Here is a 56,580-nt window from a genome sequence, read left to right as displayed (position 1 = left end):
ACGGTCTGATTGCTCTTCGCGTCGATGAACTCGGCTTCGATGAACAGGGTGGTGTCCTGGTCACGGTGACCGGTGGCTGCCTGGGTGGCCCCGACGACGGCCGCAATGGGGACCACTTCATACCACTTCATGCCTTCGTTCTCGGCGTTCACCCCGGTAATCGCCGCGCGCATGATCAGGGGCCGGGAACCCGCCGGAGCGGCCGAAGGGGACGACACCACACGGTATTTCTGACCCAGCGTGGCCTTGGCCTTGTTGGTCATGTAGTTCTGAATGTCGGTGAGCGTCTGCTGGTTGACCCGCTCATCGGGTTTGGGCGCCGGGTACAGTTCCAGCTTGTTGAACACCACGGTGTCATACGCATTCGGGTTCCACGAAGGGCTGACCCAGCGCATCGCGGTGCCACCGCTCGGCGTTTCGACTTCCTGCAGGTTGTTGTAGTTGGACAGGAAGCCTGAGTACTGTTCCTTCTCAGTCACTTTCGAGGTGCAGCCGCCTAGCAACAGGCTTGCCAGCGCAGCGCCGACCAGCAGTTTTCGGGACAGATTCATAGTGGTGTCTACTCCTTGGATAAAATCGTCGTTCTTTCGTTTACAAGACATCAAAATCGCCAGGTCATGTTCCCGCTCAGGGCTTGAATCCAGGCATTGTCGAACTCACCGGAAATTTGATTGCCGGATACGGACTTGGTCTGGTCAACCGGCATGTCGCCGAGCCAGACCATGGCCCAGCTGACGTTGATATCGGTGTCCTTGTTCAGAGCATAGGTGGCTCCTGTCGCAATGCGCCAGGATTCGTTCATCGGCACGATCACGCTGCGGTTACCGTCCGACACGGCACTGCTGTCGTACGCCACACCGACGTTCCACAGCCATTGCTCGGTGGCCTGGTATTGCGCCCCCAGGGACAGGTGCCAGGTGTCCTTGAAGCCGGCGTCGATCGTTTTCGATTGCGCACCGACTGCGGTGGTGTCGACCTGTACGCCGATGTCACCGAATTCCGACCAGTCCTGCCAGTTGACCGAGGCCAGCAAGGCCCATTGCCGGTCCAGTTGCTGGAACAGGCTCAGGGTGACGGTTTGCGGCACCTTCACATCGAGTTCGGTCTTGGTGTTGTTGACGCGTTCGAGCAGTCGGCCATCGCCTTTCACATCCAGCCGGTCCTCGAAGTCCAGATCGACCTGGCTGGTGTAGGTCAGGCCAATGCGCGTGCCGGCTTGCGGGGCGTAGATCACGCCGACATTCGCCCCGAAGCCCCAATCCTGGTCCTTGTACTTGAATTGGCCATCGGTGCGGTCGGTAAAGCCGAATGGCGAGCGGTCAATCGCGGTCTGGGCTTGCAGCATGCCGTACATGGCCTTTACGCCCAGACCCACCGACCACTGCTCGTTGAAGCGATAAGCCACGCTCGGCACCATCGACAGGCCTAGAAGGCTGGCGTTTTGCGAGAAGTAGCGTCCGGACCAATCGTTGTCGTAGTTGACCGCCAACCCGAAGTCGCCGTACTGGCCGAAACCGACGCTCCAGTGTTCGTCCAGTTCATGGCTGATGAAGAAGCTGCCGCCGGGAATCGGGTCGAGGGCGTTGCCACTGCCGCTGCCCGGGGTGTTGGTGCCAGCGTCGCGGTCGAAGCTCAAATCGCCGTACAGCACCTGCAAGCCGGCGGTGATTTGCGTGCCTGGCAGGTAGCTCATGCCCGCCGGGTTGCTGGCGATGGTCGAGGGGCCTTGGGCGCGGGCAGCGGCACCGGCGTTGGCCAGGCCAGCGTTATCAGTGCCGATTTCGTAAAGCATGATGCCGCCGGCCCAGGCCTGTTGGCAGCAAAGGGCGAGTAGCGTACAGGCGGGTAGGGCCAGTGTGCTTGTGCGCATGTAACTACCTCAGCAAATGTCCATTTCGAATGTGGGTGGCCTGTGCCGGCCACCCATGGTTTCGGCTGTTTTACTTGGCCATGGCTGCCCGGGCCGCTTCGATCTTGGCCTTGACCGCTTCAAGATTGAAGCTCGCGCCTTTCTGCATTGGCGGAAACTCCACGGCTGTTTCGGCCAGTTTGACCACTTGTTGCTGCACAAACACATAGCGCCAGAACTGGAATTTGAACCACTCGAAATACTCCAGCGAACCATTGGCTGCCATATTCTCCGGCCATCCGGCACGTTCGAACGGATCGAGACGCAGGTTAGTCAGGATCGGCATGTCCAGCGTGACCTTGGCGCCCAGCCAGCCCCCGGGCTGATCGATGAAGCGGTACTTGAAGTCATCGATGCGGATCGCACCCAGGGTGCTCTCTCCAAAGTAGAAGATTTCATGCCGGTTCGACGGACCTTTTCCGGTGATCATTGGTGTTTGATCATAGCCGTCCAGGTGAACTTTGTAGGTGGTATCACCCAATTGTTTGCCCTTGAGCAGTTCCGTTGTGATGTTCGGGTTGCCCGCCGCTGCGACCAGGGTCGGGAACCAGTCCATGCCGGACATGATGCCGTTGGCGACCTGGTTGGCCGGCACCTTGCCCGGCCAGCGAATGATCGCCGGCACGCGGAAGCCACCTTCCATCACCGTGCCTTTGCCCATGGCGAACGGGGTGGTGCCGCCGTCCGGCCAGGTGAAGTTTTCCGCACCATTGTCGGTGGTGAAAATGACGATGGTGTTGTCGTCCATGCCGTCTTTTTTCAGCTTCGCCATGACTTCGCCGACGATGTCATCGAGCTGCGCCATGCCGGCTTCCTGTTCCGACCAGCCATTTTGCGCATTGCGCATGGCTTCGTACTTGTCGGACAGGTGCGTGACGATGTGCATGCGGGTCGGGTTGAGCCAGACGAAGAACGGTTTGTTGTCCTGCTTGGCCTTGTCGATGAACGAGAAGGCCTTGTCGCGAATTTCGTCGTCGATGGTTTTCATCCGCTCTGGATAGAGCGTGCCGGCGTCTTCGATTTTCTGCTTGCCGACCTTGCCCCAGCGCGGCATCACAGTGGTGTCATCAGTGGCGGTGGCCCAGCTGTGGACCATGTTGCGCGGGCCCACGGTGGCGAGCAGGTCTTGCGGATAGTTGGGGTGCGCCGGGTCTTCCATTGCGTCGAGGTGGTAGAGGTAGCCGAAGAATTCGTCGAAGCCGTGCACGGTGGGCAGGAACTCGTTCAAGTCGCCCAGGTGGTTCTTGCCGAACTGGCCGGTGGCATATCCCATGGCCTTGAGCGCGGTCGCGATGGTGACGGCTTCGGCGGGAATACCCACGGGCGAGCCGGCCTGGCCGACAGTGGTCATGCCGGTGCGAATCGGCAGTTCGCCGGTGATGAAATTGGCGCGACCGGCCGTGCAACTGGCCTCGGCGTAATAGTCGGTGAAGCGCATGCCTTCAGCGGCGAGTTGGTCGAGGTTGGGTGTTCTGCCAGCCATCATGCCCTGGTTGTAGACGCCGATATTCGACCAGCCGATATCGTCGCCCATGATCACCAGGATGTTGGGGGCTTTGTCGGCGGCCAGGGTCAGGCCGGGAATCGCCATTGCAGACAGCAACAGCGGTACCGCAAACATCGAGGATAAGGTTGTCCGGTTCATGTCGAGCTCCTGCGTACTTGCGTGAGTACAGAGAGACGCGCCCCCAGACGCCATTCAAATTCGTAATCCCCCGCCAAGAGCGTAGGTTTGAATGGCGAAATATCCAGTATTGGATAGTCAGAAAGTGAGTGTTTCAGGCGCTTTGCACTTCAATGGCGTACCGGTCAATGCGCGGGTCGAGTCGGGCGGCGAGCGATACTCGCCGCCTCCATCGTGATTACCGGGCGGCAGTGGCGGCCAGCAAGGGTGCCATTTGCTCATCGGTCAATGCGGCGTGCACGTCCATGCTCATCAGGTCGTTCCACTCCAGCACCCACTTTTGAATCGGCACCAGATCACTCGCCTCGGCAATGCCGAAGCCGGCCGAACTCCCTACGGCGTGCCAGCGTCCGTGCATGGTGACGCCTGCGGGCGGCGCGCCACCGGTCTTGAGGAAACGTGCGATTGCGGCATCACGGTTGTCCGGGCTGATTGTCCAACTGACGATGAATAACATCGGCCACCTCCTGTTGCGCATCGGCACCTGTTGTTGCGCGTACCTGGCTGGCGCCGGGGCCGTGGCCACGCTTGGGTTCCCAGTCCTGTCCTGGCTGGCTTGCAGCGAAATCTCCCAAGGAAGGCATAGCAGTGCGCCGCGACTCACGTACGACCGCTGATCCTGTTCCGGTGCACTTTCGAGGGGCTGACAGATGCCTGTTTCACCAGCGAAACATGGGCAGCGGCCGTAGCGGCGAGCGGAGCAATTGGCGGGCTGAAAGCTTCATCAGCATCGAGTGAAAACCGTGATCGGGGAAGGTCGACTGCACGGTCTTGATGAAGCTTCGGGGCAGGCCGAAGCGGACCAGGCCCAGGGACACATCCACCAGGTCGGCCCGGCGGAAGGGTTCGACGCTGTCGGCACAAGCGCCGCGATACCGGCGCAGCTTGTGGTGCTCGAGTATCAACGCACTGACTTCATCTTTGAGTTGCGAGCGTTGTCGGCTGTCGAGATATTCAGTGGCCAGCGCAATGGACGGCGGCAGGTAGTCAAGGGTGTCATCGGTCCAGATACCCAGGTCATGAAACGCCGCTGCGATCTGTACGGCATCCGGGGGCAAGCCTTCGGTGCCGCTGAGGGCCGCATGGAAATTCAGCACCCGGTAAATGTGGTTGCGGTAGCCCTGCAGGTCGGCACCGATGGCCAGGGCGAACGAGGTGAGGATCTCGTCGGTGAGGGGGAATTCGAGAATGGGCTTCATCAGGCATCACGCAACAGGTCGTTGGCATTGAGCAGCTCGTAGGCAATCTCCGGGCGCTTTTCCATGGCTCGGCGAATGGCGGCCGGGATGTTGGCGCGGGTCTTGCGGCACAGCCCCGGCAGTTCGCCGATCTGGATGCCGATGCCGCGCATGGTGCGCACCTCATTGAAGCCGGGGGCGATGTCCACGCGGATGCCCAACTGTTCGAGCATACGCCGTTGCAGGTGCTCCAGATCGCTCAGGCTCTGCAGATTTTCCAGGCGTTCGATCAGGCGTTTTTCTTCGTTGCGGGTCAGAAACAGTATGCGCAGGTCCGCCCCCGGTGTTTCCAGCAACGGGTCACGCCCGCAGTCGCAGGCGCCGGGCGGGCAGGGTGAGCGAATTGGAGCGGTGGTGGTCATGGGGATCAATCATAGAGCGCGGTGATTGAGTTTGCCCATAGGGATTTTGGTGTGAAGACGATCTAAAAAATGTGGGAGCGGGCTTGCTCGCGAAAGCGTCCTGTCATTCGACAATTGCGTCGACTGACACTACGCCTTCGCGAGCAAGCCCGCTCCCACAGGGGGGGGCGGTGAGCCTGCTGGACTTACTTCAGTACCAGCATCCGATAAACGCCATCCTCAACCTCGATCCCATGGGTGTCATGGGTGAAGCCGGGGAAGGATTTGTCGAAGGCTTCCAGTGCCTTGAGATACGCCAGCAGCGGACCGTCCGCGGGGCCTGCGTTCTCACCTGGCATGAGCAACGGGATGCCTGGCGGATACGGCACGATACCGGTGGCGGCAAGGCGTCCGGCGGCTTGCTCGAGGGTGACCAGTTCGATGTCGTTGCGCACCAGTTTCTCGTAGGCCTCCACCGGGCTGAATTCGGCTTTTGGCAAGGTGCCGAAAGCCTGGGACATGTTGGCGGTGGTTTTGTGTTTCTTCATGGCGGCGAAGATTTCGTCGGCCAGATCCTTGAGGCCCATGCCGGCGTAGCGTCGCTGGTTGGCGTTGTACAGGTCGGGCAGGCACAGCTCCAGCTCGGCGTTGTCGTCGTAGTCGCGCTTGAAGTCGAGCAGGGCGTTGAGCAGCGTGCCCCACTTGCCTTTGGTGATACCGATGGAGAACAGGAACAGGATGGTGAAGTCGGTGGTTTTCTCGACCACGATACCCTGGCGGCCCAGGTACGCCGTGATCACACAGGCCGGGATACCGGAGGCGAGCAGGTTGCCGTCGTCGCCCATGCCCGGGGCAAGTACCGACACCTTGATCGGGTCGAGCATGCAGTAGCCGTCTTCGATGTCGCCGAAACCGTGCCATACCGCGTTCGGGTGCAGGACCCAGCAGTTCGGGTCGGTTTTCAGCGTAACCGGATCGACCTCATGGAACGGCACGGTCGCGGCGCCCACCTGTACGGTCGGCGGCTGCCAGCAGGTGAAGAACCAATCGTCCTTGCTCAGCATCTCGTTGTGCATGCGCGAGAGAACCTGGCGGAAGCTGATGGCTTCTTCGATCGACTCGCTGGTGAGGATCTGTCCGCTCGGCGCTTCCATCATCGCCGAGCTGACGTCGCAGGACGCCATGATCGCGTAGTTCGGCGAGGTCGAGGCGTGCATCATGTACGACTCGTTGAAGCGCGCATGTTCAATCGGGTTACGGCCGTCGCGCACGTGGATCATCGAGGCCTGGGACAGGGCGGCCAGCAGCTTGTGGGTCGACTGGGTGGCGAACACGGTGGGCTTGGACTTGTCATGGTCGGCCGGGTTGCCGTGCATGGCATGGCGTCCGCTGTACAGCGGGTTGAAGCGCGCATAACCGTACCAGGCTTCGTCGAAGTGCAGGCGGTCGACGCTTTCGCCCAGCAACTCTTCGACGCGGGTGACGTTGTAGGTCAGGCCGTCGTAGGTCGAGTTGGTGACAATCGCGTGCACCGGCGTCGGGTCGATGCCTTTCTTGACCAGCGGGTTGTTGGCGATGGCGGCTTTCACGCCTTCGGCGCTCAGGGTCTGCGGCAGGATCGGGCCGATGATGCCGTAGCGGTTGCGGGTCGGCACCAGGTAGGTCGGAATCGCCCCGGACAGGGTCATCGCATGCTCGGCGGACTTGTGGCAATTGCGGTCGCACAGGGCGATCTGGTTGCGCGTGACGCTGGCCATGAGAATGACGCGGTTGGACATCGACGAACCGTTGGTCACGTAGTACGTGCGGTGCGCACCGAAGACCTTGGCGGCATAACGTTCGCCCTGGCCGATGGGGCCGCTGTGATCGAGCAGGGAGCCCAGTTCGCCGACCGAGATCGACAGGTCGGAACGCAGCAGGTTTTCACCGAAGAACTCGTAGAAGGCGCGCCCGGCAGTGCTCTTGAGAAACGCGGTGCCGCCGGCATGGCCCGGGGTGTGCCAGGAGTATTCATAGGTGCGGGCAAATTTCACCAGCGCGCCGAACATCGGTGGCAGGGCCGCCTGACGATAGCGTTCGATGGCGGCCAGGATGCGCCCGCTGAGGAAACCGGTGGTGTCTTCGGGCAGCCAGATGAAGTCGTCGGCGTGTTGCATGACCAGCAACGGAATGCTCGACGCGGTGGTACGGTCACTGATCAGGAACACCGGCACGCGGGTGTTGCGCTCACGCAGTTTGACCAGCAGTTTGATGCAGTCGGCGTGGCCTTCGCTGGTGTCCATTTCCCAGCGGATGAGCACGCACTGGACGGCAGGGTCCGAACGCAGGATTGAAGCAGCATCCGAAAGGCTTTCCGAGGCCAGAACACTGACGCCACGTCCCTCTACATCGTGGACCAGATGATCCAGGGCGCGGCCAAACACGGTTCGTTTGTCCGGTGGACTGCTGACCAGTAGCGCCAGCATGCCCAGCGAATGTTTATAGTCCGTCATGCTTGAGTCTCCAGAGTGGCTTTATTCAGATTGTTCACCGGCACTGGCGCGGCAGTGAGGTGCTGCGCGCTGACGGTTTGCGTCGGTACGCTGTTGTTGAGTGCTTCGAGGCGGATCAGGCGGTTGTTGACGAAGCCGAACAGGGTGTAGCCGAAGATGGTGGCGACACCACCGAGCATCAGGGCCTGCTCACCGGAGCTGTACAGCGCCAGGTAGCTGTAGGCCGCCGCGATCAGCGCAATGACGTTGGTGGCCAAGGCCTTGCCTTCCGGCACGTTGGAGACTTTCTGCATGGTCATCAGCGCGGCCATGGACAGGATGTACGGCACCAGGTTGGTCACTACCGCGAGGTTGACCAGGGTGTCGAACTGCTTGCTCAGGTCGGGACTGATGGTGAGCAGGGCCAGTGCGGTCTGTGCGGCGAGCAGCACCAGCATGCCGACAATCGGCGTACCTGCCTTGTTGGCCTTGGCGAAGATCGACAGGAAGTAACCGGTGTCGGCCGAGCTTTTGTACACCTGGGCAATGGTGAACTGCCAACCCAGCAACGAACCGATGCAGGCAAGCACCATGGCCGCCATCACGATGTCACCGATCATCGGGGTGAACATCTTGGCGAACACCAGGCCGAACGGCGCGGTGGACGCGACCAGTTCTTCGTTGCCGACGATGCCGAAGATGACGTTGGTGGAGACGATGTAGATCACCGCCGCACCCAGGGTGCCGCCCAGCACCGCAATCGGTACGTTGCGCTCAGGGTTTTCCACCGCGTCGGTGTTGGCGCAAGCCGATTCCAGGCCAAGGAAGGCCCACAGGGTGATCGCCACCGAGGCGCCTGCCGCTTCGAACCAGCTCTTGTCATGAGGGTTCCAGCCAGCGGCGTAGACGCTGCTGTCGAAATAGAACCAGCCCACCGTGGACACCAGCACCACCGGTGCAATCACACCCCAGACCGTGATCGCGCCGATCCGGCCGGTAATGCGCGCGCCGCCAAAGTTGGCGAAGGTCGTGATCCACAACAAGGCAATGGTCGCGAGACCTACCTGCAGTGAATCAAGTTTTATTCCGAACAACGTCTGTATATAGCCAACCGCGGTAATACTGATCGCCACGTTGGCAATCAACAGTGAGAGGCCGTAGGTGTAGTTGGTGATGTAGTTACCGGCTTTACCGAACGTGTATTCGGCATAGCCGCCCATGCCGCCGGTCTTGCGGCTGAGCATCCCGCATCGCGCAAAGGCGTAGGCCAGAGCCAGGGAGCCGGTGGCCGTCACCAGCCAGGAAAGAATCGAAATTGCACCGACTTCCGCTAGTTTCGTCGGTAGTAGCACAATGCCTGAGCCCAACATGTTGACTGCGGTCAACATTGTCAGTTGCCCTACACTCATTTTTTTTGCGACTGACATTCCGTTGCCTCACTTAGTTGGCGATTGAGAGTCTTAGCTATAGCAAAGGATTGAAAACTCGCAAGAAATGGCTTTAGCCATCTCTTTTTTTGCACTCATTTGCAAAAAAGGCACGATGCTGGCCCCCAAGTTAAAAAATCCCCCGCAAAATTAGTTCATTTTCAACTAGTTAGATAGGTCAAGATGCGCAAGGTATGGATCGCGTTAATTCCGCTAGTTGTTGCGGGTATCAGCAACTCGACGCAAGCCAAAGAACTGGCCACCCAGGATCAATACATGTGCAGTTGGGGCGCGGGCACTGCTGCAAGGGCACAGGAACTCAAGCTTTCAGGGGTTTCCCTGTACGCCGCACGGCAGAAAATCCAGGCCTACAAGTTCTCAAAAACATGGATGCGCATGATGGCTCTTGGTATTACAGAGCAAACTTATGACAGTTCGTCGCGATTGAAACCGACGGCTGTGCGGCAAAGCTTTTATGAGGACTGCGTCAGGTACAAGTTGGCGCGCAAATAAGGAAGAAGCGGGCGCCGGTCGGATCGACTGCGGCACGGGCCGGTGACGTCTATATTGATTGACCATCCCGGCGACCGGATGGGGTGTTAAACCGGTTTTCTACAACTCAATCAGGAGGTCAACATGAACCAGATCGATAAAGTGTTGTACACCGCCCAGACCCACACCACCGGCGGGCGTGACGGCGCCTCCCGCAGTTCCGACGGCATCCTCGATGTGAAGCTTTCGTCGCCAGGTGCGGGCGGTGGCGGTACCAACCCCGAGCAATTGTTCGCTGCCGGCTGGTCAGCCTGCTTTATCGGTGCCATGCAAGTGGCAGCCCGGGAAATGAAAGTGGCGTTGCCCAAGGATGTGGCGGTCGATGCGGAAGTCGACCTGGGCACTAATGAAGGCGGCTACCTGCTCCAGGCGCGGCTCAATGTCAGCCTGCCGGGGCTGGACCGTGAAACCGCCCAGAAAATCGTCGACACCGGGCACCAGTACTGCCCGTATTCGAAAGCCACGCGCAACAACATCAACGTTGTGCTCAAGCTCGTTTGAGTTGACGTTTCGATCTAAAAAAAGATCGCAGCCTGCGGCAGCTCCTACACCGATTTCGTAGGAGCTGCCGCAGGCTGCGATCTTTTTGCTGTTGCGAGACTACGGGGAAATCAATTCATCTTGCTGTGATCATGCGCCATGTTGCCGTGATCCATGGTGCCAATCGCCTTGGCAACGGCTTCAACCTGGATCGACTCTTTCTCGCCCTTGGCGTCTTCGACGGTCAGGGTCAGCGGCACCTTGTCGCCTTCCTTGATCTGGCCCGTCAGGTTCATGAGCATGATGTGGTAGCCATTGGGATCCAGGCTCACCGCTTTACCGGCCGGCAGTGCCACGGCGTCCACCTGCTGCATTTTCATCACGTCGTCTTTCATGCTCATTGCATGAATCTGCACCAGAGCTGCCACTGGCGTTTGCACGCTCAACAGTTTGCTGTCGCTGCTTGCGGTGACGGTCATGAAGGCGCCGCTCGACGGCTGGCCGGCTACGGTGGCGCGGACCCAGGCGTCGTCGACCCGAGTTTGTGCCGACGCTTGAAGCGCCAGTCCGACCAGGGACAAGCCCAGTGCCAGTTGCTTGCAGCGTTGCGCGAAACGGTTCTTAGCCTGCGGGGCGTTCATATCAGCAAACCTCCATCACGGTGAGCAGGTCTTCTGCGCACTCTTTGGCCGTCAGGGACGCGGACAGCCCCAGGCGCAGATTGCCCCGGGAGTCGAAGACATAACTGGTCGCGGTATGGGAGAGGGTATAGGTATCGCCGCTCGGGACTTTTTCAAAGAACACGCCGAATTCCTTGGCGGTGGCGGCGGTTTGTTCCAGGGTGCCGTACAGCGCTTCGAAACTCGGGTCGAAAGCCTTGACGTACTTGTCGAGCAGCTCTGGCGTGTCGCGCTCCGGGTCCAGGGTGATGAAGACCACCTGCAGCCTTTCGCCATCGCGGCCCATCAGCTTTTTGGCCTGGGCGGCACGGGCCAGCGTGGTGGGGCACACGGCCGGACACTGGGTGAAGCCGAAGAACACCATTGGCATCAGGCCGCGATAGCTGCCCAGCATCCTGGTTTCGCCCTCGGCGTTCGTGAGCTTGAAGTTACGCCCCATGATCTTGTCGCTGAGGTCTTTGCCGTACTTGAACGACAGCTTGCTGCTGTCGTCGCAACCGGCTAGCAGGCCCAGGCTCAACAGGCCCATGCCTTGCAGGACAGTTCGGCGGGTATACAAAGTACTCATGGAAAAAAGCATCCTGTTGAACAGGCTGAAACTGACAGCGTGATGACTGTACAGACGAAAAAATCGCGGGGATCTTAACAAACTGTGCCGGTAGCGGCGGGGTGGATACGACCATTGGACCGGCGCAGAGGCGTGACATAGTGTCGCGCCGCAGCATGTTCGGCTGAGGGCAATAGTGCTCTTGTGGCGAGGGAGCTTGCTCCCGCTGGGTTGCGTAGCGACCCCAAAAAAGAGGGCCTGCTGCGCAGTCCAGCGGGAGCAAGCTCCCTCGCCACAGGCAAGCCCCCTCGTCACAATGTTTCGGTCGCGTTTATCGACGCAACTTCGCGCAATGATCCTGTTCCGGCTGTGCAGCCGTGTACCACACGTAATCCGCGCTCTCGGCGGTCACGGTCTTGCCCGCTTCGGCGAGGATCAGCACCGCATTGCCTTCACCGGCACCGAGGTCTTTCAAGTGCAGCGGCACCCCGAGATCCTTGCGTACATGAAAGGCCCCGGCCAGCAGCAACGCCGGCGTCGGTGCGGCCATCAGGCGCTCGGCCATGCGCCGGTCGCGTTGTTGCTGCACGGCAAGCATGGCCGGCATTTGTGATTCGGGCAGCAGACCGCAATGGGATTGGCGGATGTCGTCCAGCAAGGTCGCCTGCACCTGTCGGGTGGTGGACGCTGTGCCATCCAACTCAGGGCGCTGTCGGTAGATCTGCATGATCTGCGCGCGGTCCAGATTCGCCGCCAGCAGCGGATAGGGTTGGCGCAGTGCGTAGGTGACAAGGGCACCATAGACGCTCCAGTCCCAATTGGCCTGCCAGGCCAGCGCCTTGAACGCATCGGCCGGCGGCTGGCCAGCGCGGGTCGCGGCTTGTGCGGCATCGACTTTGGCCTGTTGATCGGGATTGAGCATCTCCATCAGCAGGCTGCCCTGGGCACGCTGTGCCGCCAGCTCGCGCAGCAACCATAATTGCAGGGCGTGGTGGTCCGGGTTGTCGTGCTGTTCACCGACCAGAACTCGCGGCGCAACGGCCAGGCGTTCGACCAGTTCCTTTGGTGTCAGCGTGCGACCGCTGGCCAGTTCACGGATGATGCCGAGGTCGGCGTGGTCGCGCCCTTGTGGGGCAATCGGCGCCGGGGGCGGCGTTACAGAATGGGTTTGGCAGGCAGCCAACAGGCTGAACGCACACAGCAACAGAAAGCGCATCGGTTCTCCTTGAATAGACAGCAGCCCCTCGATCAACGAAGGAGGGGGACGGAATCAGCGCGCGATGATCAACGGGTGCCCGCGTTCCGGGTGTTGATGAATCAGCACCTCCAGGCCATACACCGCCGCCAGCGCCTCGGCGGTCAGCACCTCTGCTGGTGGACCGTAGGCATGGGGCAGGCCCTGTTGCAACAACAGCAGTTGATCGCAGTAGCGTGCAGCCAGATTGAGGTCGTGCAGAATCACCAGCACCGCTGCACCGCGCTCGGCGAAGTCGCGCACGGCTTGCAAAATGGTGTGCTGGTGCAACGGATCGAGCATCGACGTCGGTTCATCGAGCAGCAGGGTTTGCCCTTCGGCCCCCGGCCAGAGTTGAGCGAGCACCCGCGCCAGATGCACGCGCTGGCGTTCACCGCCGGACAGCGCCAGATAACTGCGCCCGGCAAGATGAAGCGCATCGGCCGCTGAAAGCGCCTCGGCGACGATTTCGCCATCGCGCACGCGGCCGCTGGCGTGAGGCAGGCGCCCCATGCCCACGACTTCATTGACCGAAAACGCAAAGTTCAGACTCGAACTCTGCGGCAGCACGGCCAGGCGCCTGGCCCGTTCCTGGCCCGGCCAGTCGGCGAGTGGACGCTCGTCGAGGCTGACCGTGCCTTCGCTGGTTGGCAGTTCACCGCACAAGGCGGCGAGCAGGGTGCTTTTGCCGGCGCCGTTCGGTCCCAGCACGCCGAGCACTTCGCCGGGGCGCAATTGGATATCGATGTTCGCCAGTACCGTGCGGCTGCCACGACGTACCAGCAAGTTGTTTGCCCGCAGCATCAGGAACGCCCTCGTACCAGCAGATAAAGAAAGAACGGCGCGCCGATCAGTGCGGTCACGATGCCGATCGGCAATTCCGCCGGCGCCAACAGCAGGCGCGCGGCCAGATCGGCCAGCAACAGCAAGCTCGCACCGGCGAGCAACGACGCGGGCAGCAACACCCGGTGATCCGGGCCGACCAGCAGGCGCATCAGGTGCGGCACCACCAGGCCGATGAAGCCGATCAGGCCGGCCGCCGCGACGGCCGCGCCGACGCCGAGCGCCGTGCACAACACCAGCTCAAGCTTGATGCGCTCGATGTCGAAGCCCAGGTGACGGGCCTCCGACTCGCCCAGCAGCATGGCATTGAGTGCCGCCGCGCGACGTGGCAACCACAGCGCCACGCCCACAGTGACGATCAGCAATGGCCACAGGCGCGGATAGCTGGCGCCGTTGAGGCTGCCCAGGTTCCAGAACGTCAGGGTGCGCAGGGTCGCGTCATCGGCCAGGTAGGTGAACAGACCCACGCCGGCACCGGCCATGGCCGTCATCGCCACACCCGCCAACAGCATGGTGGCAACGTCGGTTTGCCCGTTGCGGCGGCCGAAGCGATACACCACCGCCGTGACGATCAAGCCACCGGCGAAGGCGCTGACCGACAACAGATAAGGTTCGATGGCCGCTGGCACGCCACCCAGCAGGCTGCCGCCGACGATGGCGAGGGCGGCGCCCAGCGCGGCACCGCCGGACACGCCGACCAGGCCCGGGTCCGCCAAGGGGTTGCGGAACAACCCCTGCATCGCCACGCCGGACAACGCCAGTACCGAGCCCACGGCGATGCCGAGCAGGCTGCGCGGCAGGCGGATCTGACCGAGGATCAGCTCCGCCTGCTGCGTGTCCCCGCCGTCAAGCGGCAACCCCAGCAGGCGCATCCCGGCCAGCAAGGTATCGCCCAGCGGCAGGCTCACCGGCCCGAGGGCCAGGGACAGCCAGAACACCAGCACCAGCAACAGCAGCAAACAGACCAAAGTCGGACGCGGCCGGAAAATGGCCGTCATGGGTGGGTCTCGGCAGTCTGCGCCTTGACATCCGGATAGAACGCCGTGGACAGACGCGTCAAGGCGTCCGGCACACGCGGGCCAAGGCCACCGACCAGCAGCGTCGGGTCGATCACCAGCACCCGGCCATCATGCCCGGCCTGGGTTTGCGCCAGGATCGGGTTCTGTTCCAGCAGGGCTTCACGGGCCGCATCGCCTTGCAGTTTGCCACCGGCGAAGATGATCACCTGCGGATCCAGGCTCAGGATGGCTTCGCTGGAGACCGGTTTGTAGCCGTTGTGCTCACCCAGGCTTTTGCCGCCGGCCTGCTGGATCATCCAGGCTGCCAGGGTGTCCTTGCCCGCCACCTGCAGGTTGCCACCGGAATGGCTGAGCAGCATCAGCACCCGGGGCGCCGGTTGCTGTTGCTGCGCCAGTTTGACCCAATCGGCCTGGGTTTGCAGACGCTTGAGGTAGCCCGCCATCTGCGCCTGTGCCTCGGTTTCCTTGCCCAGCAGTTGGCCGAGTTCGGTCAGGTTGTGTTGCAGGGCCGGCACGTCGGCCTTGGCCGACAGCAATTCAATGCGCACGCCGGCGGCCTTGAGTTGCTCCAGCACCGGTGGCGGACCCATTTCGTTGCTGCCCACCACAATGTCCGGCTTCAGGGCCAGGATGCCTTCGGCCGCCAGCGCACGCTGGTAGCCGACGCCCGGCAGGCTGTGCAGCGATTGTGGGTACTGGCTGGTGCTGTCGACACCCACCAGCTTGCTTTCGCCGCCCAGGGCGACCACCCATTCGCTGAATGCGCCGCCGGCACTGACCCAGCGCTGGGGCAGGGCGTCGGCGACGGCCATCTGGCTGACGAGCACGCCGGCACAGGCCAGCAGTGTTTTGATTCGCATCGGGACTCTTCCTTAGCCGATCAGAGGGGTGGCGGTTTCAGCCAGGGCACGCCAGTCGTCACGCTCAGGAATGCCCGGCTTGCGCACACCGAACAACTGGATCACCAGTTCGCCTTCGGCATCGAAACCTTCGTAGCTGGTGATGATGCCATCGACGCTCGGCTTGCGCACACGCCACAACTCGGTCACGCCGGTCGTCTTCAGGTGCAGGTTGAACATCGGGTCGAGCACGTTGAACCAGATGTCCATCCAGCGCAGGTTGCTGACCGGCCCTGAGTGAATCTGGATGCAGTGCTTGTTGCCGACGAACACCATGATCGGCACTTCGCGCTTGCCGGCTTCTTCGATGACCCGGGTCAGCTCGACGGTGGCCAAGGGTTCGGCCCACTCGTGGCCGGCCAGGCGCAGGGCCTGGGTGCGCGCCACGTCGTTGCGCTTGAGCAGCATGAAGAAGTCGTGGGTGTCCTTGAGCTGCGACCATTCGCTGCGCAGGGTGTCGACGTCCACTTCGCTGTCGGCGCGTGGCGTCTTGGCCTGTGGCAGCGGTTGCAGGTCCAGTTCGGCCGTCTGTTGTTCGGCACGGAAACGCTCGACCAGCGGCGCCCAGGCAGCATCGAAGCTGGTGGCGGTCAGGTAGACCTTGTGCACGGCCAAGCCCTGGCGGTCGAACACCTGGAGGCTGCGCTGCGGGCCGCGTGGGGTGGCTTCGTCGACGGCGAACACGCTGGCCCAGCCGCTGAGGAACAGGCGCAGGTCGATGTCCGGCGACAGCACCATGCCCATCTGGCCGCTGCCCATCACGGTCACTTCGCTGTACACGCCTTTGCGCTCGTGCACGCAATGCTCGTTGCGGGTCAGGGCCATGATGGTGCCCAGTTCGCCCAGTGCCGGCAGCAGTTCCTTCCATTCCGGGCGCAGGCGCACGGTGTCGGTGCCCAGGCGGCTGGCGGTCAGTTCAGCTTCGCTGACACCCAGTTTGGCCGCGGCATCGCGGGCGCGCAGGCCGGGTTGTTCGGCGCGCAGTTGTTGCCAGCTCTGGTAAAGGGCCGGGGCGACTGGCAGGGCGGAAGTATTGGCGCTCATGTGATGCTCCTTCAGGATCAACGGTTCGCCGTGAGGGCGAATTCTATTGGTATCTCTACACGGCTGGGCACAGCCCGGCCGTCGACAATTTCGGGGCGGAAACGCCAGGTGGTCACTGCTTCGAGAGCGGCCTGGTCAAGGCTCTCCACCCCCGAGGAACGCACCAGCGTCAGCTTGAGTTGCTGGCCGCGCTCATCGAGGCGCACCTCGATCCGCACCACGCCCTGCTGGTTGCGGCGGCGGGCAGTGTTGGGGTAGCGAGGCGCCGGGGGAGGGGTGACGAAGGACGGGCGCAGGCTGACCACCGGGGTGAGCATGGGGGCCGGAGCGGCAGCGACGGGGAGGGTCGGGTTGGCGTTCTGTGCGGGGGCGGCGGCGGGTCTCGCTGCCGGTGCCGGGCGAGTCGGGGTCTGCGCCATGGTGGCCGGAAGCTCTACGGGTTCGGCACGACGGGGTTCGGGTCTGGTTTCGCCACGAGGTTTGGCAGGCGGTTGTGGCTTGCCTGGCGCCTTGACCATGGACGGCTGGGTGCTGACCGGCAGCGGCTTGACCGGTGTCGGTGCGGCCTCGGCTTTCGTCGTTGCTGGTGCCGGCATCGGGGCAGGCGCGCGCACGGGCTGCGGCGGAGTGGGTGCGGGCACGGCAATCGGCGCCAGCGTCACCAGTTGAATCGCCATCGGCGGCTGAAAGGCCAGCGGTTCGGGCGCGGCCTGAATCTCGCGAACGAGCCATCCGGCGCTCAAATGCAGCGCAATGGATAACCCCAGACAACCCCAGAAGTGCTTCATGCACGCTTGTTCCAGTTTTAAGCTGAATGCATATGGTAATAATTTGCATTTGCAAGTCAAGCTGGTTATCTTCGCCGCCGCTGCCGACAAGCGTTTTTGTATACATCCCTTCGACAGAAAGGGGCCAAACGCTTGGTTCATACAACACAAAACACACGCCGGACAGTGTCCGTCACCCATGCAGATCCCCTTCAACACCCTGCATGCAAGTGACCACTGTCAGATCCCAGGAGTAAAAGTTAGATGTCGATCCGCCCGCCATTCGCCATGCGTCCCTGGCTCTGCTTGCTGTTGCTCTCGCCTTCGCTGGCCTTTGCCGCCGAACCCGTTACCCAGTTCGATACCGTCAGCGTGACCGCCACTCGCACCGAGCAGACCCTGCTGCAAGTGCCGAGTACCGTGTCGGTGCACAGCGAGCGTGAAATCGATCAGCAGAACGACAAGGACCTCAAGGATGTGGTGCGTTACGAGCCGGGTGTTTCGGTCAGTGGCACCGGCAGCCGCTTCGGCCTGTCCGGGGCGAACATCCGCGGTATCGACGGCAATCGGGTACTGACTCAGGTCGACGGCGTGCGCGTGCCGCAAAGCAACGCTTTCAGCCCGTTCCAGGACGTGCGCAGCAACTACGTCGACCTCGACACCATCAAGCAGGTGGAAATCATCCGCGGCCCGGCGTCCTCGTTGTATGGCAGCGACGCCATCGGCGGTGCGGTCAGCTACCTGACCAAGGATGCCGGCGAGTACCTCGAAGACGGCGACGACACCTACGCGCGCTTCAAGACCGGCTACGACGGCAGCGATGACAGCTGGCAGCGCAGCGCCACGTTCGCCGGGCGTACCGGTACCGTCGACGGCCTGCTGCACCTGGGTCGCCGCGACGGTCAGTCCACCGACACCGCAGGCAACGTCGGTGGCACAGGCGCATCGCGCACCGAAGCCAACCCGCTGAACTACACCACCGAAAACGTGCTGGCCAAACTGGGCTGGGACTACGGCGAGGGCGACCGCCTGCAGTTCACTTACGAGCGCTACCAGGATGACGCCAAGAGCAACCTGCTGAGCGACATCGTCACCCGCGCCACCCTCACCAGCCCGGCGATTCTCGGCTCCACGGCCGATGACAGCATCGACCGCACCCGCTACAGCCTGGCCCATACCCTGGCCCTGGACAGCGCGATGGCCGACAAGCTGCAATGGCAGTTGAATTATCAGGAAAGCAGCAACGACCAGGACACTTATCAGCAGCGCCAGACCACCTCGCGGGTCAACCGTGTGCGCACCCGTCAGTCGACTTACGACGAACGCCTGTGGAGCCTGAACACCCAACTCGACAAGGAATTCGCGATCGCCGACACCCGGCATCACCTGATCTACGGTGCCGAAGTCAAACGCATCGAGTCGAGCAACAAGCGTACGGGTCAAGAAGTGCGCCTGGACACCGGCGCCATTGTGCCGGCCACGGAGAACTTCCCGGTCAGCGACTTCCCGGATCCGACCAGCGAATCCCTGGGCCTGTTCGTCCAGGACAGTATCGAGGTCGGCCGCTGGACCCTGTTGCCAGGCCTGCGCTACGACTACTACCGTCAGACACCGCACGTCACGCAGGAATACCTCAACGGTTTGCCCTCGGACACCGATCCCTCGCGCCTCTCCGACGATCACATTTCGCCGAAATTCGGTGTGACCTATCAGCTGACCGAACACGAAAGCGTCTACGGCCAGTACGCTGCCGGCTTCCGTGCGCCGAACCCGGTCAACATGTACGGTGAGTTCAGCAACCCGCAATTTGGCTACAGGCAAATCGGTAACCCGAACCTCAAGCCGGAAACCAGCAACAGCTTCGAGACCGGCCTGCGTGGTCGCTACGACCTGGGCAGCTTCGGCATCGCGCTGTTCTACAACAAGTACAAGGACTTCATCGAAACGGTCAGCTTCACTGATCCGACCAGCGACATCCCGCTGACCTTCCAGTCGCAAAACGTGAGCAAGGTCACCATCCGTGGTGCTGAAGCCAAGGGTGACATCAAGCTGGACGCCTTCATGCCGGCAGGTACCCGTGCCTTGGGTTCGATTGCCTATGCACGCGGCAAGAACGAGGAAACCGGCGAGGCGCTCAACAGTGTCGACCCGCTCAAGGCCGTGATGGGCCTGGCCTACGATGCACCAAGCGGTGTGTATGGCGGCCAGGTCATGTGGACCCTGGTTCAGTCCAAGGACCGCGTCGACCACAGCGGCGATGCCGACTTGCTGATCAACCGCCAGTTCGAAACCCCGGGCTACGGCACCCTCGACCTGACGGCCTGGTGGCAGGTGACGCAGGAAGTGTCGATCAACGGCGGCCTGTTCAACGTCACCGACAAGAAGTACTGGAACTGGGGTGACGTGCAGGGCCGCGACGAAAACGCAGCGGGTCTTGATCGTATGACTCAGCCTGGGCGTTATGCGGCGGTCAATCTGATCTGGGAGATCTGATCGGTGTGACCTGGTGTTACTCCTGCAGAAATACATGACTTGTGGCGAGGGAGCTTGCTCCCGCTGGGTCGCGCAGCGGCCCCATAAAGCGGACTGCTGCGCAGTCCAGCGGGAGCAAGCTCCCTCGCCACAGGTTTTTGTGCTGTGGCTCAGGGCACAACCTGCATCCTGCTCAGCGCCTCCGGTCGTAAAACCGCGCAACTGCACAGGCGCTGCCTAGACTTTCTGCTTGATCAGCCTTGGGGAGACTGTCGGTCAAGACAACCAGAGGTTCAATCATGAGCACTCAATCGATAGATACCGAACAGATCAACCTGGTGGTGCGTCATTACGTGGAGGGCATGGTCTTCGCCAATGAAGCGCTGTTGCGCCAGGCCTTTCATCCAGACTGTCGCATCATAGGTCATTTCCAGAAGGTGCTTGAATGGGCTTCCCTGGATGAGTTTGTCATCGCCATCAAGGCCGAAATTCCGGCGCCTGCCGGTACGCAGCCGTTTTGGCAGGTGATCAGTCTCGATGTCACCGGCGACGCGGCGGCGGTCAAGGTCATCGATGATTTCGCCGGGATACGGTTTACCGATTACCTGTCGTTGCTGAAGGTGGACGGTCGCTGGGTGATCATCAACAAGCTTTATTACTATCAGGAGTAGTGCATCGCTACGGCGCATTCGACGCAAAGGCCTGCGTCTATCCTCATGAAATAAACTCGTGATCATCACGATTTAAATGAGTTTGTCTCACCAGTGCTCAACTACCGACAATGACACCATCAACCACATGGAGTTTTATTGTCATGGCATTGGCCCATTCCCTTGGATTTCCGCGCATCGGCCGCGACCGTGAACTGAAAAAAGCCCAAGAGGCGTTCTGGAAGGGCGAGCTCGATGAAGCCGGTCTGCGCGCCGTTGGCCGTGACCTGCGCAAGACTCACTGGGACTTGCAGAAAAAGGCCGGCATCGAACTGCTGCCAGTCGGCGACTTTGCCTGGTACGACCAGGTCCTGACCCACTCGTTGATGTTCGGTGTGATCCCTGAGCGTTTCCGCCCGCACGATGGCAAGGCCAGCCTGCAGACCCTGTTCGGCATGGCGCGCGGTGTGAGCGACAGCTGCTGCGGCGGCGCCCACGCCCAGGAAATGACCAAGTGGTTCGACACCAACTATCACTACCTGGTCCCGGAATTCAGCGCCGACCAGCAGTTCCAGCTTGGCTGGGATCAACTGTTCGAAGAAGTCGAAGAAGCCCGGGCACTGGGGCATAACGTCAAGCCGGTGATCATCGGCCCGTTGACCTACTTGTGGCTGGGCAAGGCCAAGGGCGCCGGGTTCGACAAGCTCGAACTGCTCGAACGCCTGCTGCCGCTGTACGGCCAGATCTTCCAGCGCCTGGCGGCACAAGGCGTCGAATGGGTGCAAATCGACGAGCCGATCCTGGTGCTCGACCTGCCTCAGGAGTGGAAAAACGCCTTCGAGCGCGCCTACAACCTGATCCAGCGTGACCCGCTGAAGAAACTGGTCGCCACTTACTTCGGTGGCCTGGAAGAGAACCTGGGCCTGGCTGCCAACCTGCCGGTGGATGGGCTGCACATCGATCTGGTGCGTGCGCCTGAACAGTACCCGACCATTCTCGACCGCCTGCCGGCCTATAAGGTGCTGTCGCTGGGTGTGGTCAACGGTCGTAACGTCTGGCGTTGCGACCTGCAAAACGCCCTGGCCACCCTGCAGCACGCGCACGAACGCCTGGGCGATCGCCTGTGGGTCGCGCCGTCTTGCTCGCTGCTGCACAGCCCGGTTGACCTGGGCCGCGAAGACCTGCTCGATGCCGAGCTGAAAAGCTGGCTGGCGTTTGCCGTGCAGAAGTGTGAAGAAGTCGCGCTGCTGGCTCAGGCGGTCAACGAGCCCGAGGCGCCGAACGTTCTCGAAGCGCTGAGTCAAAGCCGCGCCGTTCAGGCTGCCCGTGCTGCATCGCCACGCATTCACAAGCCGGCTGTTCAGGCGCGTGTGGCTGCGATCACCGCCAGGGACAGCCAGCGTCAATCGCTGTTTGCCCAGCGCATTGCAAAGCAACGCGCCGGCCTGAACCTGCCGCTGTTCCCGACCACCACCATTGGTTCGTTCCCGCAAACCGCGTCGATCCGTCTGGCGCGCCAGTCGTTCAAGCAAGGCAAGCTGACTGAGGCCGAATACACCGAAGCGATGCACAGCGAGATTCGTCACGCCGTGCAAGTGCAGGAATGCCTGGGCCTGGACGTGCTGGTGCACGGTGAAGCCGAGCGCAACGACATGGTCGAATACTTCGCCGAGCAACTCGACGGCTATGCGTTCACGCGTTTTGGCTGGGTGCAGAGCTACGGTTCGCGCTGCGTGAAACCGGCGGTGATCTTCGGCGACCTGAGCCGCCCGAAAGCCATGACCGTGGAGTGGATCCGCTACGCCCAAGGCCTCACCGACAAAGTGATGAAGGGCATGCTGACCGGTCCTGTGACCATGCTGATGTGGTCGTTCCCGCGTGAAGACGTGACCCGTGAAGTACAAGCCCGTCAGCTGGCCCTGGCCATTCGCGACGAAGTGGTGGACCTGGAAGCCGCCGGGATCAGGATCGTGCAGATCGACGAAGCGGCGTTCCGCGAAGGCTTGCCGTTGCGCCAGGCGCAGTGGCAACACTACCTGGACTGGGCGACCGAAGCGTTCCGACTGTGCGCCTCGGGTGTGCGTGACGAAACCCAGATCCACACCCACATGTGCTACAGCGAGTTCAACGATGTGATCGAGTCCATCGCCTCCATGGATGCCGACGTGATCACCATCGAAACCTCGCGCTCGGACATGGAGTTGCTGGACGCGTTCGAAGCCTTCGCCTACCCGAACGACATCGGCCCCGGCGTGTACGACATCCACTCGCCACGGGTGCCGGACGCCTCGGAAATGGCCAACCTGCTGCGCAAGGCCACCAGGCGCATTCCCGCCGAACGCCTGTGGGTCAACCCGGACTGCGGCCTGAAAACCCGCGGCTGGCCGGAAACCGAAGCGGCGCTGGTGCACATGGTCAACGCTGCGCGTCAGTTGCGTAAAGAATGGGCCTGACGCGTTAGCAGCATGAGCGCACCGGAGTACTTCACAGTGCTCAGGCTTCTATGTTGGCTGTGCCGACGCCTTCGCTGGCAAGCCAGCTCCCACAAGGTACTTCAGTGTTCACAAGACCTGTGGGAGCGGGCTTGCCCGCGAAGGCGGTAGATCAATCGCCGATGATGTTGGCTGTGCCGACGCCTTCGCTGGCAAGCCAGCTCCCACAAGGTACTTCAGTGTTCACAAAACCTGTGGGAGCGGGCTTGCCCGCGAAGGCGGTAGATCAATCGCCGATGATGTTGGATGTGCCGATGCCTTCGCTGGCAAGCCAGCTCCCACAAGGTTCTTCAGTGTTCACAAAACCTGTGGGAGCGGGCTTGCCCGCGAAAGCGGTAGATCAATCGCTGATGATGTTGGCTGTGCCGCGCTCCTACAGCCGCGGCTCGGCCACCAACAGCAACGACTGCGGCACAGGGCTTTGCGGGTGCTGCGGTTCCTGCAAGCCGGCCAGTACAAAACCCGCCATGTCCAGCGCGTTGAGCCAACTGGACAGGGTACGGAAGTACCACGGCATGGGCTGCCACTGGCCCTTGAACCCGGCAAAGGTCTCCTCCCGCCAGCCATCCTGATAGTCGCCCGCCGCAGCGGCCCACGGGTGCAGCGTCTGGATCACCAGCGCGCCACCTGGGGCGAGCAGGCTGTTCATGGCGCCGAGCAGGGGGATGATGTCCTGATGCAGCAAAGCGAAGTTGGCGCAGATCAGGTTGTAGTCGCGGCCGATGTCGACGGCTGCCTCTGCCAGCTGTTCATAGCTCGCCAGATGCACTGGTGCAGCGCCCGCCGCCCGCGCCGCTTCCACCAGCGTCGCATCGCCATCCACCCCGACCGCCTCGATGGCCCGGTCCGTCAGTGCACGCAACAGCCAGCCTTCGCCGCAGCCCAGGTCGAGCACCCGCTCGGGCTGGCGACCCAGCACCGCCAGCAGGATGGCCTGGTCGGTGACCTTCAGACGGCTTTCGATGGTGCCCGTGCGGATGGCGTCGATCCAGGCCCGGGCATTGTGGTGCCAGCTGTCGAGGAGGGTGGATTCGGGGGCGGGCATGGCGTTGTCCGGCGCTAGGTGGCTGTTGCCAAATGATAGGCAACCAACGCGTTGGCGTGGCCATGCCCCATGCCGTGTTCGGTCTTGAGCCAGGCCACCATTTCCATGTGTTTCTTGTCGCTGAGGGTTTTAAGCAGATCCAGCCAATGGCTGATCGGCTGCCCATACTTCTTCTCGATTGACGGGAAGTACGAAGCCGGTCCTTTGGGTTTTGTCTCTTCGGTCACGATGCAAACTCCCTTTTCGCTTTGGTGGGTTCGAAAGCAGCACCGGCTACGTTACTGATTTGCCGTCGGCGAGTCCATCGTTCCAGCGGTCATCCCGTCATCGATGGCGATGCCCTGGGCGCGCATGGCTTTGATCAACTCGCTGCGGGTGCCGGGCAGGTTGAGCATGGTCTGGGCACGCAGCGCCGTGACTTCTTCGGCGGTGTAAGGCTGATAGTCCGCCGGCAGGCTTTCGCCCGCCATGCCGTCTTTACGCATCAGCCAGTTGAGCAAGTCCGCCAGTTGCGCGTTGTTCAGCGCCGACTGCGACATGCCGGGCACCCGCACGAGGAATTCGCGGCCGCCCGGTACCTTCAGGAAGTTGCCGACAAAACCTTTCATCCGTGGCGTGTCGTTGGCGGCGGAGCCCGTGCCGTCGCCCAGGTGGCAACCGGCACATTGCAGCTGATAGTTGACGCCGACGCCGTACCCGGCCTGGGCAATCGGTTTTTGCACCGCTTCGTTGCCCGGTGCATGGCCCTGCGCCGGGTCGGGAATAGCCCGGGCGAACGCGAGCGGGGCGCTCAGGGCGCAGACGAGTCCGAGAAGTAGCAACTTGCGCATGAAGGGCCTCTCTTGATTGTTGTAGCCGATAAAAAAACAGTCCATTCGATACCGATTGAACCTGTGGCGAGGGAGCTTGCTCCCGCTGGGTTGCGAAGCGACCCCAAAACCGTTCACCGCAGGTGTGCCAGAGATAACGCGATCGCAGTTTTTGGGAGCGCTTCGCGCTCCAGCGGGAGCAAGCTCCCTCGCCACGGGGGACTGTTGCTAACCAAAAAAAACCGCCGATTGCCCGAGCAACCGGCGGAAAGTGCGCGTTTAGACGGCGACGCCGCGGATCACCGAAACGGTGCAGTGATAGATGTGCGATTTGGCGGCCAGGCACCAGTTCACATCGTTGTTGTTGAACGGGCGGTAAGCCGGTTCTTCACTGTCGTTACGGGTACAGGCGCACTGGGCGCAGCTTTGCTTACCGCAGCAGTCGTTGTAGGAAATGATGTAGTCCTTGCCATCGGCCGGGTTGCGGCAGGTGCCGATCCAGGTCACTTGCGAGGCTTCGGTGCCTGGCGGGCAGGAGGTCACCGAACCGCCGCAGCAACTGCACAGAAAGCCGTCGATGGAGCAGTAGCGCCAGTAGTCGCAGCTGTTCGGATCACCCGGGTCGCCAGCCTGCGCCGGCTCCGCGGCCAGGGCCTTGCTGGTACGGTCCAGCGGCAGCAGCAAGGGCAGGGCGGCACCGGCCACCATCAGCGAGCCCATGCGCGACAGCAATTTACGGCGCGAAGTGGTGTCGGCCACGCGGCGGGTCGAGCGCTCGAACAACAGATCCAGCAGTTTCATAAACGTCTCCCTGCCTTATCAGTGGCTATGGCCGTGGCTGTGGTCGTGGGTGTGGGGTTGGGCATTGAGGTACTGCTGCAGCGTGGCGTGCTTGAGGTGCTCGACTTCGAACAGGCTGTCCAGGTGCTCGCGGGAGTTGACCAGGCCCTTGGCGCGCAGGGTGCCGGCCTTGTCGATCAGCGCGGCGTACGGCAGCTTGCCGATCTGGTAGGTCATGCCCACTTCCGGGCCGACCACGTAGGTGGCGTCTTCGAGTTTGTGTTCACGGATCAGCGCTTGCTGGGCGTCCATGTCGCCATCGCTGACGAACACCACGTCCAGACTGCCCGCTTGTTCCCTGGCGATGGATTTGATCGCCGGCAGCAGCGACTTGCAGATCGGGCAGGTCGGCGAGAGGAAGAACAGCAATTGCGATTTTTCACCGGCATAACCGAAGTTCACCGGGCGACCGTGACGATCGCTGGCAGTGATCTGCGGCGCGGGTTCATTGACCGCCACGCCTTTGTCGACCATCAGCGCGCCGGCCGGGGCCAGACGCCCGTGCAGCACGCCAATCTGCCGCACCAGGCCCATGACGACAAACGCCACGGCCACCAGCAGCACCCAGAGCAGAACGTTGGAAACAATCAAGCCTTCCATTTCGATTACCTACCAATCAATTTGAGCAGAAGAGGGGAATTCGCCAGCAAGCCATCGGCCGCGGCGTAGATGAGCAACGCGACCGCGGCGGCGGCCAGGGTCACGAAGCCATCGAACAGGTTGAGGTCGCGGGCCACCGGCGCCACGCTGGCCACCAGCGCAAGCAGCACCAGTGCGCTGTTGCGCGCCAGCAGGACCGGGCGCAGCGGCTGTGCCTGGTCGGGGCCGGCGCAACCGCAGTCGATGTCCGCGCGACCGCGCCACAGGTTGATGCCGATGGCGGCGGCGTACAGCGCCAACAGGCTGGCCGCGCTTATTGCGGCGTAACCACGGCTGACCGGTACCAGCAGGGCAAAGGCGATGGCCAGTTCCAGCAGCGGTACCAGCCGTGCCGTCGGGCGCACCAGCGCCTGGGGCAGCAGTTGGTAGTCCGCCAGTTGCCGGGTGAAGCGGGCCGGCGCGCGCAACTTGTGGGTCGCGGCGCTGGCCAGCAACACCGCGATGGCGATGGCGCAGGCTATGATGAAGATCGGATCTGTGTGCATGGCCGAACCTCTCAGTAACTCAGGACCTGAGTCGCGGTCTTCGCGACTTTCGGCATGCTGCCGGTGAGCTTGTTGGTCTTCAGATCGAAAATCTGCAAACCGCCTTCGACGTCGGCGCCGAGCAACAGCGGCTTGTCGTCGCCGGTGGCCTGCATGCTCCACACCGGAACCGGGGCCTCCAGGGTCGCTACCTTTTTGTGGGTCTTGAGGTCGAACGCCCAGATCAGCGGGCTCGGGTCTTCCCACTTCATGGCTTCGTGGGCGTCGTGCATCAGCACATACAGGCGGTCCAGCTTCGGTGCCACGGCCATCAACTGCCAGCCACCCGGTGCCCAACCGGCCTTCTTTTCTTCGTCGGTAACCAGCGACCAGGACGGCAGGATCTTCGGCGCGTCACCGGCGAAATCCACCGGACGCACGGTGCCGGTCGTGGTGGTGAAGTAGTAGGTGTCGCCGACGTTGACCGCACGCTCCACCAGTTTTTCCGCGTTCGGATCAAAGAACGGCGTGCGGCTGCGCGCGGTTTCCTGGCCCTGATCGTTGAGGGTCACCACTTGCAGGCTGCCGTCGCCGCACAACGAGGCGAAACGACGGTTGCCGATCGGGTAGTTGAGTACGCAACCGGGGATGGCGATTTCCGTGGCAACGGCCTTGGCCTGGGTGTCGACCACAGTGACCGAAGTCGACGGGGTGAAGTTGTAGACATAGACGAACTTGTCGTCGCCACTCGGCTTGAGCGCATAACGCTGGGTCAGCGATTCGGCGCGCTTGTTCGGGATCAGCACTTCCCAGGCCGGCGACAGGGTCGAACTGTCCCATGCGGTCAGCACGTCGGTACGGGTACCGCGGGTGCCGCGCGAATACCAGATGTCCGCACTGTAGAGGGTCTTCTTGTCATGGCTGAGGGTCGACGGCGCGGCAAAACCGGTCGGCACCATGCCGAGGATGCGCTTCTGGTCCGGGTCGACCACGGTCACGCGGCCGGCGACGAAACTGTCGAACTCGACGTCGATGACAAACGCGCGATGAGCTTCGGGTGGAAACGCCAGAACGGTCTGGCCAATCGTACCGGCGGGCAGGTCCGCGCGGGCACTGTTCAAACCGAGTACAAGCAGGCTCAGGCCAAGCGCTGACTGTACGGAGATCCTGTTTGTTCGCATAAGGGGAACTTCCTGAATTGTTGGTAACGCGGATCGCGGGTGCTTTGGCAGATTTTTACCCTTTGATTCTGCCGTGCCCGGCGATCAGGAGAATTGCCCTGCCTGCCAAGTGTTTGTGTGTCTGTGCCAGTGTCATGAAACCCTCTTCATGCGCGCTGAAATTGCCAGTGAAATCATTGTGGCGAGGGGAAGGGAAAAGCTGAAGACCGCGCCGCACGGCGCCAGGTTTTGCGCCCAGATATCGCCCCGGTGGCGGCCGATGATGTTCTTGCACAGCGCCAGGCCAATGCCGTTGCCGCTGACCTTGGAGGAGAAAAAGCCGTCGAACAGCTTCTCCTGCGCCTGGGCCTGGATGCCACGGCCGCAGTCTTCGATGCGCACCAGCGCCACCTCGTTGTCGCGGCTGGCCTGGATCCGCAAAACGCGCCGCTCGGCCGGCAGGTCGGCCATTTCTTCGATGGCGTTGAAGGCCAGGTTGAGGATCACCTGGCCGATCAGCACCTTCTCGCAACTCACCATCAGCGGTTCGGGCGAGGCGATGATTTCCACGCGCACCCGGCTCGGATCGGCCCGCAGGCTGATGAAGTAGCGGGTTTCGCGCAGCAGCTCATTTAGGTCGATCCGCTCCTCCGATTGCTCCAGCTTGACCACGTAGTCGCGCACGCTCTTGATGATCACCGAGGCATGCTCGATTTGCCGCACTGCGTTTTGCAAACCCCAGGCGACGTCCTGATCGGTTTCGCCGGCGTTGCCCAGGCGAATCATCGTGCCTTCGATGAAGTTGCGGGTGGCGGCCAAGGGTTGGCTCAGTTCGTGGGCGATGGCCACGGCCATTTCGCCCATGGCGTTGTAGCGCGCCAGGTACTCGAGCTTCTGCTCGCTGACCCGCCGCGCTTCCTCGGCCTGGACCTGCTCGGTGACATCGCGGAACAGCAGCAGATGGCCGACCAGATCGTCCTCGATCTCGATGTAGCGGCAGGTCGCGTCATGCCAACGCCACTCGCCATCGCGGCGCTGCACCTTGTAATGCACGTTGAACGGCGCGTGCTCCGGCGTTTCATCGGCAAGTTGTTGCAGCAGGCGCCGGCCGGATGCGTCGTCGCACCAGGCCAGGAAGTTCTCACCCATCAGCTGGTGCACTTCGCTGTTGAGCAAGTGCGCGCCGGAGTCGCTGATAAAACGGATGTCACCCTCGGGGCCGAGCACCGCCACGCCTTCGGCCAGGTCCTGCATGAAGGCCTTGAGCCGGCTTTCGAAACGCTTGAGGTCGCGCTTGACCTTGTCCTCTTTGGAGATGTCGCGGAACTGCACCATCAACACATCGCGACCGTCCAGGTGCACCAGGGTCGCCACCGCCTCGGACAGAATCTCCACCCCTTGCTTGGAGCGATAACACCACTCGATGGCGCGCTGCCCGGTGCGCGCGGCGCCTTCGAGCCAGCGCAAGCCGACCGAACGTCGGTACTTCGGCGCATCGCGGGTCATGTCCGGGGCCTTGAGCGGCGTCAGTTCCTCCAGGGTAAAACCCAGCGCCGCCAGGGCAGCGGCGTTGGCCCAGAGAATCTCCTTGGTGTGCGCGTCATGAAGAATGATGCACAGCGGCATGGCTTCGATCAGCGCAAAAAAGTCGTTCGGTTTTGGCAGGTACATCGCACGGCCCCTGGCGGCAGAGATTTGCAGTATGGCGTTTTATACCTGCTCGCACAGCGCGATGCGCTCAGAGGTAACCGGCGTGGACCTAGGGGTTTTCTTTAGCGAGGGGGCTGCACGCACCAATAGTGGCGGCCGGATGCGATTTTTACACTGGCCTCCAATGCAAGGGCGACGACCCGACCCTTGTAGGAGCGGTGGAGCCCTCTAACAATAATCAAAACGGAGAACTAGCCCATGCTGCGTTCAGCTGTCGCGCAACAAGACCCTGTGTCCGGCCCGGTTGTGCCAATGGTCGAGAGTCAGCTATTTGAGCAGGTACTGGATGAGCTTCGCCAACGCCGCGAAGAATTCGACGCCGGCTCCCACGTGCCTCGGGACATGATCGAGCGCTTCAAGCAGCTGGGCATCTACCGCGCCGCCACGCCGAAATGCTACGGCGGCGACGCCCTGGCGCCGGCGCTGTTCCTGCACATGATCGAACGCATCTCCGAAGCCGACGGCTCGGCGGGCTGGGTCGCCAGCTTCGGCAGCGCCGGTGTCTATCTGGCGGCCTTGCCACCGCAAACCCTGGCTGAAATCTACGCCGAGAGCCCGGACCTGGTGTTCGCCGGCGGGTTGTTCCCGCTGCAGCCCGCCGAGGCGGTGGAAGGCGGCTGGCAGGTCAACGGCACCTGGAAGTTCGCCAGCGGCAGCAAAGGCGCGGACCTGCTGGGTGTCGGCATCGGCGCCAGTGCGGCGGGCGGCAAACCGCGCACGGCGGTGTTCCCGGCCAGCCAGGTCGAGATCGTCGAAAACTGGGATGTGGTCGGCCTCAAGGGCACCGGCAGCCATGACCTGCGCGTCACCGACAAATTCGTCGAGGACCGCTGGACCTTCATCCGTGGCGGTGCCGCCACCATCGACGAACCGCTGTTCCGTTACCCGTCGATCGCCTACGCCGCGCAAGTGCTGGCGGTGGTCAACCTCGGCCTGGCCCGTGCAGCACTGGACGAAATCAGTCGCATGGCCGGCGCCGGCGGCATTACCGGTGCGCCGAAAATGGCCGACCGCGCTTACGTGCGCATCGAGATCGCCAAGGCCGAAGCCAAGCTGATGGCCGCGCGGGGGTTCTTCTACAACGCCACCGAACAGGTGTGGAACTCGATCCTGGCCGGCAACCCGGTCACGCCGGAGCAGACCAGCCTGCTGCGCCTGTCGGCGATCCATGTCTCCCAGGCGGGGGCCGAGGTGGTGCAAAGCGCTTACAGCCTGGCCGGGACCACCGCCATTTACCTGCGTCATCCGCTGCAACGCTACCTGCGCGACTCGATGGTGGTGACCCAGCACGCCTTCCTCAGCGAAGGGCTGTACGACGGCGCCGGCTCGGTGTTCCTCGGCGTGCCGCCGTTCCCGGGCTACATCTGAATTTTCAATACTTTTTCAAGGATCAACAGCATGTCCCAAGCTACCCAGGAACCGTTGCGCGTCGTCTTCTGCATCGGCATCACCCAGAACTTTTTCGACCTGCCCACCGGCGAAGGCCTGAGCGTGTGGAAGGGCTTCAGCCAGATGATGGGCTCCCTCGGCGCCATGCCCGGCATCACCGTGCTCGGCGCCATGGACGACGACCGCCTGATGGTCGGCCCGTCGACCACCTCGCCCTGGACCGTGTACATCATGGCCGACGTCGACTGCCACCAGTCGGTGATCGACGCCTGCAACCTGTTCCGCACCACGCCGGTGGGCGAGTACAGCCTGTGGCGCTACGCCAAGGTCGAAGCGCGCATCGGTCGCCCGCTGACCATCCCTGACGCGGCCAGGGTGTAAGCCATGAACGAGGCCTTGCTGCAGCGTCTTCAGACGCTCGAAGGGGAAAGCGCGGTGCGTCGTCTGATGGCGCGCTACATGGACCTGTGCGATGTGCCGAGGGCGCTTACCCATGTCAGCGAATTGGCTGAGCTGTTCTGCATCGATGCGATCTGGGAAGGCATCGGCAGCCAGACCGCACAGACCTTCGGCCAACACCGTGGACGCGAGGCCGTGGCCGCGTTTGTCGGCGGTTACCTGCCGCCTTCGGAGCACTTTCGCCTGAACCTGCACTATCTCACCAGCGAGTCGATCGTGGTCGACGGCAGCACGGCGCAAGGGCAGTGGATCATGCAGCAGATTTCCACCTACGCCGATGGTCGCAGCGAGCTGTTCGGCACGCGGCTGAACATCGATTTCCGCTGCGTCGATGGCACCTGGCTGATCGCGCATTTCCGCACGCAACGGCTGTTCAATACGCAGCTTTTCACCTTGGGAGCGGGCACATGAGTACTTTCATCAGCGAATTCCTCCTCGGTGGCAACGGCAAGCGCGTCGCCATCAAGGACTCCATCGACATCGCCGGCCACCCGACCCGCTCGGGCAGCCGTGCCTTCGCCGATGCACCCGCTGCCACGAAAAACGCCGAAGTGGTCGACGCGATCCTCGACGCCGGCTGGCAGATCGTCGGCAAGACCAATCTGCATGAACTGGCCTTCGGCGTCACCGGCATCAACGACTGGACCGGCACACCGGTGAACCCGCAGGCGCCGGACCGGGTGCCGGGTGGTTCCTCCAGCGGCTCGGCCTCGGCCGTCGCGGCCGGCCTGGCAGACATCGCCATCGGCACCGACACCGGAGGTTCGGTGCGGGTGCCGGCGGCGTGCTGCGGTATCGCCGGGCTCAAGCCGACCTATGGCCGTGTCAGCCGCATCGGTGCCCATCCACTGGAATCCAGCCTCGATTGCGTCGGGCCGTTCGCCAAAAGCATGGACGATCTGATCGCCGCCATGCAGGTGATTTGCCCAGGCTTTGACGTGCAGGGACTGCCCGCAGACGGCGCGAAAGTCGGCTTCCTCGACGTGGCCTGTGACGCGCATCTGCAAGCCAGTCTCGGTGCCGCGGCCGACCGTGCGGGATGGCGCCGTAGCCACCTGCACCTGAGCGAATTCGAAGCCGCGTTCGCCGCCGGCCTGACCGTGATCAATTTTGAAAACTGGGCCGCGTTCGGTCATCTCACCGGCAAAGGCCTGATCGGTGCCGATGTCGAGACACGCCTGTTGGCGGCCAGCCGCACCACCCTTGAAGAACTGGCCCAGGCCGAAGCCGTACGCACGCGCTTCACGCAACAGGTGGATGCGGCGCTGGAAGAGTTCGCCGTGCTCTTGCTGCCGACCCTGCCAAGCCTGCCACCAACCCTCAGCGAAGCCCGCGCCGGCAGCAAGGCCGTGGCTGGCATGACCCCGCTGGTGCGGCCTTTCAACCTCAGCGGTCACCCGGCGCTGACGGTGCCGGTGGAACTCGATTGCGGCGGATTGAAAGTCGGCCTGCAAATCGTCGGCCGCAAAGGTCAGGACGAGCTGGTTTGCGCCTTTGGTGCGCAACTTCAAGCCTCTACAACCCAAATCTGAAAAGAAGCCATGAGGAGAACCGCATGAGCACTCATGAATACCGGCTGATCGCAACGTCGAAAAGCCCCGAAGACCTGGTCAGTCACGACCGCGTCGACGTCTCGCTGTACAACGACCCGGCGCTGTTCGAAGCCGAGCTGGAAAAGATTTTCTACCGCACCTGGGTGTGGGTGGCCCACGAAAGCGAGGTGCGCAACTCAGGCGACTTCAAGACCGCCACCATCGGCCGTCGTCCGGTGATCGTCGTGCGCGACAAGAAGAACACCATCAACGTGCTGGAAAACCGTTGCCGGCACCGTGGCGCCACCGTGTGCGAGAAGCACAAGGGCAACGCCACCGGTTTCACCTGCCCGTACCACAGCTGGTCCTATGGCCTGGACGGCAAGCTGCGGGCGCTGCCGTATCCGGACGGTTACGAAGGCATCCTGGAGAAGTCCGAACTGCCGCTGACCAGCCTGCGCGTCGAAAGCTACGCCGGCATGGTCTTCGCCAGCTACAACGACGAAATCGAACCGCTGGAAGACTTCCTTGGCGGCGCCAGGCACTGGATGGACCTGTTCATGAAGCAGGGCGCCGGCTACCCGATCAAGACCCAGGGTGAACACAAGTTCAGCTTCAAGGGCAACTGGAAGATCCAGCTGGAAAACACCACCGACGGTTATCACTTCCCGATCGTACACAAGTCGTTCATGTCGTCGGTGGACGAAGAAACCTCGGAAATGCTCTCGTTCATGACCGACGAACAAGCCGTGACCCACTCCCTGGGCAACGGCCACAGCGTGATGGTGATGGTGCCGGAGCACGTCGACCTGGATCACGATGACGGCACCGAACAGTTGCAGGAACGCTTCGCCCACGTCACCGAAGAGCTGTCGAAAACCCTGCCGGCCGATCAGGTGCGTCGCATCGTGCGCTCGCTGCACGGCGCCGGTTTCAACCTGAACCTGTTCCCCAACGTGGCGATGTCGATGTCGTTCTTCCGCGTGCTGCGCCCGGTGTCGGTCACCGAAACCGAGATCCGTCACGTGGCCCTCGGCATGGACGGTGGCCCGGAAATCGCCAACCGCGAACGCATGCGCATCCACGAACACTTCCAGGGCCCGTTCGGTTTCGGCAGCCCCGACGATGCCGAAGCCTGGGACCGCGTGCAGCGCGGCTCGTATGCCGGCGTCGACGCGCCGATCCTGGTCAACCGCGGCCTGAACCGCGAAATCACCGCTGAAAACGGCGACAAGGTCAGCCACGCCACCGACGAAGGCGGCATGCGCGGTGCCTACGACATGTGGAAAAGGATGATGAGCCAATGAGCAATCACGACACCCTGAACGGTTTTTCCGGCCCCTTGGCCCAGGCCATCGAATTCATCTGGCGCGAAGCCGAACTGCTCGACCACAAGAACTATGCCGAATGGGCGACCCTGTGGAGCGACAGCGGCAAGTACATCGTGCCGATCGACCCGGACACCGAAGACTTCGAAGCGACCCTCAACTACGCCTACGACGATGCACGCATGCGTGCCCTGCGTATCGAACGCCTGAGCGCCGGCTTCTCGCCGTCGGCGGTGGACGCGGCGAAAACCATTCGCACCGTCTCGCGTTTCCGTCTGGTGGAAGCGGCCGGTGACATCGTCGAAGTGAATTCAGCGCAGCTGCTGTACGCCTACAAGCGCGGCGTGCACACGCCATTCGTGGCCGACCTGAACCACCGCATCCGTTTCACCGACGGCGTGCCGAGCCTGGAACGCAAGGTGGTGCGCCTGATCAACTCCACCGACAGCCTGAGCGCGCTCGGCTTCCTTTTGTGAGGGTACACCCATGAGTCGAGTAGCCCTCGTAACGGGTGCCTCGCGCGGGCTGGGCGAGTGCATCGCCCGCCGTCTGCACGCGGCAGGTTATCGCGTCGCCCTGGCGGATGTGCGCCTCGATGGCGTGCAGCAACTGGCGTTGCAACTCGATGGCAGCGGCGCCAGCGCCATGGCCATCGAGCTGGATGTGCGCAACAAGGCCGACTTCCAGCGTGCCCGCGACCTGCTTGTTGAGCAGTGGGGCGGCACCGACATTCTGGTGAACAACGCCGGCGTGTCGAAAGTCGCGGCGCTGATGGACATCACGCCAGAAGAGTTCGACGAGTCGATGGCGATCAACCTGCGCGGCACCTTCGTGGCCTGCCAGGTGTTCGGCGCGCACTTTGCCGAGCGGGGCTTCGGGCGCATCGTCAACATCGCGTCGCTGGCCGGGCAGAACGGCGGCACCGCCACCGGCGCGCACTACGCGGCGGCCAAGGGCGGCGTGGCGACCCTGACCAAGGTTTTCGCCCGTGAACTGGCGCCGCAAGGGGTGACGGTCAACAGCATCTCGCCGGGTCCGCTGGACTTGCCGGTGGTGCGCGAAACCGTGGCGCCGGAGCGTCTGGAGCAGATCCTGAAAATGATCCCGGCCGGCACCCTCGGCGACCCGTCGTACATCGCCGACAGCGTGTTGCTGCTGATCGCCGACAACGCCGCCTCCGTCACGGGCGCGTGCTGGGACATCAACGGCGGCTTGTTCATGCGCTAAACGGAACCCCCCTGTAGGAGCTGCCGAAGGCTGCGATCTTTTAAAAATCAAGATCAAAAGATCGCAGCCTGCGGCAGCTCCTACAGGTGTTGTGTTAAACGAAAAAAATAAATATTCAGGTGATGCAATGATGAAGGTGAAGATCGAAAGGATCGTCGACGAAGCGCTGGATATCCGCTCCTTTCGCCTCGTGCGCAGTGACGGCCAGCCGCTCGACACCTATGAACCGGGTGCCCACGTCGACCTGACCGGGCCGACCGGGGTGACCCGCCAGTATTCGCTGTGCAGCCCGCCGCAGGATCGCCGTGCGTACCTGGTGGCGGTGAAGAAAGAAGCGCAGTCGCGCGGCGGTTCGCTGGCGTTGCACGAGCAGGTCGAGGAGGGCATGGAGCTGGAAATGGGCGCGCCGCGCAACCTGTTCCGTCTCGATGAAAGTGCCGATGAACACCTGTTGTTCGCCGCCGGTATCGGTGTCACGCCGCTGCTGAGCATGGCCTACAAACTGGCGGAAAGCGGCCAGCCGTATCGCCTGCATTATTTCGCCCGTTCGGCGCAGTACGCCGCGTTTACCGAGCTGTTGGCCACCCGTTTTGCCGATCACGTGGAGTTTCACTACGGCGTGGAGCCCGCGGACCTGGACGGCGCATTGAGCGCATGCCTTGAGCGTGCCGGCAGCGCCGCCCATGTCTACACCTGCGGCCCGGCACCCTTCATGAACACAGTGGTGGCAGTGGCTTCGCGCAGTCGCCCGGATGAGGCCATTCACCTCGAACACTTCGCGGCGGACCCGGCGGCCAACAGCGCCCCGGCCGGCGGTTTCGAAGTGGAGCTGGCCAGTTCCGGCGTGGTGCTGCACGTGCCGGCCGACGCCAGTCTGGTCGACGTGTTGCAGGCCCACGGTTGCGACATCGACACCGAATGCCGCGAAGGCATTTGCGGCACCTGCATCGTCGAAGTGCTGGAAGGCGTACCGGAGCACCGCGACAACTGCCTGTCGAACAAGGAAAAGGCGTCCAACAAGCAGATCTGCGCCTGTGTGTCACGGGCGCTTTCCGCTCGTCTGGTATTGGACATTTAAGGCTCGGGAAGGCTGGAAAGCATGCGCCGGAGCCTGTTGAATGGGCGCCCGGCGGCCGTCGAGGGAGGCGATGGCTACAGAAACAACGGTTTTGACGAACCGCTCGATGAAGCGGTCGAAAAATAACAACAAAAACGTGAGGCTTTGCGGACATGATTACAGCATCGACGGTGCGCAACGAGGCGTTCGAAAGTTGGTTGAGCCAGGTGAACCAGGCCTGCGGGCGTTTCGACGCGCGGGCGCTGGACACTGATTTCTACGGCGAACTGGCGGAATTTCGCAGCGGAGCGATCAACCTCAGTGTGGTCGACATGGCGCACGTGCATTTGTATCGCACCAGCAAGGACGTCAGCACCAGCAGCGACGGCCACTACTACGCCGTGTTCCAGATGCGTGGCAGTTCACAGCTGGAGCAGGGCGACAACCGCGCGCAACTGGGTTGTGGCGACATCGCGCTGATCGACGCCAGCCGTCCGAGCGACATGACCTACCACGACGACTGCCGACAGCTGTCGCTGATTCTTCCGCGTCAGGTGGTCGAGCGTGGTTCGCACTTCAATGCCGTCAACTGCGCCACGCGCATCGCGGCCAGCAGTCCGCTGGCGGCGATGGCCAACAGGCTGGTGCTGGAGACTCGCCAGCAGGAAGGGCTGGACATGCAGGAAAGCGAGGCTGTGCTCGATGCCCTGGCCAGTTTGTTGCTGCCGGGCATCAGCGCCCGGGACAGCGCGGCCGATCCCCATGAGCGGCAGTTCCGCAAGATCATCGCGTTCATCGACACACACCTCAGCGACGAAGAACTGTGCCCCGAGTTGATCGCCCGTGAAGTCGGGATTTCCGTGCGCGGCCTGTACCGGATGTTCTCCAAGCGCGGGCTGGTGGTGGCGCAGTACATCAAGCACCGTCGCCTGGACTTCTGCGCGGAAAACCTGCGCCGCGCCGATGTCGAGCAGAAGCTGTCGGCGCTGTGTTACGCCTGGGGCTTCTCGGATTCGAGCTACTTCTCGTCGGCCTTCAAATCGCGCTTTGGTGTGTCTCCAGGAGCATATCGCAAGCGGTATAGCCAGATCTGACACCCACCATTGATGGTGTGTTTGCTGGCCTCATCGCGGGCTTGCCCGCGAAGAGGCCATGTCAGTCGCCTTCAATTTCGGATGTGCCGGCCTCATCGCGAGCAAGCTCGCTCCCACAGTAGATCTGCGGTGAACACAAGATCTGTGTACGGCCGGGATCAAAAAATGTGGGAGCGAGCTTGCTCGCGATGGCGTCGTGTCAGTCGCCTTCAAATTCGGATGTGCCGGCCTCATCGCGAGCAAGCTCGCTCCCACAGTGGATCTCCAGTGAACACAAAGCCTGTGTACGGCCGGGATCAACCTGTGGGAGCGAGCTTGCTCGCGATGAGGCCCGACGGCGAATACAAAATGCTCAATGCCGCACCGGCTCATCCACCGGCAAATGCAGCACCTCGCGCACCAGCATGGCGATGCTGGTCACGCCCATCTTTTCCTTGATCTTGGTGCGGTGCACGTCAACGGTCTTCACGCTGATGTTCAGCTCCCGCGCGATCACCTTGCTGGCCTTGCCATCGATCACCAGCATCAACACTTCCCGCTCACGGCTGGTCAACAATGCCAGTTTGCCCTGCAGGTTCTGACGCTGTTGCTGATCGGCCTGGGCGTGCACGGCGGTCTTCAGCGCGGCCTGGATGCGATCGATCATCTGTTGCGGGTTGTAGGGCTTCTCGACGAAGTCCAGCGCGCCGTTCTTCATCGCCGTGACCGACATCGGAATATCGCCATGGGCCGAGACGAAGATGGTCGGCAGGGTGCTGCCGCGCTGGTTGAGGATTTCCTGCAACTGGAAACCGCTGGTCTCCGGCATGCGCACGTCGAGCACCAGGCAGGCGGGCTGCCTGGGGTCGTACTGGCTGAGGAACTCTTCGGCGCCGGCAAAGCACTGCGCCTGCACGCTGACCGACTCCAGCAACCAGGCCAGGGAAGTGCGCAGGTCCTTGTCGTCGTCAACGATATAAACAATCGGTTTGCGGGTTTCCATCGGGGCTGCCACGAAAGTTTTCTAATTATTGTTTTCGCACGCGAACGCGCGGCACGCATCGGCTCGTCTTTGTGGAGCCAGTCATCAGAATACCCACTGTGGCCGGCCCTTGCGATAAAGAAACCACCTAGTCGACTAGCGGAAACCCAACCTCGCCATGGGGATCGTCAGAATGGTTGTGCCGCGCCCGCAGCCTTAGTCTTGTTCCATCACCTACGGGCCGCAAGATGGCGGTCCTCCTGAAGGAAGGGGCATCGACATGGCCGACCTGAGCCAGCAGCAAATCGACTTTCGCAACGCCATGGCGCAGCTGCCTGCGGCGGTGAACATCATCACCACCAACGGCCCCGGCGGGCGCTGCGGCATCACGGCCAGCGCCGTGTGCTCGGTGACCGACTCGCCGCCCACCGTATTGGTGTGCGTCAACCGCAACAGCGCCACCCACGACGTGTTCCGCACCAACGGCCACTTGTGCGTCAACGTGCTGTGCGGCGAGCAGGAAGAACTGGCCCGACACTTCGCCGGCATGACCCAGGTGCCGATGGCCGAGCGCTTCGCCTGGGACCTGTGGGACGACGGCGCGGCCGACGTGCCGGTACTGCGCGATGCCCTGGTGCAGCTGGAAGGGCGCATCAGCGAGTGCAAGGAAGTGGGCTCGCACTCGGTGATGTTCGTGGAGCTGACGAAGGTCGGCGTGCGCGAACCACGCGACAGCCTGGTGTATTTCAACCGCTTGTTCCATCGCCTGGAACATGCCGGCGCGCATTGCTGATAGACCGCGTTATCGTTCAATCGCGAGCAAGCTCGCTCCCACAGTGGATTTGAGTCGAACACAGATGTTGCGTTCGCTGAAAGTCCCTGTGGGAGCGAGCTTGCTCGCGATGGCGGTGCCAGTTTGGAATGCTTGTTTAACGGCTGTAGGAGTAACTTCCTGCAAGCTACAACACCTTGCGGCATTGCCTACAGCTACGCCAGAATCCGCCGGCTTGTGCGCCTTGAGGTCCATCGGTAACTTGATTCGCGTCACTGATTTGCAGTGATCGGGTTTAGCAGCCCGTGGTATTTGAAGGTCGTACGAGTGTCCGTCAGGCAGGTATTCCATACCTGCATTTGATGGCAGCTGTGCGCAGGGCGTCCTTGGGCGCGCCGGCTTTCTTCATTTCCCCGGTCTGCTAACCTGCGTACAGCCGCCACCCCTCGTTTAGCAGCGACGGCGTGGTAGCATCACAACGGAAATGAAAGTCATGCTCAAGGTTACACCTGATCCACCAGACAACGGTTCCTGCCCAAACCCGGCCCTGCACATCATGGCCACTCCGCACAAACCCTCCTCGATGTTCACCATCAACCCGCAAATCGACACCGAAACCCTGCTGGCCCACGCCTGCGAATCGCTGGCCTCGGCGAGTGTCATGGCCAATGACCTGGCGGGTTTTCTGGAAGGCTCGCACCGCAACACCCTGCTGGGCATCGCGCAAGTGATCATGCTGGGGGAGTTGGCGGTGAATCGGGCTTTGGATCAGGTCGATCGCCCCGGCTAACCACGAACACTGTGGGAGCGGCGGTGCGGCGATCCGACTTGCCCGCGAAAGCGGTGTGTCAGTCAACATTGATGTTGGAAGTGATGGCCTCTTCGCGGGCAAGCCCGCTCCCACAGTGGATTTTTGGCGTACTCACTTCTTGTGTTCACGGAAGATCCCTGTGGGAGCGAGCTTGCTCGCGATGGCGGTCTATCAGACCTGCAAATATTCCCGAGCCAACCAGCAAGCCCGCTCAATCAACATCGGCGCCATTTCAATCGCCGTCGGCGTGCCCTGGCGGGTGTGAATCCAGCCCAGGTACGTGGTACCACGCAGCATCAGGAACAGCGCCAGGGTCTTGCGATCCGCCTCGGTCAGCGGCTTGACCGCGTGGTAGCCGTCGAGCAGCGCGGCCTTGATCTGATCAAAGCGCGGGTCATCCAGGCAGAAGTACAGCGCGGTGGCCAACTCGAACATGTGCCAGCCAAACCCGGCATCGTCGAAGTCGATCAGGCGCAGGTGCGGGCCTTCGATCAGCAGGTTCTCGGGCACCAGGTCGGCGTGGATCATGCCGAAGTTGCCCAGGTGCCGACCGTACTGACGCAAGTCCTTGCGTGCCGTGCGCCGAGCCTGTTGCAGCAGCTCCCGTTGCTCATCGCTGAGTTGCTCCAGCTCCCAGAAGCGCCCCCAGAACGGGTTGGCGCCGATCAGGCCTTCTTCATCCCAGGCATGCCGGACAAACTCGTCCGGCTGCTGCCAGTGCGCCGAATGCAGGTGAATGCGCGCGGCAATTGCGCCGGCCTCGCGGAACAGAAAATCGATTTCGGTCTCGGCCTGCACCCCGTTCTCCGAGGTGCCGGCGGTGGCGCCCGGCAGCCAGGCGAGCATGTCGATGTGGCGCGGTTCGCCAATGGCTTGATGGGTGACTTCGACCAGATGGCTTTGATTCTGCGCACGGATGATCTGCGGCACGGTGATGCCGGCGCCGGCCAGTGCCTCCATCCATTGCAGCTCGGAACGTAGTGCGGCTTCGCCGTGATAGCCATTGCGGTGGATGCGCAAGGCGACCCGCTGACCATCGTGGCGATGGGCGGAGAACACTGCGTTCTCGCGAAACTTCACCAGTTCAATGTCGGCGAACTCGCCGTCCCACTGTTGCAGGGCATGGCGCGCCAGTTCGTGCAGGCGGGCCACTTGCTGGTCGTGTGGCAGGGTGCGGAATTCAGTCATGGCAGGGCCTCAAATCGCGCTCAGGGCGTGGTCCAGGGTGTCGACAAACAGGTCGGCGTGATCGCGGCCGAACACCAGCGGCGGTCGCAGTTTGAGAATGTTGTCGCCGGCGCCGATCTTGCTGATCAGCACGCCGTTCTCGCGCATGTCGTTGACCACCTTGCGCGCCTCCAGGCCGGCCGGCTCCTTGCTGGCGTGGTCTCTTACCAGTTCCATAGCGAAAAAAAGGCCCTTGCCGCGCACGTCGCCGATGATCGAGTGCCTGGCGGCCAGCGCTTGCAGGCGTTGTTGCACGTAAGCGCCAACGTCTTGCGCGTTTTTCAGCAGTTGCTGTTGCTCGATCACGTCCAGCACCGCCATGCCGACCGCCGCCGCCACGGGCGAGCCACCGAAGGTGTTGAAGTACATCGCGTGGCGCCCGAAGGATTCGACCAAAGCCTTGTGGGTGATCAAGCCGGCCAGTGGATAGCCGTTACCCATGGGTTTGCCGAGGGTGACGATGTCCGGCACCACACCGTGGGCCTGATGCCCCCATAGATGATCACCGGTACGGCCGAAGCCGGACTGCACTTCGTCGGCGATGAACAGTCCGCCCGCGGCGCGAATCAGCACGGCGGCCTTGTTGACGAAGCTGGCCGGCACCCGTGGCAGGCCTTCGTTGGCGAACAGGGTGTCGATCAGCAACGCGGCCGGGCGAATGCCCTGGGCCTGCATCGAGGCAATCGCGGCGGCGATGTTGGCCGCGTATTGCTCGGCCAGTTGCGCCTCGGTGGTGCCGACCGGTGCCCGGTACAGGCACGGAATCGGCACGGCGCGGGCATGGGCGGCGAAAGGTTCCGGCGAGGGCAGGGCGGTGGTGACTTGCGCCAGCGACGCCGAGTTGCCGTGGTAGTTGTAGTCACTGACGATGATGCCGGTGCCGCCACTGGCAAAGCGTGCCAGCCGCAGCGCCAGCTCATTGGCCTCGCTGCCGGTGCAGGTGAACATCGCAGTGTCCAGCGACTCACCGAAGGTCGCGGTCAGGCGTTCGGCGTAGCGCACCACTTGCTCGTCGAGGTAGCGGGTATGGATGTTCAGCGTGGTGGCCTGGCGGTGCATGGCCTCGGTCACGTGAGGGTTGCAGTGACCGACGCAGGGCACGTTGTTGTAGACGTCGAGGTAGCGACGACCGTCGACGTCGAACAGCCAGACACCTTCGCCACGCACCAGGTGCAAGGGCTTGTCGTAGAACAGCGGTGAGGCGCTGCCCAGTACGCGATGGCGGCGTTGCAACAGAGTGTCTTCAGGCATGGTCTGGAACCTCAATGACGGTGGTGCGACGGTTGCGCAGCAGGTAGTTGAAAATGCACAGGCTGAAGGTCACGGCGAGGGCGATCAGCATCAGCAGGTCGAGCTGGAAGCAGGCGGCGATCACCACCAGCGTCAGGGCCAGGCCCAGCCAGGCAACCAGTTTGCCGCCGGGCAAGGTGAAGGGCCGTGGCAGGTCAGGCTGGCGGGTCTTGATGCACAGGTACGCGGCGAAGATGAACAGGTAGCCAACGTTGAGCAGCAGCACGACCGCGAGCATCACGGTGGCCGGGTCCACTTCGGACAACGGCAGGCCGATGGCGCCGATCAGCAACAGCGCCGGCCAGGGCGTGCCGCGTTTGCCGGTCTTGCCCAGCCATTGCGGGAACAGGCCGTCGCGGGCCATGGCGAACAACTGCCGGGACGCGGCGAACACCAGTGAAAAGAAGGTAGCGATCAAGCCGAACACCGCGCCGCAGCCAATCACTTTCGCCAGCCAGGAGCCGTCTCCGAAGGCGCTGCTGCTGGACATCGCGGCGTACAGCGGATCACCTGCCGAACCGACCAGCTCGACGCCACCGGCACCGGGTGCGCAAACCAGCACCACCAGCGCCGTCACCAGCAAGGTGCCGATCGCCGCCAGAATGCCCCGCGGCATGGTACGACCGGGGTTGTGCGCTTCTTCGGCTGCCGAACCGGTTTGCTCGACCGTGATGAACAACCAGATCGCGAAGGGCACGCAGGCAAAGATGCCGCCGAGGCTGACCGGAGTGGCGACGTTGGCGGGCAGTTTCAGCAAGTTGGCCAGTTCGACATGGGGCGCCATGGCCACGCCGAAGGTGAGCAGGGCGACCACGGCGATGATGCCGGCGATGAAGGTCAGGCCCATGGCCTCACCGACGCCGCGCATGTGGATGCCGATGATCACCGCGAACAGGGCGATCTTCACCGGCCAGCCACCGAGGCCGAAAATCGATTCGGTGTAGGCGCAAATGAACGTCGCTGCCGCGCCGGTGCCGATGGTCAGTGCCAAGGCACAGGCGACCCCGACCAGATACCCCACGAACGGCCCGAACGCACTTTGCGCATACACGAACACGCCGCCAGCGCTAGGCAACGCCGTGGACAGTTCCGCCACGCACAAGGCCAGGCCGCCGCAGAGCAGGGCCATCAATAACGTGGCGATCAGCATGTTCAGCCAGCCACCGGTCGCCAGCCCGAAGTTCCAGCCGGAAAACTGCCCGGCCACCACCAATGCAATTCCGAGGCCGGCAATCTTTGGCCAGCCCAGCGCACTTTTCTTGAGCACAGAAATCTCCCGCGACCCGAAGGCCGATTTATTGTTTTAGTGAGATGTGGAGGGGTTCAGCGTTGCATTGCAGGGCACTTTGGAGCGGGTTGTGCCCCAGAGGTCGACTTCGATACTACGCCGAGGGTGTGGCGCGGCAGGTGTGCGTGTGTGCCATGTGGTTGGTTGTGGGTGCCAGATGTGGGCCTGCTCGCGAAGGCGGGGTGTCAGGCGACGGTGATGTTGGCTGTGCTGGCCTCATCGCGGGCAAGCCCGCTCCCACAGGGTTCTGAGGTGAGTGCAAAGTTTGAGTACACCACAAGTCACTGTGGGAGCGGGCTTGCCCGCGATGGCGGAGTGTCAGTCGATGATGATGTTGGATGTGCTGGCCTCATCGCGAGCAGGCTCGCACACAGGGGATCGTGTGGTGCACCTGGAAATTGTGTGTGGCAGAAAATCCAAATGTGGGAGCGGGCTTGCTCGCGAAGGCGGAGTATCAGTCGGCAAGGATGTTGGCTGTGCTGGCCTCTTCGCGGGCAAGCCCGCTCCCACAAGGATCTCTGGTGAACACAAGATTTGTGTATGGCAGAGATCCAATTGTGGGAGCGAGCCTGCTCGCGAAGGCGGGGTGTCAGTCGGCAAGGATGTTGGCTGTGCTGGCCTCTTCGCGGGCAAGCCCGCTCCCACAGGGATCTCTGGTGAACACAAGATTTGTGCATGGCAGAGATCCAAATGTGGGAGCGAGCCTGCTCGCGAAGGCGGTGTATCAGGCAACTCCGATCTCAGATCCGAAAACTCCCCACCAACTGATTCAACCGCCCGGCCTGCTGCTCCAGCTCGGTACAAGCGCGCAACGTCGCTTGCAGGTTCTCCACCCCTTGCTGGTTCAAGGTGTTGATCCGGGTGATGTCGACATTAAGGGCCTCGACCACCGCCGTCTGTTCTTCCGTGGCGGCGGCGACGGACTGGTTGACGTTGTCGATCTCGCCGATGCGCTGGGTCACGCTGCCCAGGCGGGAGCCGGCGAGGTTGGCGATGGTGACGCTTTCTTCGCTGTGGCGCTGGCTCTCGGTCATGGTGGTGACCGATTCCCGTGCGCCCACTTGCAGCTCTTCGATCATCTGCTGGATCTCCAGCGCCGAGGCCTGGGTGCGTCCGGCCAGGCTGCGCACTTCGTCCGCCACTACCGCAAAGCCACGACCCGCTTCACCGGCCCGCGCCGCTTCAATGGCCGCGTTGAGCGCCAGCAGGTTGGTCTGCTGGGAGATGCCCTTGATCACTTCGAGGATCTGCCCGATGTTCACGGTCTTGTCGTTGAGCACTTCGATGTTGGCGCACGAGGCGCTGATCTTGCCCGACAGTTCGTGCATCACCTCGATCGTGCGCTGCACCACCTGGCGTCCGTCCTCGGCCTGTTGTCGGGCACTGGACGCCTGGTGCGAGGCATCGCTGGCGTTGTGGGCGATCTCCTGGGCGGCCGCGCCCAACTGGTTGATCGCCGCCGCCACGCTGCTGGTGCGGGTGGATTGATCGTCGAAATTGCTCAGCGAAGCGTTCGATGCATTCAGCACGCGCCGGGCACCCTCATTGACGCCGAGGGCTGCCGAGGACACCTCGCGCATCGACTGGTGGATGCGTTCGACAAAGCGGTTGAAGGCGGACGCCAGTTGACCGATTTCATCCCGCGATTGCACCTGCAGGCGCCGGGTCAGGTCGCCTTCGCCGAGGGAGATATCCTCCAATACGCGGGTCAGCACTTGCAGCGGCCGGGTAATGCGCCGCGCCGTGTACCCGATCAACAGCAGGCCGAGCAGGGCCGAGCCGCCACCGAGGAGCAATTCCAGCGCGGTGCTTTGCACGCCTTGGGTATCGAGTTCCTTTTGCAAGGTGGTCACCGGCGCCAGCAGGATGTCTTGCGGCACGCCGACCAGCACGCCCCACGGCGCGGCGCCGGCAATCGGTGACAGCGGCTCAAGCACCTCGATCTGCCGGGCGTCGACAAACACCTTGGGTTTGCCCTGGCGCAAGGCGTCCATCACCTCGGCGCTGTCCATCGGCTGGCCGAGGCGGCTGACGTCCTGGCTGTTGGCGGAGATCACCCCGCGCGGGCTGACGATGCTGATCTGACCGTTGCCTTCGAACAACTCACGGGCGCTGGCCTGACTGTTCTGTTGCAGGGCGGCGAGGTTGATGTCGAGCCCGACCACGGCGATCACCTTGCCGTTTTCCAGCAACGGGAAGGCCACGCTGGTCACCAGTTTGCGGCTGCCGGACGCCTCGTCGAAATAAGGCTCGAGCACACAGGCCTGACGGGTGTCGCGGGCGCAGGTATAGAAGGCGTTGTAGGGCGCACCGCTCGGCCCCGGCTCGGTGTTGGCAAGCAGGCCTTCGTCGCCGATCACCGCTTGCAGTTCGCCGGGTTTGCTCTGCACCCAATACAGGGCGAAGCGTCCGGTTTCATTGCTGCCAATGTCCGCCTGGTGGGCGAAAACAGCGTCGTCGCCGTCGAGTCCACCGGGTTCGAAAATGACATAAAGCCCGAGCAGGTCGGGCTTGTCGATCAAGGCCTGGTGAAGCTGGGTGCCCAGCTCCCGGCGCAGTTGCTGGCGGGTCAGGCTGCCCTGCTGTTGCAGCTGTCGCAGGTACAACAGGTAGCGCGATAACCCCTGGCCGTATTCGTGGGTCTGCATGAAGGTGCGTTGCACTTGCATGGCCTGCACTTTGCCCAAGGCCTGCATGTGTTCCCTGGCCGCATTGGCGAGCATGTCACCGCTGGCTTGTGCAACCTGCCGGCTGCTCTTGTGGGTCTGATAGAGCGACAAGCCCATCAACAAGCCGACGACCAGCAGCAGGCAGAGCCCGGCGAGGAGGGCGATCTTGCTCTGGATCGTCAGGAGTTTCTTGTGCATTGGAAATACCTTTTTCCACGTGGGCAATGACGCTGCCATTGCCCACGACCGAGGTTAGAAACCGGTGACGAACAGCAGTTGGGCATAGACGTTCCGGTCGTTGTTGCCCAGTTGCGTGCCGCCGTTTTCGGCGCTCTTGTCCGGCTGGAAGATGCCCACCAGCGGCATCACGGTCAGGTGGTCGTTGACGTGCCATTCGGCATACAGGTCGACTTCGTGGCCGTCGGTATTGCCCAGGCTGCGGTCGATGGTGTCGAAGTTGAAGTACAGCGCGCCCAGGTTAAGGTTTTCCAGCGGGGAGACTTTCAGCCCGACGTTCTGAATCCGCGAGTTGCTGTTGAACGGCCCGGCGTAGTTGCCCGCCACTTCACCCTGGAACCAGGTGCCATAACCACGGCTCATGCCGTAGAACAAGGTGTCGTAGCCTTCCGAGAAACGGCTGTAGCGGTAGCTGACGTTCGGGGTCCAGATCGCGTCGGAGAAGGTCCAGCCGGCTTCCAGGTACCAGGCGTCTTCGGTGGCGGCGTGGGGTTTGTCCTGCTTGGCGTATTCGCCGGACAGGAACAGGTCTTTCACTCCGGCATTGCCCGCCGCGCGCAGGCTGTAGGTCTTCATGCCGTCGCGTTCGAGCTGGATCGGCGAGGCGTACTGCTCGTCGATGTCGGTGGTCTTGATGTAGGTCAGGCCCACCGTGCCGGCTTCGGCCACGTGCTCCAGGGTGCCGACGTACATTTCGGTCTTGGCCTGGGCGCGGTTGTCGGACTTGAGCCACATCAGGTCGCTGCGCCAGCCTTCCTTGCCGCCCAGACGCAATACGGCGGTTTCGTCGAAGGCTTTGCGAGCGGCCAGGTAGTAGGCGCCGCCACGGTTGAACTCGCCGTCGGCCAGGCCCTTGCCCATGTTCAGGGCGTCGCCGTCGATCAGGAAGCCGTCACCGACCACGATGTTCTGGCGGCCGAAGGACAGGTCCACACCGTCCTTGCCCAAGGCGCTGAACAGATCGGCCGAACGCCAGCCGAGGTAGGCGTCTTCGAACTTGGTGGTGCGTTCCGTACCATCGCTGAAACCGGCGGCATCGCCGTCGCCCCAGGTGCCGGAGCTGAGCAGGTTGCCCGCGCCGTAAGCCGTGCCCGCACCGCCCAGGCCCTTGTCGAAACTCAAACCGTATTTGATGTAGCCCTCGCGCCACGACGAGGAACCTTCGTCGAGACGGCCGGACAGGGCGTAGTTTTCCTGGCTGTGGAAAATGCCGAACGCGGCTTCGAGGGTGGCGTTCAGATGGCTGTCATCATCGGCGTACAGCTCATAGGCATTGGCCTGGCCGGCGCTGATCATCAGCGCGAGCGTCGAGAGACGAAGCAAGGGGGACTTGAGCATGGTGTGGCATCCGTTCTTGTTCTTGAGCGCAGGTTTGCGGTCTGCCCGGATACTAAGTCGCGGCTTTCGTTTGCCCTTTTCCCTGTTTGCCAATTAGTTGGTTGTGCATGCCAGATTGTCCGGTTTGGCAGCCCCGGCAACATAACTGGCACGCAGGGCAAAACCTGCGTGCCGACGACCACCGACAATCCCCACCAAGCTGCCGAAGCACCCTGGCCTCGGCATTTTTTGGTGTTGTGTTCGCCTGCTGGCGAGCGCGTGGATTTTCAAGGGCGTTTTCTTATGTTCACTTCGTTGCGTTTGCCCCTCATCGGCTTGCTGTCCTTCACCCTGGTTCAGGCGGTGTCTGCCGCCGAGTGCGCCACGGATACCCAGCGTGGTGCCGAAGTGTTTGCCACTGAGTGCAGCGTCTGCCACGCGGTGACCCAGGGTACGACCGGGATGATGGGGCCGAATCTGTTCGGCGTGTACGGGCGCAAGTCCGGCTCGCTGCCGGGCTTCAGCTACTCCCAGGCCATGCGCGACAAAGACGTCAGCTGGCAAGCCGAGAACATCACGCAATTGATCACCCAGCCCCAGGCCTACGTACCGGGTACCTACATGCCGTACATGGGCCTGGCTTCCGCCGACGACCGTCAGGCGGTCGCGTGCTTTCTCAAAGAACAACACTGATCAGTCGAATTTCCGCCTGACAACCACCAACCCCTGTGGGAGCTGGCTTGCCAGCGAAGACGGCCTTGAGTCGGCTCCTGCACCTGAATGAAAGGTGATTTATGAGCAACGTTGAAATCCTGCCCCAGGTGGCTGCATTCCTCGAACGTCGTCACGGCTGCTTCATTGACGGCCAGTGGGTGTTTGCCGAGGGCGACAGCATCGCCGTGGTCAACCCGGCCACCGGGCAAACCCTGTGCGAAACCCTGGATGCGCCGCTGGAGATCGTCGAGCGCGCCGTACAGTCGTCGCACAAGGCGTTCAAATCCGGCGTGTGGTCGAGCCTGCGCCCGGCCGACCGTGAGCGCATCCTGCTGAACTTCACCCGCCTGGTCGAAGAACACGCCGAAGAACTGGCCCAACTGGAAACCCTGAGCCAGGGCAAGTCGATCAACATGGCCCGTGCGCTGGACCTGAACGCCACCGTGGAATTCATGCGTTACATGTCCGGCTGGGCGACCAAGATCGAAGGGCAGACCTTCGACGTGTCGATTCCGTTGCCACCGGGTGCCAAATTCACCGCGTTCACCAAGCGTGAACCGGTGGGCGTGGTGGTCGGCATCGTGCCGTGGAACTTCCCGCTGCTGATCGCCGCCTGGAAGCTGATGCCGGCCCTGGCCACTGGTTGCACCGTCATCATCAAGCCGGCGATGGAAACCCCCTTGACCGCCATGCGCCTGGCCGAGCTGGCGCTGGAAGCGGGCATCCCGGCTGGCGTGTTCAATGTGGTCACCGGTGGCGGTGCCTCGGTCGGCGGTGTGCTGACCTCGCATCCACTGGTGAGCAAGGTGTCGTTCACCGGTTCCACCGCCGTGGGCAAGAGCGTCGGCGTGGCGTGCATGGAAAACATGACGCGCTTCTCCCTGGAACTGGGCGGCAAGAACCCGATGATCGTGCTCGCCGATGCCGACATCGAAAAAGCCGTGCAGGGCGCGATCCTCGGTGGCCTGCTGAACAACGGCCAGGTCTGCGCCGCGGCATCGCGCTTCTATGTGCACCGCTCGATCCACGACAAATTCGTCGAGGCCCTGGCCGCCGCGGTCTCGGCGATGCCGATTGGCGCGGGCATGAACGGTGACGCGGCGATCAACCCGCTGGTGTCGCGCAAGCAACAACAAAGCGTGCTCAGGCATATCGAACTGGCCCGCCAGGAAGGTGCGCGGGTGGTGACTGGCGGTGAGTTGCTGCAAGGCGATGGCTTCTTCGTGCAGCCGACCATTCTGGCGGACATCGACCACAGCATGGCCGTGGCCCGCGAAGAAGTGTTCGGCCCGGTACTGGGCGTGATGCCGTTCGACGACGAAGACGCCGTGATCGAACTGGCCAACGACAACCGCTACGGCCTGGCCGCCAGCCTGTGGACCAACGACCTGGGCAAAGCCATGAACCTGGTGCCACGCATTGAAGCCGGCACGGTGTGGGTCAACGCCCACGTACTGCTCGACCCGGCAATGCCGTTCGGTGGCGTCAAGCAATCGGGCATGGGCCGCGAGTTCGGTCGCGCGGTGATCGAGGCCTACACCGAGCTCAAGTCGGTGTGCATCGCCCACTGATCAAACTGTGGGAGCGGCCGAAGGCTGCGATCTTTTGCTCTTGTTTTAAACATCAGGATCAAAAGATCGCAGCCTTCGGCAGCTCCTACGGATGGGGGTTGCGTGGTAGGTGGTGGTTTTGCCAGTTGCAGCCGGTACGGTGGGCCGCGTGCGGTGATCGAGATACCTGTAGGAGCTGCCGAAGGCTGCGATCTTTTGCTCTTGCTTTAAACATCAGGATCAAAAGATCGCAGCCTTCGGCAGCTCCTACGGATGGGTGTTGCGTGGTAGGTGGCGGTTTTGCCAGTACGGTGGGCCGTGAGTTTGGTCGTGCGGTGATTGAGGTACCTGTAGGAGCTGCCGAAGGCTGCGATCTTTTGCTCTTGGTTTTAAAAATCAAAGATCAAAAGATCGCAGCCTTCGGCAGCTCCTACGGATGGGGGTTGCGTGGTAGATGGCGGTTTCGCCAGTACGGTGGGCCGCGAGCTTGGTCGTGCGGTGATCGAAGGCACCTGTAGGAGCTGCCGAAGGCTGCGATCTTTTGCTCTTGTTTTAAACATCAGGATCAAAAGATCGCAGCCTTCGGCAGCTCCTACGGATGGGGTTACGCGGGAGGGGGCGGTTTCGCCAGTTCAATGCCGGCGGCACCCAGGCGCTTGAGAATTTCAAACAGCAACTCGCTCTTGATCGCCCCGACCGTGCGCGGGCTGCCGACGTAGCCGGTGATGGTCAAGGTGATGCCTTCCGGTTTCAACTGGCTGAAGCGCAAGAACGGCGCCGGTTTATCCAGGATGGATTCGTACTCGGTGTAGCTGTCCATCAGCAGGTTTTGCACCAGTTCCGGATCGATATCCAGCGGGAACATCAGTTCGAGTATCACTACGCCCTGGGCGCTGCCGCCGAGGGTGACGTTGCGCAGGTTCTGCGAAATCAGGTGGGAGTTGGGCACGATCATGATCGAGCGGTCGGCCAGTTGTATTTCCGTGGCCCGCACGTTGATCCGTCGTATGTCGCCTTCGACGCCACTGATGCTGATCAGGTCGCCGACCTTCACCGGGCGCTCGGTCAACAAAATCAGGCCGGAGATGAAATTCTTCACGATCTCCTGCAGGCCGAAGCCGATGCCCACCGACAAGGCACTGACGATCCAGGCCAGGTTGGTCCACTTGATCCCCAGCGACGACAGCGTGAGCAGCACGACCAACGCGTATCCGATGTTGGCGAACAGGGTGCTCAGCGAGGCGCACATGCCCGGGTCCATCTCGGTTTTCGGCAAGAACTCGCCGTCCAGCCAGCGGCGTAGCGTGCGAATCAGGTAGACACCGATCAGCAGTGTCAGGAAGGCACGCATCAAGTTGTCCGGGACGATGTTCAGCTTGCGCAGCCCTTCGCCACCGAGAATGGCCGCGGTGCTGGTGACCAGTTGCCCGAACGTCGTACCGACGCCGCCGACAAACAACGCAATGACGCCGACCAGCATCAGGATGGCGCGGCCCGCCCCGGAAAACACGGTGCAGATCTGCTCCAGGCGTGGATTGCCGATGCCCAGCAGCTGTTTGATCGCCTTGCCGGTTGGTTGCCTGGGTGAAAAAAGCGATTCGCAGGTGTCCTGGTACACCTGCGTGAGCAGGTAGAACGCGGCGAAGACGATGAAAATCCACACCATTTCATAGGTGATGAACCGTGCCATCGTCACGTAACCGATCACCAGGGCGAACAGGGATACCACCACGGCAATGCCGGCAAACACATAAATCAGGCCGGCGGACGTGGTGACGCCTTCGGGAGTCTCTCCGGCAACGATCAGCGCCCGTCGGGTCTTGCTGACGCGCAACAGCAGCGCGCCGATCACCAGTGCCACGACCAACGCCACGATTCCCCGGCCGAACAACACCACTTCGGCGCTCATGCCGGTGACGTTGCTCATCTGCACCAGTGTCACCAGCACCAGCAGCAGGCTGGCCAGCCGCCTGGGGTAGGGCTCTATCGCCAGCGCCACCGGATCGGCGATATCGGGCAGGCGCCATGAAGGATGTTTGGTCGACAGCAACGCGCGGCTCAATCCGGTGATCATCACGCAGGTATAGGCCAGCTTTTCCAGGTATTGCGCCAGGTCGGCCAGCAGCGGGGTGTAGGGCAGTTGCCGGGTCGCGGCAAAGTGCAGCAATTGCAGGGCGATGCCGGCGCTCAGCACCGTCGCCAGTACCGAGGCCAATGCCAGGGAGCTGCGCCTTAACCGGCCTTCGGGCATTCGATGGATGCACAGCCACGCCAGACCCCGACCGGCGAATTTTCGCCCCAGGCTCCAGATGACCAGGGCCAGCACCAGCAGGGAGGCCGTGATTGCGCGTTGACCAGGTTGCCAGGCCGCCTGGTGCGTGACATTGAGTTGCTGGACGAGGGCGCTGAAACGTTGGCGGTCATCGAGCGGAAGATCGAACAATGGCGACCAGAACCGCGGGTTCAGGATGCTGTTGGTCTGCTGGGTCACCTCCGCCTCCAGCAGGCTGCGGCGAATACTGGCAATCTGGGTGATCAGCTCGGCGGCACTGACTTTCAGCGCAGCCAGGGTTTTGAGCTGGTTGTCGATCCTGTCTTTTTGCTCGCCAAGGGTGTCTCGTTGGGTGGTAATGGCAGACGTCACCTGTGCGCTCTCGTCGAGCGGCACTGGCCCCAGCACGTTGAGTTGCGCCTGCAACTGTGCCTGTCCAGGCAGCAGCGATGTGGAGTGGCGTTCAATATTCTGGATCAGTGCCAGCACCAGGTCCTGCGCACTTTCCAGCTGGGTATAGGTGCTGGCCTGGGAAACCTGCTGCTTGAGGCTGTTCAACTGGCTTTGCAACCCCAGCAGTTCGCTGTCGGAGATGCTGATGACCGGGGCTGTGGGGGCGGGAGCAAGGGTGTCGGCCATGGTCGCCGCCGACAGCCATCCCGGGGTCGCCACCAGCAGTGCGAAGGCGACGTAAATCATTGACTTCCATACATTGCACATCGGCGAGCTCGACGGTTTGTTAGTCACTTAGCCAAAGAGGTTAGGCCATGACTCGCACCCTGGGGCGATGTTTTGTCGAAAGTGTCCGGCCGGTGTTCGCCCGGGCGCTACTCATGCTGTTGCCGCGCCGGGAAAAACAGTTCGAAGCAGGTGATGCCGTCGGCACTGCTGACATGGCAGGCGCCGTTGTGCAGTTGCATGATCGTCGCCACGATCGACAGGCCCAGGCCATTGGACTGGGCCGAGCGCTCGCGGGATTCATCGACCCGGTAGAAGCGTTCGAACAGCCGTGGCAGATGCTGCGCCGGGATGGTCTGGCCGTGGTTGCGCACTTGCACCTGGATGCCGTCGGCGGTCGGGTTGGCGTGAATGCACAGCTCGGAATGCGGCGCGCCGTACTTGATGGCGTTGGCGCACAGGTTGGCCAGGGCACGGCGCAGCAACATGGGCTCGGCCCAGATCAGGCCGCTGCCTTGGGCATTGATGCTGATGCCTACATCGGTCGCCGGGCCTTCGAAATAGTCGGCCATGCGTTGCATTTCGTCGGCGGCATCCAGTTCCTGACGCTGGCGCAAGGCGCTGCGCGGATCGGTGCGGGCCAGAAACAGCATGTTGTCGAGCATGCGCGCCAGGCGTTCAAGCTCTTCGACATTGGAGGCCAGCAACTGCTGATAGGCGTCGGTGCTGCGGTTCTGCTGCAAGGCCACCTGGGTTTCGCCGAGCAGGTTGTTGATCGGCGTGCGCAGCTCGTGGGCCATGTCGGTCGATACCTGACCCAATTGCACAAAGCCTTTGTCCAGGCGGTCGAGCATGGCGTTGAAGGCGTCGATCATCGGCAGCAGCTCCAGCGGTGCGCCCTGGCTGTCGAGGCGCTCGTTGAGGTTGCCGACGTCGATGCTCTGGGTGTGGCGGGCCAGGCGCCGCACCGGCAACAGGCCGCGATGCACCAGCACATAACCGGACAACGCCAGCAGAATCGCGGCCACGGTGGCGAAAAGGTAGACGTTGAGCCGGTAATCGGCGAGCACGGCGGTGCGTTCGGTCATCAGGCGCCCGGTCACCACTTGCAGGCTGCCCAGGTCTCCGGAGTCGATGGTCGCCGCCAGGGCGGAAAACGGCACGCCGTTGACGTTGGGCAAATGCTGCACGTCGTCCAGGGTCAGTCGATGATCCATCGCCACCGGGGTCAGCACCGGCATTTTCAGGTTGCCCGGATTGACCACCAGCAACGGTGGTTGCCCCGGAGTGCCGATGGTCAAGAGGGCCTCGCGGTTGCCCATCATGTTCTGGAACAGCGCGGGCTTGGCCTTGATCAGGTCCAGGGTGTTGCTGTCGTTGAGGAAGGTACGCAACTGGTCGATGCGGGTGATCAGGGCAATGTCGTCGCGATGGATCAACTCGCGTTCCAGGTCGCGGTACAGCGCCACGCCCAGCAGCGCCAGCGAGACAAACGCCAGCAGGGCGAACACCAGCGCCAGGCGCAGGGTCAGGGAGTGGCTCAGACGAGAGGCGGATCGCAGCGGCGTCATGGCATTCATGGGGGCATTCAAGGTTGAGTGTCGAAGCGATAGCCGATGCCGCGCACGCTGTGGATCAGTTTGAGCTGGAACGGATCGTCGATTTTCAGGCGCAGGCGGCGCACTGCGACATCGACGACATTGGTGTCGCTGTCGAAATTCATGTCCCAGACCCGCGAGGCGATCATCGAACGTGACAGCACTTCGCCCTGATGCGTGGCGAACAGGTGCAGCAGGGCAAATTCCTTGTTGGTCAGGGTGATGCGGTTGCCGGCGCGGCTGACGCGACGCTTGAGCACGTCGATCTGCAGGTCGTCGACGTGCAGGTGTTCGTCTTCCCGGGTAGGGCCGCGGCGGGTCAGGGTGCGCAGGCGCGCCACCAGTTCGGCGAAGGAAAAGGGTTTGATCAGGTAATCGTCGGCGCCCAGTTCGAGGCCCTTGATGCGGTCGGCGATGTCATCCCGGGCGGTGAGGAACAGCACCGGTGTGTCGGCTTCCTTGCGCAGGCGGCGCAGGACTTCCCAGCCATCCATCTTCGGCATCATGACGTCCAGCACGATCACATCGAAGTCGTGCTCCAGGGCCAGGTGCAGGCCATCGACGCCGTCGCGCGCCAGGTTCACGGTGTATCCGAGTTCCTGCAGGCCGTTGAGCAGGTAATTGCCGGCCTTGGGTTCGTCTTCGACTACGAGGATGTTCATGGACACTCTGCCTGGTTCGGTCGGGCTACGGGGGCGCATCAGTGGCGCAAGTGTAGCCCGATCGGCGGTGATGGCAGGCATCCGCTCAGTTCTCGCCCAGGCAGTTCACACCCTGAACCTGATAGTCCAGTTGATGCTCGCGACCCTGGTGGTCGAGGTAGTTGAACTGCGCGGGCACGATGCCGCACTTGCCGTTGAGGTCGGTCATGGACAGGACCTTGGCCACTTGCACCGGGACATAGAAGCCGTCCTGGTCGTGGATGATTGGCGAGGTGGACTGGGTGGCGGCAAACGCAGAGCCGGTGGCGAGCAGGGCGGCAAGGCCAGCGATCAACAGTTTCATGATGAATCTCTCTCTACAAGGGCAGGGGGGCTGCCGGGTCTGGCCTGGCAGTGAGTTCAGGCTAACGAGGCGATCCGGACAGCCGACCAACAACTCGATTACAAAGTTGTAATGAAACGCCCCTGCAACACCGCAATCCCCTGTGGGAGCGAGCTTGCTCGCGATGACTGAGTGTCAGTCGACATTTTCGTGTCTGACACACCGCTATCGCGAGCAAGCTCGCTCCCACAGGGAGGTGCAGCGCCTTTGGCAGGTGGTTTAAGCAAAACAGATCAACCCGCGGATCCATGGCCTAAGCTTGTTCGCAGGCCCCTGTTCATCGAGCACTGCGATGGGCAAGCGGCACCTATAAAAACAATGCAATCAGGAGATGCCCATGTCCGCTTTGATCCGTCGTTTCAATCGCTGCATGGCCGCCGGTTTGACCGCTGCCGTGCTTGTCGCACCCGCCTTCGCCCTCGATACCGTGAAATTCATGGCTCCGGGCTCGGTGGGCGGTGGTTATGACCAGACTGCCCGTGTGCTGGGCAAGGCCATGGTCGAAGCCAATACGGCCAAGGCCGTGACCTTCGAGAACAAGGGCGGCATCGTGCCCGCGCAGTTCAACTACCTCGACCACCAGGGTCGCGAGCATCAACTGGACTATCAGGTTCAGGGTGTGAACTGCC

Annotated in this window: 52 protein-coding genes and 2 pseudogenes (1 of these 54 only partly in view); 19 read left to right on the top strand and 35 right to left on the bottom strand. The window is 62.4% G+C overall.

Annotation, left to right across the window (positions count from 1 at the left end):
* The 8 genes from C9422_RS30195 to potE all read right to left on the bottom strand — a co-directional run.
* A protein-coding gene (locus tag C9422_RS30195; RefSeq protein WP_116583169.1) for a DUF3313 domain-containing protein crosses the window boundary here: on the bottom strand, positions 1–551 show its 5' portion. The gene continues 124 nt to the left of window position 1, outside the view; the window shows 551 of its 675 coding nt (coding positions 1–551); the start codon lies at positions 549–551; the stop codon falls past the left edge of the window.
* 50 nt (positions 552–601) lie between these two features.
* Positions 602–1,870 carry an OmpP1/FadL family transporter gene (locus C9422_RS30190; RefSeq protein WP_116583168.1) on the bottom strand — a complete coding sequence of 423 codons (1,269 nt, stop codon included), beginning with the start codon at positions 1,868–1,870 and terminating at the stop codon, positions 602–604.
* A 70-nt stretch (positions 1,871–1,940) separates the two neighbouring features.
* Positions 1,941–3,554 (bottom strand): arylsulfatase, encoded by a 1,614-nt coding sequence (locus C9422_RS30185; protein WP_116583167.1) that lies wholly within the window; start codon positions 3,552–3,554, stop codon positions 1,941–1,943.
* Between the two features lie 217 nt (positions 3,555–3,771).
* On the bottom strand, positions 3,772–4,050 hold the full coding sequence (locus tag C9422_RS30180) for a DUF3303 domain-containing protein (RefSeq protein WP_116583166.1): 279 nt from the start codon (positions 4,048–4,050) through the stop codon (positions 3,772–3,774).
* A gap of 202 nt (positions 4,051–4,252) precedes the next feature.
* Positions 4,253–4,792, bottom strand: a complete 540-nt coding sequence (locus C9422_RS30175; RefSeq protein ID WP_116583165.1) for an HD domain-containing protein — start codon at positions 4,790–4,792, stop codon at positions 4,253–4,255.
* Positions 4,792–5,193 (bottom strand): hypothetical protein, encoded by a 402-nt coding sequence (locus tag C9422_RS30170; RefSeq protein ID WP_015094584.1) that lies wholly within the window; start codon positions 5,191–5,193, stop codon positions 4,792–4,794. Before C9422_RS30170 ends, C9422_RS30175 begins: the two co-directional genes overlap by 1 nt.
* A 185-nt stretch (positions 5,194–5,378) precedes the next feature.
* Positions 5,379–7,664: an Orn/Lys/Arg decarboxylase N-terminal domain-containing protein gene (locus tag C9422_RS30165; protein ID WP_007978079.1), complete on the bottom strand. Its 2,286-nt coding sequence runs from the start codon at positions 7,662–7,664 to the stop codon at positions 5,379–5,381.
* Complete coding sequence (gene potE, locus C9422_RS30160; RefSeq protein WP_116583164.1) at positions 7,661–9,070, bottom strand: putrescine-ornithine antiporter; 1,410 nt, start codon at positions 9,068–9,070, stop codon at positions 7,661–7,663. The genes C9422_RS30165 and potE overlap by 4 nt, the downstream gene beginning before the upstream one ends.
* A 183-nt stretch (positions 9,071–9,253) precedes the next feature.
* Between potE and C9422_RS30155 the strand changes: the two genes are divergently transcribed.
* Positions 9,254–9,583, top strand: coding sequence for a hypothetical protein (locus C9422_RS30155; RefSeq protein WP_007978083.1), 330 nt, complete (start codon positions 9,254–9,256; stop codon positions 9,581–9,583).
* 123 nt (positions 9,584–9,706) lie between these two features.
* A complete protein-coding gene (locus C9422_RS30150; protein WP_095968188.1) occupies positions 9,707–10,123 on the top strand; it encodes an organic hydroperoxide resistance protein in 417 nt (138 codons plus the stop codon).
* Positions 10,124–10,233: 110 nt separating this feature from the next.
* Here C9422_RS30150 and C9422_RS30145 read toward each other — a convergent pair whose 3' ends face one another.
* From C9422_RS30145 to C9422_RS30105, 8 genes are all read right to left on the bottom strand, one after another.
* Positions 10,234–10,743, bottom strand: coding sequence for a copper chaperone PCu(A)C (locus C9422_RS30145; RefSeq protein ID WP_116583163.1), 510 nt, complete (start codon positions 10,741–10,743; stop codon positions 10,234–10,236).
* 1 nt (position 10,744) lies between these two features.
* On the bottom strand, positions 10,745–11,350 hold the full coding sequence (locus tag C9422_RS30140) for an SCO family protein (protein WP_116583162.1): 606 nt from the start codon (positions 11,348–11,350) through the stop codon (positions 10,745–10,747).
* Between the two features lie 310 nt (positions 11,351–11,660).
* Complete coding sequence (locus tag C9422_RS30130) at positions 11,661–12,545, bottom strand: ChaN family lipoprotein (protein WP_116583161.1); 885 nt, start codon at positions 12,543–12,545, stop codon at positions 11,661–11,663.
* Positions 12,546–12,599: 54 nt separating this feature from the next.
* On the bottom strand, positions 12,600–13,367 hold the full coding sequence (locus C9422_RS30125; protein WP_116583160.1) for a heme ABC transporter ATP-binding protein: 768 nt from the start codon (positions 13,365–13,367) through the stop codon (positions 12,600–12,602).
* Positions 13,367–14,350: an iron ABC transporter permease gene (locus tag C9422_RS30120; protein ID WP_165824829.1), complete on the bottom strand. Its 984-nt coding sequence runs from the start codon at positions 14,348–14,350 to the stop codon at positions 13,367–13,369. The genes C9422_RS30125 and C9422_RS30120 overlap by 1 nt, the downstream gene beginning before the upstream one ends.
* Positions 14,351–14,400: 50 nt before the next feature.
* Positions 14,401–15,285, bottom strand: a complete 885-nt coding sequence (locus tag C9422_RS30115; RefSeq protein WP_116583158.1) for a hemin ABC transporter substrate-binding protein — start codon at positions 15,283–15,285, stop codon at positions 14,401–14,403.
* A 12-nt stretch (positions 15,286–15,297) separates the two neighbouring features.
* On the bottom strand, positions 15,298–16,368 hold the full coding sequence (locus C9422_RS30110; RefSeq protein WP_116583157.1) for a hemin-degrading factor: 1,071 nt from the start codon (positions 16,366–16,368) through the stop codon (positions 15,298–15,300).
* A gap of 17 nt (positions 16,369–16,385) precedes the next feature.
* Positions 16,386–17,156, bottom strand: a complete 771-nt coding sequence (locus C9422_RS30105; protein WP_165824828.1) for an energy transducer TonB — start codon at positions 17,154–17,156, stop codon at positions 16,386–16,388.
* A gap of 243 nt (positions 17,157–17,399) precedes the next feature.
* Here C9422_RS30105 and C9422_RS30100 point away from each other — a divergent pair, with 243 nt between their 5' ends.
* The 3 genes from C9422_RS30100 (at position 17,400) to metE (ending at position 22,710) form a co-directional block, all read left to right on the top strand.
* Positions 17,400–19,628, top strand: a complete 2,229-nt coding sequence (locus C9422_RS30100) for a TonB-dependent hemoglobin/transferrin/lactoferrin family receptor (protein ID WP_116583155.1) — start codon at positions 17,400–17,402, stop codon at positions 19,626–19,628.
* Between the two features lie 278 nt (positions 19,629–19,906).
* A complete protein-coding gene (locus tag C9422_RS30095; protein ID WP_116583154.1) occupies positions 19,907–20,278 on the top strand; it encodes a nuclear transport factor 2 family protein in 372 nt (123 codons plus the stop codon).
* Between the two features lie 143 nt (positions 20,279–20,421).
* A complete protein-coding gene (gene metE, locus C9422_RS30090) occupies positions 20,422–22,710 on the top strand; it encodes a 5-methyltetrahydropteroyltriglutamate--homocysteine S-methyltransferase (protein ID WP_116583153.1) in 2,289 nt (762 codons plus the stop codon).
* Between the two features lie 412 nt (positions 22,711–23,122).
* On the opposite strand, the gene C9422_RS30080 is transcribed toward metE, so the two are convergent.
* The 8 genes from C9422_RS30080 to C9422_RS30045 form a co-directional block, all read right to left on the bottom strand.
* Positions 23,123–23,794 (bottom strand): bifunctional 2-polyprenyl-6-hydroxyphenol methylase/3-demethylubiquinol 3-O-methyltransferase UbiG, encoded by a 672-nt coding sequence (locus C9422_RS30080; RefSeq protein WP_116583152.1) that lies wholly within the window; start codon positions 23,792–23,794, stop codon positions 23,123–23,125.
* Positions 23,795–23,808: 14 nt separating this feature from the next.
* On the bottom strand, positions 23,809–24,021 hold the full coding sequence (locus C9422_RS30075; RefSeq protein WP_008002604.1) for a DUF4287 domain-containing protein: 213 nt from the start codon (positions 24,019–24,021) through the stop codon (positions 23,809–23,811).
* Between the two features lie 51 nt (positions 24,022–24,072).
* Entirely contained in the window at positions 24,073–24,624 is a 552-nt protein-coding gene (locus tag C9422_RS30070) for a cytochrome C (RefSeq protein ID WP_116583151.1), read from the bottom strand.
* A 258-nt stretch (positions 24,625–24,882) separates the two neighbouring features.
* A complete protein-coding gene (locus tag C9422_RS30065; protein WP_007978110.1) occupies positions 24,883–25,404 on the bottom strand; it encodes a methylamine dehydrogenase light chain in 522 nt (173 codons plus the stop codon).
* Positions 25,405–25,422: 18 nt separating this feature from the next.
* Positions 25,423–26,043, bottom strand: a complete 621-nt coding sequence (gene mauD / locus C9422_RS30060) for a methylamine dehydrogenase accessory protein MauD (protein WP_007978113.1) — start codon at positions 26,041–26,043, stop codon at positions 25,423–25,425.
* A gap of 5 nt (positions 26,044–26,048) precedes the next feature.
* Complete coding sequence (locus C9422_RS30055; protein WP_116583150.1) at positions 26,049–26,588, bottom strand: MauE/DoxX family redox-associated membrane protein; 540 nt, start codon at positions 26,586–26,588, stop codon at positions 26,049–26,051.
* Positions 26,589–26,599: 11 nt separating this feature from the next.
* Positions 26,600–27,748, bottom strand: coding sequence for an amine dehydrogenase large subunit (locus tag C9422_RS30050; RefSeq protein WP_007978118.1), 1,149 nt, complete (start codon positions 27,746–27,748; stop codon positions 26,600–26,602).
* A 132-nt stretch (positions 27,749–27,880) separates the two neighbouring features.
* On the bottom strand, positions 27,881–29,398 hold the full coding sequence (locus C9422_RS30045; RefSeq protein WP_116583149.1) for a sensor histidine kinase: 1,518 nt from the start codon (positions 29,396–29,398) through the stop codon (positions 27,881–27,883).
* Between the two features lie 237 nt (positions 29,399–29,635).
* On the opposite strand from C9422_RS30045, the gene C9422_RS30040 reads away from it, so the two are divergent.
* The 9 genes from C9422_RS30040 to feaR all read left to right on the top strand — a co-directional run bounded on the left by C9422_RS30040 (position 29,636) and on the right by feaR (position 37,523).
* The gene (locus C9422_RS30040; protein WP_116583148.1) at positions 29,636–30,805 is read left to right on the top strand and encodes an acyl-CoA dehydrogenase family protein; all 1,170 of its coding nucleotides are present in this window, start codon (positions 29,636–29,638) and stop codon (positions 30,803–30,805) included.
* Positions 30,806–30,835: 30 nt separating this feature from the next.
* Positions 30,836–31,207 carry a hypothetical protein gene (locus tag C9422_RS30035; RefSeq protein WP_007978123.1) on the top strand — a complete coding sequence of 124 codons (372 nt, stop codon included), beginning with the start codon at positions 30,836–30,838 and terminating at the stop codon, positions 31,205–31,207.
* A 3-nt stretch (positions 31,208–31,210) separates the two neighbouring features.
* Entirely contained in the window at positions 31,211–31,696 is a 486-nt protein-coding gene (locus C9422_RS30030; protein ID WP_116583147.1) for a nuclear transport factor 2 family protein, read from the top strand.
* Positions 31,693–32,817 carry an amidase gene (locus tag C9422_RS30025; protein WP_116583146.1) on the top strand — a complete coding sequence of 375 codons (1,125 nt, stop codon included), beginning with the start codon at positions 31,693–31,695 and terminating at the stop codon, positions 32,815–32,817. The genes C9422_RS30030 and C9422_RS30025 overlap by 4 nt, the downstream gene beginning before the upstream one ends.
* A gap of 23 nt (positions 32,818–32,840) precedes the next feature.
* Positions 32,841–34,124, top strand: coding sequence for a Rieske 2Fe-2S domain-containing protein (locus C9422_RS30020; protein ID WP_102701674.1), 1,284 nt, complete (start codon positions 32,841–32,843; stop codon positions 34,122–34,124).
* A complete protein-coding gene (locus C9422_RS30015) occupies positions 34,121–34,621 on the top strand; it encodes an aromatic-ring-hydroxylating dioxygenase subunit beta (RefSeq protein WP_116583145.1) in 501 nt (166 codons plus the stop codon). Before C9422_RS30020 ends, C9422_RS30015 begins: the two co-directional genes overlap by 4 nt.
* A gap of 10 nt (positions 34,622–34,631) precedes the next feature.
* Positions 34,632–35,372 (top strand): SDR family NAD(P)-dependent oxidoreductase, encoded by a 741-nt coding sequence (locus C9422_RS30010; protein WP_116583144.1) that lies wholly within the window; start codon positions 34,632–34,634, stop codon positions 35,370–35,372.
* A 127-nt stretch (positions 35,373–35,499) separates the two neighbouring features.
* Positions 35,500–36,450 (top strand): PDR/VanB family oxidoreductase, encoded by a 951-nt coding sequence (locus C9422_RS30005; RefSeq protein ID WP_116583143.1) that lies wholly within the window; start codon positions 35,500–35,502, stop codon positions 36,448–36,450.
* A gap of 152 nt (positions 36,451–36,602) precedes the next feature.
* Positions 36,603–37,523, top strand: a complete 921-nt coding sequence (gene feaR / locus C9422_RS30000) for a transcriptional regulator FeaR (RefSeq protein ID WP_116583142.1) — start codon at positions 36,603–36,605, stop codon at positions 37,521–37,523.
* 352 nt (positions 37,524–37,875) lie between these two features.
* Here feaR and C9422_RS29990 read toward each other — a convergent pair whose 3' ends face one another.
* On the bottom strand, positions 37,876–38,505 hold the full coding sequence (locus C9422_RS29990) for a response regulator transcription factor (protein ID WP_007978139.1): 630 nt from the start codon (positions 38,503–38,505) through the stop codon (positions 37,876–37,878).
* 259 nt (positions 38,506–38,764) lie between these two features.
* On the opposite strand from C9422_RS29990, the gene hpaC reads away from it, so the two are divergent.
* Positions 38,765–39,277, top strand: a complete 513-nt coding sequence (gene hpaC / locus C9422_RS29985; protein WP_008002569.1) for a 4-hydroxyphenylacetate 3-monooxygenase, reductase component — start codon at positions 38,765–38,767, stop codon at positions 39,275–39,277.
* Positions 39,278–39,749: 472 nt separating this feature from the next.
* Entirely contained in the window at positions 39,750–40,046 is a 297-nt protein-coding gene (locus C9422_RS29980; protein WP_116583140.1) for a DUF6124 family protein, read from the top strand.
* Positions 40,047–40,238: 192 nt separating this feature from the next.
* On the opposite strand, the gene C9422_RS29970 is transcribed toward C9422_RS29980, so the two are convergent.
* The 6 genes and pseudogenes from C9422_RS29970 to C9422_RS29935 all read right to left on the bottom strand — a co-directional run bounded on the left by C9422_RS29970 (position 40,239) and on the right by C9422_RS29935 (position 48,116).
* Entirely contained in the window at positions 40,239–41,255 is a 1,017-nt protein-coding gene (locus C9422_RS29970) for a phosphotransferase enzyme family protein (RefSeq protein WP_116583139.1), read from the bottom strand.
* Positions 41,256–41,264: 9 nt separating this feature from the next.
* Positions 41,265–42,545, bottom strand: coding sequence for an aspartate aminotransferase family protein (locus C9422_RS29965; protein ID WP_116583138.1), 1,281 nt, complete (start codon positions 42,543–42,545; stop codon positions 41,265–41,267).
* On the bottom strand, positions 42,538–43,851 hold the full coding sequence (locus tag C9422_RS29960; protein ID WP_116583137.1) for an amino acid permease: 1,314 nt from the start codon (positions 43,849–43,851) through the stop codon (positions 42,538–42,540). The genes C9422_RS29965 and C9422_RS29960 overlap by 8 nt, the downstream gene beginning before the upstream one ends.
* Before the next feature lie 761 nt (positions 43,852–44,612).
* Positions 44,613–45,638: pseudogene (locus tag C9422_RS33040) on the bottom strand (methyl-accepting chemotaxis protein); the annotation flags it as partial.
* Between the two features lie 372 nt (positions 45,639–46,010).
* Positions 46,011–46,520: pseudogene (locus tag C9422_RS33035) on the bottom strand (cache domain-containing protein); the annotation flags it as partial.
* Positions 46,521–46,793: 273 nt separating this feature from the next.
* Positions 46,794–48,116, bottom strand: coding sequence for a hypothetical protein (locus C9422_RS29935; RefSeq protein WP_116583135.1), 1,323 nt, complete (start codon positions 48,114–48,116; stop codon positions 46,794–46,796).
* 282 nt (positions 48,117–48,398) lie between these two features.
* On the opposite strand from C9422_RS29935, the gene C9422_RS29930 reads away from it, so the two are divergent.
* Together C9422_RS29930 and C9422_RS29925 are read left to right on the top strand one after the other, a co-directional pair.
* Entirely contained in the window at positions 48,399–48,788 is a 390-nt protein-coding gene (locus tag C9422_RS29930; RefSeq protein ID WP_116583134.1) for a cytochrome c family protein, read from the top strand.
* A 101-nt stretch (positions 48,789–48,889) separates the two neighbouring features.
* A complete protein-coding gene (locus tag C9422_RS29925; RefSeq protein WP_116583133.1) occupies positions 48,890–50,380 on the top strand; it encodes an aldehyde dehydrogenase family protein in 1,491 nt (496 codons plus the stop codon).
* A 583-nt stretch (positions 50,381–50,963) separates the two neighbouring features.
* On the opposite strand, the gene C9422_RS29920 is transcribed toward C9422_RS29925, so the two are convergent.
* The 4 genes from C9422_RS29920 to C9422_RS29905 form a co-directional block, all read right to left on the bottom strand.
* Complete coding sequence (locus tag C9422_RS29920; protein WP_116583132.1) at positions 50,964–53,351, bottom strand: DUF3772 domain-containing protein; 2,388 nt, start codon at positions 53,349–53,351, stop codon at positions 50,964–50,966.
* 107 nt (positions 53,352–53,458) lie between these two features.
* The gene (locus C9422_RS29915) at positions 53,459–54,889 is read right to left on the bottom strand and encodes a heavy metal sensor histidine kinase (RefSeq protein WP_116583131.1); all 1,431 of its coding nucleotides are present in this window, start codon (positions 54,887–54,889) and stop codon (positions 53,459–53,461) included.
* Between the two features lie 8 nt (positions 54,890–54,897).
* Complete coding sequence (locus tag C9422_RS29910) at positions 54,898–55,569, bottom strand: heavy metal response regulator transcription factor (RefSeq protein ID WP_007979096.1); 672 nt, start codon at positions 55,567–55,569, stop codon at positions 54,898–54,900.
* An 85-nt stretch (positions 55,570–55,654) separates the two neighbouring features.
* On the bottom strand, positions 55,655–55,912 hold the full coding sequence (locus tag C9422_RS29905; RefSeq protein WP_116583130.1) for a DUF2790 domain-containing protein: 258 nt from the start codon (positions 55,910–55,912) through the stop codon (positions 55,655–55,657).
* Positions 55,913–56,288: 376 nt separating this feature from the next.
* Here C9422_RS29905 and C9422_RS29900 point away from each other — a divergent pair.
* Positions 56,289–56,580, top strand: a 292-nt coding sequence (locus tag C9422_RS29900) for a DUF2790 domain-containing protein (RefSeq protein WP_256590046.1), incomplete at its 3' end; no start/stop codon positions are given.

Origin of the sequence: Pseudomonas sp. B1(2018) (assembly GCF_003097365.1) — a bacterium.
In the GTDB taxonomy this organism is placed as follows: domain Bacteria; phylum Pseudomonadota; class Gammaproteobacteria; order Pseudomonadales; family Pseudomonadaceae; genus Aquipseudomonas; species Aquipseudomonas laurylsulfatiphila.
Note: the sequence above shows the minus strand (reverse complement) of the source record. Positions and strands in the feature narration are given on the sequence as shown.

Excerpts from the sequence above, each read along its gene's own strand:
- C9422_RS29920 (WP_116583132.1), bottom strand. The coding sequence starts at position 53,351 with ATGTGCAATGTATGGAAGTCAATGATTTACGTCGCCTTCGCACTGCTG.
- C9422_RS30025 (WP_116583146.1), top strand. The coding sequence starts at position 31,693 with ATGAGTACTTTCATCAGCGAATTCCTCCTCGGTGGCAACGGCAAGCGC.
- C9422_RS30050 (WP_007978118.1), bottom strand. The coding sequence starts at position 27,748 with ATGCGAACAAACAGGATCTCCGTACAGTCAGCGCTTGGCCTGAGCCTG.
- C9422_RS29935 (WP_116583135.1), bottom strand. The coding sequence starts at position 48,116 with ATGCTCAAGTCCCCCTTGCTTCGTCTCTCGACGCTCGCGCTGATGATC.
- metE (WP_116583153.1), top strand. The coding sequence starts at position 20,422 with ATGGCATTGGCCCATTCCCTTGGATTTCCGCGCATCGGCCGCGACCGT.
- C9422_RS30145 (WP_116583163.1), bottom strand. The coding sequence starts at position 10,743 with ATGAACGCCCCGCAGGCTAAGAACCGTTTCGCGCAACGCTGCAAGCAA.
- C9422_RS30020 (WP_102701674.1), top strand. The coding sequence starts at position 32,841 with ATGAGCACTCATGAATACCGGCTGATCGCAACGTCGAAAAGCCCCGAA.
- C9422_RS30040 (WP_116583148.1), top strand. The coding sequence starts at position 29,636 with ATGCTGCGTTCAGCTGTCGCGCAACAAGACCCTGTGTCCGGCCCGGTT.
- C9422_RS29915 (WP_116583131.1), bottom strand. The coding sequence starts at position 54,889 with ATGAATGCCATGACGCCGCTGCGATCCGCCTCTCGTCTGAGCCACTCC.
- C9422_RS29970 (WP_116583139.1), bottom strand. The coding sequence starts at position 41,255 with ATGACTGAATTCCGCACCCTGCCACACGACCAGCAAGTGGCCCGCCTG.
- C9422_RS30170 (WP_015094584.1), bottom strand. The coding sequence starts at position 5,193 with ATGACCACCACCGCTCCAATTCGCTCACCCTGCCCGCCCGGCGCCTGC.
- C9422_RS30035 (WP_007978123.1), top strand. The coding sequence starts at position 30,836 with ATGTCCCAAGCTACCCAGGAACCGTTGCGCGTCGTCTTCTGCATCGGC.
- C9422_RS30130 (WP_116583161.1), bottom strand. The coding sequence starts at position 12,545 with ATGCGCTTTCTGTTGCTGTGTGCGTTCAGCCTGTTGGCTGCCTGCCAA.
- C9422_RS30010 (WP_116583144.1), top strand. The coding sequence starts at position 34,632 with ATGAGTCGAGTAGCCCTCGTAACGGGTGCCTCGCGCGGGCTGGGCGAG.
- C9422_RS30115 (WP_116583158.1), bottom strand. The coding sequence starts at position 15,285 with ATGCGAATCAAAACACTGCTGGCCTGTGCCGGCGTGCTCGTCAGCCAG.
- C9422_RS29990 (WP_007978139.1), bottom strand. The coding sequence starts at position 38,505 with ATGGAAACCCGCAAACCGATTGTTTATATCGTTGACGACGACAAGGAC.
- C9422_RS30180 (WP_116583166.1), bottom strand. The coding sequence starts at position 4,050 with ATGTTATTCATCGTCAGTTGGACAATCAGCCCGGACAACCGTGATGCC.
- C9422_RS29930 (WP_116583134.1), top strand. The coding sequence starts at position 48,399 with ATGTTCACTTCGTTGCGTTTGCCCCTCATCGGCTTGCTGTCCTTCACC.
- C9422_RS30055 (WP_116583150.1), bottom strand. The coding sequence starts at position 26,588 with ATGCACACAGATCCGATCTTCATCATAGCCTGCGCCATCGCCATCGCG.
- C9422_RS29905 (WP_116583130.1), bottom strand. The coding sequence starts at position 55,912 with ATGAAACTGTTGATCGCTGGCCTTGCCGCCCTGCTCGCCACCGGCTCT.
- C9422_RS30065 (WP_007978110.1), bottom strand. The coding sequence starts at position 25,404 with ATGAAACTGCTGGATCTGTTGTTCGAGCGCTCGACCCGCCGCGTGGCC.
- C9422_RS29910 (WP_007979096.1), bottom strand. The coding sequence starts at position 55,569 with ATGAACATCCTCGTAGTCGAAGACGAACCCAAGGCCGGCAATTACCTG.
- C9422_RS30070 (WP_116583151.1), bottom strand. The coding sequence starts at position 24,624 with ATGCGCAAGTTGCTACTTCTCGGACTCGTCTGCGCCCTGAGCGCCCCG.
- C9422_RS30100 (WP_116583155.1), top strand. The coding sequence starts at position 17,400 with ATGTCGATCCGCCCGCCATTCGCCATGCGTCCCTGGCTCTGCTTGCTG.
- feaR (WP_116583142.1), top strand. The coding sequence starts at position 36,603 with ATGATTACAGCATCGACGGTGCGCAACGAGGCGTTCGAAAGTTGGTTG.
- C9422_RS30030 (WP_116583147.1), top strand. The coding sequence starts at position 31,211 with ATGAACGAGGCCTTGCTGCAGCGTCTTCAGACGCTCGAAGGGGAAAGC.
- C9422_RS30150 (WP_095968188.1), top strand. The coding sequence starts at position 9,707 with ATGAACCAGATCGATAAAGTGTTGTACACCGCCCAGACCCACACCACC.
- C9422_RS30155 (WP_007978083.1), top strand. The coding sequence starts at position 9,254 with ATGCGCAAGGTATGGATCGCGTTAATTCCGCTAGTTGTTGCGGGTATC.
- C9422_RS30005 (WP_116583143.1), top strand. The coding sequence starts at position 35,500 with ATGATGAAGGTGAAGATCGAAAGGATCGTCGACGAAGCGCTGGATATC.
- C9422_RS30095 (WP_116583154.1), top strand. The coding sequence starts at position 19,907 with ATGAGCACTCAATCGATAGATACCGAACAGATCAACCTGGTGGTGCGT.
- mauD (WP_007978113.1), bottom strand. The coding sequence starts at position 26,043 with ATGGAAGGCTTGATTGTTTCCAACGTTCTGCTCTGGGTGCTGCTGGTG.
- C9422_RS29965 (WP_116583138.1), bottom strand. The coding sequence starts at position 42,545 with ATGCCTGAAGACACTCTGTTGCAACGCCGCCATCGCGTACTGGGCAGC.
- C9422_RS30185 (WP_116583167.1), bottom strand. The coding sequence starts at position 3,554 with ATGAACCGGACAACCTTATCCTCGATGTTTGCGGTACCGCTGTTGCTG.
- C9422_RS30165 (WP_007978079.1), bottom strand. The coding sequence starts at position 7,664 with ATGACGGACTATAAACATTCGCTGGGCATGCTGGCGCTACTGGTCAGC.
- C9422_RS30105 (WP_165824828.1), bottom strand. The coding sequence starts at position 17,156 with ATGAAGCACTTCTGGGGTTGTCTGGGGTTATCCATTGCGCTGCATTTG.
- C9422_RS30110 (WP_116583157.1), bottom strand. The coding sequence starts at position 16,368 with ATGAGCGCCAATACTTCCGCCCTGCCAGTCGCCCCGGCCCTTTACCAG.
- C9422_RS29925 (WP_116583133.1), top strand. The coding sequence starts at position 48,890 with ATGAGCAACGTTGAAATCCTGCCCCAGGTGGCTGCATTCCTCGAACGT.
- C9422_RS30190 (WP_116583168.1), bottom strand. The coding sequence starts at position 1,870 with ATGCGCACAAGCACACTGGCCCTACCCGCCTGTACGCTACTCGCCCTT.
- C9422_RS30140 (WP_116583162.1), bottom strand. The coding sequence starts at position 11,350 with ATGAGTACTTTGTATACCCGCCGAACTGTCCTGCAAGGCATGGGCCTG.
- C9422_RS30015 (WP_116583145.1), top strand. The coding sequence starts at position 34,121 with ATGAGCAATCACGACACCCTGAACGGTTTTTCCGGCCCCTTGGCCCAG.
- C9422_RS30175 (WP_116583165.1), bottom strand. The coding sequence starts at position 4,792 with ATGAAGCCCATTCTCGAATTCCCCCTCACCGACGAGATCCTCACCTCG.
- potE (WP_116583164.1), bottom strand. The coding sequence starts at position 9,070 with ATGTCAGTCGCAAAAAAAATGAGTGTAGGGCAACTGACAATGTTGACC.
- C9422_RS30045 (WP_116583149.1), bottom strand. The coding sequence starts at position 29,398 with ATGTACCTGCCAAAACCGAACGACTTTTTTGCGCTGATCGAAGCCATG.
- hpaC (WP_008002569.1), top strand. The coding sequence starts at position 38,765 with ATGGCCGACCTGAGCCAGCAGCAAATCGACTTTCGCAACGCCATGGCG.
- C9422_RS29980 (WP_116583140.1), top strand. The coding sequence starts at position 39,750 with ATGCTCAAGGTTACACCTGATCCACCAGACAACGGTTCCTGCCCAAAC.
- C9422_RS30080 (WP_116583152.1), bottom strand. The coding sequence starts at position 23,794 with ATGCCCGCCCCCGAATCCACCCTCCTCGACAGCTGGCACCACAATGCC.
- C9422_RS30125 (WP_116583160.1), bottom strand. The coding sequence starts at position 13,367 with ATGCTGCGGGCAAACAACTTGCTGGTACGTCGTGGCAGCCGCACGGTA.